Source organism: Peribacillus folii (assembly GCF_030271255.1).
GTDB lineage: Bacteria > Bacillota > Bacilli > Bacillales > DSM-1321 > Peribacillus.
In genome coordinates, this window is sequence record NZ_JASJOM010000002.1 from 115,344 (window position 1) to 173,014 (window position 57,671).

The window sequence follows — 57,671 nt, forward strand, 5'->3', positions numbered from 1 at the left end:
TCTATTATGTTAACTATAAATGAAAATAGGTTTACAATAGGAGGACACACAATGAAGGATAGTCATGAGAAGTTAAGAATGATGATGGTTACAGCTTTGTTTGCAGCACTTATCGGAATTATGGCACAAATTACGATTCCACTTCCATTGGTGCCAATTACAGGACAGACATTGGCTGTCGGACTGGCAGCAACAATACTGGGTTCGCGTTATGGAACCTCTTCCGTTTTGCTATACTTATTCATTGGAGCGGCAGGAGTACCTGTTTTTGCTGAAATGTCCGGTGGTTTGGCAAAAATATTCGGTCCGACTGGCGGTTATTTATTATCTTATATTCCCACAGTCTTCGTAACCGGCCTGATTTTGGAAAAAACCCGTTTCAACGTGCCGATGGCCTTCCTTGCAAATATAATCGGAATGATCCTTACTTTGATAATCGGAACGATTTGGCTGAAGTATATGAGTTCACTTTCTTGGACAGTCGCGTTTGCCAGCGGTTTTGCTCCATTCATAATTGTCGGGGTCTTGAAGGCTTTCCTAGCATCTTGGCTTGGTATCACGATCAGATCAAGACTGGCGTCAGCCAATATGCTCCCGAAAAAAAATGCGACAATTTCCCGTTAATCTTCATTAGGGAATAGCAGGAAGGGGAGCCGCTAATGGCTCCCCTTCCTGCTATTCAAATAAAAAAAAGATCCTTAAAAAAGAATCTTTTTTACAAATATCTATTACGGTCCTATCCCCATAAGTCCGAATATGATAGCAAATATATATATATTATCCCCTTTGCTAACCGTACCCATTTTACTATAGGTGAGGCAATTTGACAACCATTGAGGAAATATAAGTAAGCTTGCTTATTCTATTTGGATAGGAATATGGCTTATTATTTATTATTCACTTTATATTCTTTTTTCGTTCCATCATCAAAAACGACTTCTAAGTCCAACTCTTCATAGCCATCCTTCAGATTAAAGACTTTTGTCACTTCTTGAACGACCTCTTCATCTGTTGAATCCTTCGTAAAGGTCAATTTTTCTAGCATAGGTGTCAATTCTTTCATGGCCTCATCACCATGAACTTCGTGTTTGTTCGCCTCATCATCGATAGAAGCTTCCGTTTGAGCCCCTGTAGCATCATATTCTGCTTCATAGTCGTTCTCATTGCCTTGATAGTCCACTTCCAATTGGAAATCCTTGAACGTGAATGGAAGTTTTTCATTATTATCCGTTCCAGTCTGAGAATTCGATTCCGCTTGGTTTTCATTTTCCTGAACCGGGGGATTTTTCACTTCGTCCTTGTCTTCCCCGCACCCAGCCAAAACTAACATGGCCGCAAACGGGACTGATAATACTTTCAAATGTTTTTTCATTTCAATTCCTCCTTAGCAAGTTGTATACCTTATCTATTTCCTAAAAGAAGTCTTTTAAAACCAAAAACCTTTTAGATTTCCTAAGGTTAACCAATGAAACGCCAAAGTGACTTAGAGCGGAATGATATAAAACAATACAGCAAAAAAGTGTGTGACGGAACCGCCAAGCACAAAAACATGCCACACGGCGTGGTGGAAGGGAAAGCCCCGCCATACATAGAATATCGCCCCAAATGTATAAAGCAGGCCGCCTGCAATGAGCAGCTGGATTCCCGCAGAAGGCATCGTCGCGGTAAGCGGCCCCCAAACGATAACAATCATCCACCCCATTGCGATATAAAGAATCGTTGAAAGGAATAAAAATTTTTTCACATAAAACGCTTTGAAGACGACTCCGATGATTGCGACTCCCCAAATTATACCAAGCAAAGTCCAGCCTAGCGATCCTTGAATCACTAGCAGCATGATGGGTGTGTATGTTCCTGCAATGAATATATAAATCGCGGAATGATCGAAGATTTCAAAGATATCCTTCGTTTTTCCCTCCGGAAAGCTATGAACCAAAGTAGAGGAAATATATAAAAGAAGCATGGATACGCCATATATGACTGAAACGACAACATGCCAAGCCGGTCCTTTCTGTGCCGAGAAGATGATCAAGAACACAAGGGCCGCAATGCTTAATAACGCACCGATACCGTGAGTGATCGCATTGACCACTTCTTCTTTTCTTGTATAAACGTGTGTATTAGCCATGATATAGCTCCTAACTCTTCCGTTAACATTATTTTATATTTTCATTATACATCAGTTAGGCCAAAGCCATGTAAAAAAGTGAATCATACCTTGTAAATGGCAATGAATTAGATTAACATCTAATTAGATAATAATCTAATTAGGAGGGAGCATTTTGCAAATTGAAAAGTTGGTGGCCTTCCATAAAACGATGGGTGATGTGACGAGGGTTCGGATTGTATCCATCCTCGCAAACGGGCCAAAGCGGGGCCAAGCTCTTGCTGGCATATTGAAGCTGACTGCCCCGACGATTTCACACCATTTGTCTAAATTGAAGGAAGTCAATTTAGTGAAGGATCGGCGGGAAAAAAATTCGGTATATTATTTTTTAAATGATGATGTCCTTCAGCATTATTCTCGTGCATTGCCTGAAATGATTTCGTATAAGGGGGAATTTAATAATATGGACAAGCTACAACGATCAGGGGAACATAAAAAGATCCTGGAAAATTTCCTTACGGCAGATGGCCGCTTAAAAACCATCCCGGCACAGAGGAAAAAGAAATTGATCGTTCTTTACCATCTAGCCAGCCTATTGGAACGCGGACGTAAATATGAGGAAAAAGACCTGAATGCATTCATTCAATCCTTCCATGATGATTACGCAACAATAAGGCGCGAGTTCATCATCGGCAGCATCATGTATAGGGAAAACGGCATTTATGAACTGAATCCCCGCGAGATGTGGGCTGCCATCGAGTAACATGCGTCATTCATTAAAAAACCGGCCTCCCCCGATAGGTTGAGCCGGTTTACTTTTAAATCTGTGCTATTAAATGGCAAAATGATGGCCGCCGATGATCTTGATTACCTCCAATTTTTTCATCCACTTGCTGTCCGAAATGCTTGGATTCCAAAAATATAAGGCATCATTTGTGTAGCCATGGATCGCCAAGGCTTCATTTACAGCTTTCTTCGCATCTTTGCCGGCAGGTCGGTTGATACTGCCATCACCGACAGGCGAGAATTGGTTCTTTTGATAAATCACTTCCCTCACAGTATCGGGAAATTCATCACTGTCCAAACGATTCAATACCACACCCGCTACTTCCACTTTACCTCTGTACGGTTCCCCTTTTGCTTCTGCATGTACAAGCCTTGCTAATAATTCTTTATCTTTTTCACTCATTACATGTGGAATGATCAATGTTTCACCAGGTTCGGCAACATTGTTAACATTATGATTGGCTTCTTTTAACTTAGCAATCGGCACACCATGCTGCTTAGCAATGTCCCATATCGATTCGCCTTGTTTAACGACATGCTTGGTTGCTCCATCAGAAGCTTTACTGGTCGTTCCTTTAGGAAAAACAATTCCTATTGCGATGACGCTAAGAGTCATTATCACAGCTATTATTGCTGATAATTTCATCCTGTAACCTCCTCGTTAAGCATCTTCCAAGGATAACAGACCATAAACGAGAATACAGCGCTAAATTTTTTCCAAGGAAATCAAGGAAAAAATTACACAAAGCATCGTCTAACCTTGTTTCATAGATTCCCATTCTTCACGTAATAGACCCATTCTGATCGAATCATAATAAACCCCATCATAATAACGGCACTTTCTCATCCTGCCTTCGATGAGCATTCCTGCTTTTTCCCCAACGGCAATCATACGCGGATTGCCTGACCAAGTCGTCAGCCCGACCCTTTCTATCTCGAGATTTTCAAACAAGTAGCTTATGTACATCCTTAACGCTTCCGTTCCATAACCTCCATTCCAATACGCTGGCTCGAAAATCGTCATACCGATTTCAAGCCAGCGGGAAGGCTCGTGTTCCCAATAATACACGATCGAGCCTCTTATTTGGCCATCTATTTCCAGCAAAAGCTCGGAATATGCCCCTACCTTTTCATCTAAGTTTCTCATCTTCGTTTCTTTATCAATATACATTTGGAAATCAATAAGCTCCAACAGATAATAGGGTGCATCCCACTTTTTCCATTCCGGATTGACTTCCCCGTATTTCAAACTCCACAAGCGTTTAAAATCCGCTTCCTTCACGTTACGTAAACGAACTCTGTTCCCTTCAATTCGAACATCTTTCAATTCGTATCCCCCGCTTCAGCCTAATCAGCATTTAACAATCAACATTCAACTTTATGAAATATTGCCTCTCTCTCGGGCCGTCGAATTCACAAAAGTACACCCCCTGCCATGTGCCAAGGACTAGACTCCCTTTATGAATGATTACCTGTTGTGAAGAACCGACCGTACTTGATTTCAAATGGGCAGCCGAATTTCCTTCCATATGTAAGTCCAGCGTATGATTCCAAGGGTATTGCTCATCGAGCCTCCTAAGCATGTCCTTCTTCACATCCGGGTCGGCATTTTCGTTGATCGTGATTCCTGCAGTCGTATGCGGACAATAAATCATTGCTGTGCCATCCTGAATTCCGCATTCCGAAATGAAAGCCTGCAGTTCATTTGAAACGTCAATCATATCATCTCTTTTTGTCGTTTTTAACGTATATTTTTTTAGCATTCACGTTCACTCCTTTTATTCTTTTTATTTCTATACCCCATCGCGGAAAACTTATGCTTTTGCATTCAGCCATTCGATAAGATGAGCTTATCTTCTAAATTAAGTTAATTAACCTTTCCTTATTGTTGTTTCCGTTTTAAAATTGGAAATATAATGTACAAGGAGAGTGGAGAAGAATGACCTTCCGATTTAAATCAATCGATCATTTTCAATTAGCATCCCCCAAGGGCAGCGAGGACATCTCAAGAAAGTTTTATCATGGTATATTAAAACTCCAGGAGGTAGAGAAGCCCGAGTCCATGATAGCAAACGGGGGCGTTTGGTTTGAGGCGGGTTCGGTCCATATACATATCGGTACCGAGGAACCATTCATTCCCGCCAAAAAGGCCCATCCAGCGCTGGAAATCGAAAATCTCCCAGCCCTGAAGCAGCATTTACTCCAAAACGATATAGGATTTATCGAAGATGAAAGACTACCTGGTGCAAACCGTATTTACGTAGCTGACCCCTTCGGAAACCGGATCGAAATTTTGGAATGGAGATAAGACTCACGAGTTCGTTTTAGGTCTTTCAACCAAATACATGCTCGATATTCATTTGGAACCTTGAAATGATTTTTGGATATAGGCACAAGGTGCGCTGGTGAAGAAATGAAACCTCGGAATGCCCGTGTAAGAAAAGCATAAACGTGCCTGACACGAAGAAGTAACAAAAGCTTTTTTACACCCAAAAGACGGGTCCCATTTAAGTGGACCCGCCTTTCATTCATTGCTTTTTCTTTTTCCATACACCCAATAATAAAGCCGTGATGATAGAGCCTATCAATATGGCCAGTAAGTAGAGAAAAGGATGATTGACAAGAGGAACCACGAATATCCCTCCATGTGGTGCTGGCAGTGTCACCTTAAAGGCCATTGACAGTGCACCCGCAGTGGCAGAACCGATCACACTGCTGACGATGACTCGCAATGGATCCGCTGCCGCAAAAGGAATCGCTCCTTCCGTAATGAATGAAGCACCCATAAAGTAATTGGTGAAGCCAGATTTCCTTTCCGTTTCACTGAATTTGCTTTTAAAGAACGTTGTTGCCAAAGCAATTCCTAGTGGCGGAACCATTCCGCCGGCCATGACTGCAGCATGCGGTCCAAAGCTGGAAGCTTCAATAGCCGCTATACCAAAAGTAAAGGCAGCTTTGTTAATCGGTCCTCCCATATCCACTGCCATCATCCCCCCAAGGATCAAGCCAAGGAATATGGCATTCGTTCCTGATAAGCCTTGAAGCCAATTGGTCAAGCCTTGATTAATGGCCGTAACCGGTTCATTGATGAGAAAAATCATGATCGATCCGGTAATTAACATCCCAAATACAGGATAAAGCAGTACAGGCTTTATTCCCTCTAATGTATGCGGTAATTTGGAAAACACTTTCTTTAATAGCAACACAACATAACCAGCTAGGAAACCGGCAATCAGTCCGCCCAGAAAACCGGCATTGGCCTGGGCTGCCAAAAGTCCTCCGACCATACCAGGGGCAAAGCCTGGTCGATCGGCAATACTTGAAGCAATGAAACCAGCAAGGATAGGGACAAGCAAGAAGAAGGCACCATTTCCCCCGCCAATATCGCTTAATGCTTTGGCAATGGGATTATACTGCGGACTTGCCGGATCGGCTGCCTCGATTCCAAAAAAGAAAGAAAGCGCAATCAAGATCCCTCCACCCACTACAAATGGGAGCATATTACTTACCCCATTCATCAAGTGTTTGTAAATCCCCAGACCGCTTTTTGTGTCTGCTTCGTTGCTTTTATCTTTACCAGAACCTTTGTAAACAGGAGCATCCTGTTTCATCGCCCTAGTCAACAGTTCTTCGGTTTTCCGGATTCCTTGAGCAACCGGAACGATTATCACATGCTTCCCATTAAAACGATCCATCTCGACCTGTTTATCAGCGGCAACGATAATTGCATCCGCCTCTGCAATGTCAGCAGCGGTCAATGCGTTCTTGATGCCAGTTGAACCATTCGTTTCGACTTTAAAATCGATACCCATTTCCTTCGCTTTTGCCTTGAGAGCATCAGCTGCCATATAGGTGTGGGCAATTCCCGTTGGACAGGCTGTAACGGCGAGGACTTTTCCTTTTTCATGACCACTTTCGCTGTAAGTGGAAGCCTGGTCTTCCTCTTCCGCTGCATCGGCTTCCAGTTCTTTTTGGTTGATGATTTCTATTACTTCATCACCTGTGGAAGCGGAGAGCAACCTGGCTCTGAATTGTTCATCCATCAGTAATGAAGATAGACGTGAGAGTGTTTCCAAGTGATCCGAGTTCGCACCTTCACTTGCCGCTATCATAAAGAACAGATGAGCGGGCATGCCATCCAGCGATTCATAATCAACACCCTTTACAGATTTCCCGAAACAGATGGCAGGTACCTTCACAGCGCTCGTTTTGGCATGTGGGATTGCGATTCCTTCCCCAATTCCTGTCGTGCTTTGTTCTTCACGTTTTAAGATGGCAGCTTTGAAGGCCTCCACATCGTTTAATCGGCCAGCCTCGGCTAGCTTCCCAGACAATTCGTCAATGACAGCTTGCTTTGAATCACTTTTAAGGTCGATGATGATTGTATCCAATTTTAACAAGTCCGTGATTTTCATAGAGTCAGCCTCCTGTTAGTTGATTGATATCGATTTGTGGTAATAATTCTTCTATTTTATCCAATGTCCCAAGATCGGAGGAAAAGGCAGTAGCGCTTCCTGACGCAAGACTGAAGCGGAAGGCAGCTAAGAGATCGCCGGTCCTTTCGAAGGTTCCGATGAACCCTGCCACCATGGAGTCACCGGCTCCGACCGAGTTGATGACTTTTCCCTTCGGCACATTGGCCGAATAACACTGTCCTTCCGAGCAGAGAACGGCACCCGCTCCTGCCATGGAAACGATTACGTTTTGGGCCCCTTTTTCAACCAATTTAGTCGCATATTCGACGGCATCGGCTGCCGTTTTTATATCCGTATTGAATAGCTCTCCCAATTCATGATGATTGGGCTTTATCAGAAAGGGACGATGCGAAAGGACATTCAATAATTCCCTGCCGCTCGTATCCACCACCACTTTAATGCCGTTAACAGAACAAGTCTCTGTCATGGCTTCATAGACCTCTGCAGGAATGCTTGAGGGGATGCTTCCTGATAAAATGAGAATATCTTCTTTCTTTAATTGCTCGATTTGACTGAATAATTGTTGGTAATTTCCTTTGGATATGATGGGTCCTTGACTGTTTATTTCAGTCTCGGATCCTGATTTCAATTTAATGTTAATTCTCGTGTCTCCCGAAATCTCCGTAAAGTCAGTGAATATCTCTTCCTGCTTTAAAAACCGTTTGACAAACTCACCCGTTTGTCCGCCGATGAACCCCAAGGCCGTTGTCTCATTACCAAGCCTTTTAAGTACACGGGAGACATTGATTCCTTTTCCCCCGGGGAATTTTGCATCGTAAGAAGTACGATTCACCTTGCCGATCTGAAAGTTTTCCACCTCAACCAAGTAATCGATCGATGGATTGAGTGTCACTGTGTAAATCATTTACTTGTCACAACCTTTACCTTTGGATTTTTTTGGAGTTGGGCAACAGCCTCTTCATCATTTCCATCAGTGATGATTATGGCATCGCTTACATCAGCCACTTTTGCAAACGTCGCTTCATTCAGCTTGGAACTGTCACAAAGCACGTACGTTTCGTTTGACAGACTGATAGCCAGCTTCTTCAATACGGCTTCTTCCGGATCAGGAGTCGTGAAACCCATTTCTTGATGGATGCCGTTCATTCCCAAAAAGCATTTATCAAATCTGTATCCATTCAAAAATTGGCCAGCATTGCTTCCAATCACTGCATTCGTTGAAAATTTTATCGTGCCGCCCACCAGAACGGTTTTGATTTCCAGCTCGATCAATTTTGGTATATGCATAAGGCCATTAGTCATGACCGTAACATTCTTTTCTTTTAAAAAGGGAATCATTTCTGCCGTCGTCGTACCTGCATCAAGGTATATGCAATCATTTTTCTCGATGAATGATGACGCCCGCTTTGCAATGAGCTGTTTTTCAGCCATTGCTTTATTTTGCTTCTCCACCGTGGTCGGTTCAAGGCCTTTTCTTTGAAGTATGGAGGCCCCGCCATGCACACGCTTCAACAGCTTCATTTCTTCGAGCTGGACTAAATCCCTCCGAATCGTCGATTCCGACGCGTGAAGCTGATCTACTAGCTCCTGAAGCTTTACGGCGCCTTGTCTTTTTAGGATCGAAATGATGAATTGGTGCCTTTCAGTCGTTAACAATCCATTCCACCTCACTTTAATATCCTCATCATATATGAAAAAATTAAAACAATCAATCAAAAACATTTAAAGTTATTCAAATTCATTCAAATAAGCGCAAAATTCATTCATAAACGTCCATATTATTGAAAATTATAAATAATCCATAAACTCTGCTTGCACATATTTCCTCCTAAGAGAATATGAAATTATTTTTCCCCGCAAAAAAACCTCTGTCCTGTTGACAGAGGTTTTTTTATATAATTTCATTTATTAACCTTGAAGTAAAAGTTGTTCTGGATCTTCAAGCATATCTTTAATGGCCACTAAGAAACCGACAGCTTCTTTACCGTCCACGATACGGTGATCGTAAGATAATGCAAGGTACATCATCGGTCTGTTTTCGATTTGATCACCAACTGCTATCGGGCGCGTTTTGATTGTATGCATTCCCAAAATCCCGACTTGAGGGGCATTCAAGATCGGTGTTGATAATAGCGAACCGAAAGTACCGCCGTTAGTGATGGTAAAAGTACCACCAGACAGATCGGAAAGACCTAGTTTATTGCTGCGCGCTTTAACAGCTAAGTCCGAAATATTCTTTTCGATTTCAGCAAAGCTTTTGCGGTCCGCATCCCTAACAACAGGAACGACTAACCCTTCATCAGTGGATACAGCTACACCGATATCATAAAAGTTCTTTTTCAGGATATGGTCGCCTTTGATTTCTGCATTCAATAGCGGATATTTCTTCAAAGCGCCAATGACTGCTTTAGTGAAGAATGACATGAAGCCTAGTTTAACGTCATTCGCTTTCACGAAAGAATCTTTATGACGGCTGCGCAATTCCATGACAGCAGAAAGGTCGACTTCGTTGAAAGTTGTAAGCATGGCTGCTTCGGATTGTACTTGAACTAGACGCTTGGCAATGGTTTGACGACGGCGAGTCATCTTAACCACTTCAATGCGGTCATCATTCACTTCAACAGGTGCTGCTGCTTGTTTAGGTGCTGGCGCTTGATTCGAAGCCGCTGCTGGTGCTGTAGGTACTGCTGGCGCATTGCTTGCAGCTTCTACATCTTGTACACGTACACGGCCTAGCGGATCTGCTACAGGCACTTTAGTCAGGTCAATTCCTTTTTCACGAGCCAATTTACGTGCAGCTGGTGAAGCAATAACTTGTTGAGTGGATGATGCTTCTTTCGTTTCTGCTTTCGGAGCCTCTTGAGCAGGAGCGGCTTGTTCCTTTTTGGCTGGCTCGGCTTTAACTTCCTTAGCTTCTTCGGCTTTTGGAGCTTCCGCTTTTGGAGCTGCTGCAGCTGATCCATTCTCATCGACGATGGCGATCGCTTGTCCAACTTGGACAGTGTCGCCTTCTTCTGCTAAATGTTCAGAAAGTGTACCCGTATAATCCGAAATGATTTCTACGTTTACTTTATCCGTTTCCAGTTCAAGGACATATTCCCCTTTTTCAACGTGGTCACCGGGTTGTTTTAACCATTGCGCAATAGATCCTTCAGAAATCGATTCTGCCAATTCAGGTACTTTTACTTCAGCCATTTTATTTCTCCCCCTCATTATTGCGTGTAATTGCTTGAGTCATAATCCGTTGTTGTTCATTTTTATGGACAAGTGGATCTCCCTCAGCCGGGCTTGATCTGCGCTTCCTTCCGATGTAAGTTACGGAAAGGTTACGAGGAGCCGCTGCATTAAGGCGTGGTTCAACAAATGTCCAAGCCCCCATATTTTTAGGTTCTTCTTGGGCCCAGAAAATTTCTTTAAGGTTTGTATACTTTTTCAATGCTTCTTGAACACCAGTGAACGGGAATGGGTAGATCTCTTCGATACTGATGATTTGCAGCCAATCCGTATTTTTTTCAGCTGCCGCTTTTTCACGAAGTTCAACCGCCAATTTACCGGTAGCGAAGACGATGCGTTCAACCGATTTAGGTTTTTTGCCTAATGCCTTCGTTTCAACAAAGGATTCAAACGAGCCTTCGCTGAATTCAGCAGCTGCCGATGCCATCACTTGATTGCGAAGCATACTTTTCGGTGTCATGATCACAAGTGGACGCACTTGCTCTTGATCCAAGATCTTAGCTTGTCTTCTAAGGATATGGAAGTATTGAGCTGCCGAACTTAAGTTGGCAACGGTCCAGTTGTTCTCTGCCGCCAATTGTAGGAAACGTTCAAGGCGTGCACTTGAATGCTCCGGTCCTTGTCCTTCATATCCGTGCGGAAGCAGCATGACAAGTCCTGATTTTTGACCCCATTTTGCACGGCCTGCAGCGATGAATTGATCAAAGATGACTTGTGCCGTATTGGCGAAATCTCCGAATTGTCCTTCCCATAGGACAAGTGTTTCAGGCGCGAATACGTTATAACCATATTCATAGGCCAGAACTGCGGTTTCAGTAAGCGGGCTGTTATGGACAGCGAACGACGCTTTCGCCGTTTCAAGTGTGTGAAGTGGTGAATATGTTTTTCCATTCACACTGTCATGTAACATGATATTACGCTGTGCAAATGTCCCCCGCTCTGAATCTTGACCTGTCAGACGAATTGGCGTACCGTCATTCAAAATGGTCGCAAATGCCAGCGTTTCGGCATGAGCCCAATCGATTTTACCCTCAGGTGCAAAGGAATCCAGGCGACGTGACAAGATTTTCCCTAATTTCTTATTAGGAGTGAATCCTTCAGGCCACTGAACAAGTTCTTCGTTAATCGAAACCAATTCTTGCTTTGGAACGCCTGTCTCGATGGCCGGAAGTCCTTTTTCGATGATGCCAGGAGGGTTACACTCTTTAGAAGCTTCTGGTTTGTTACCGGAAATTTTCGCATATGCGTCAGCAAGTCTTGTATCCACTTGCTCTGCAATAGCCTTCACTTCATCTTCCGTGAACTCACCAGAGTGAACTAGCTTGTTGCCATAAAGTTCTTTGACTGTTTTATGCTTATGGATCAAAGCATACATTTCAGGTTGGGTCACCAGCGGCTCATCCATTTCGTTATGGCCAAAACGCCTGTATCCAATCAAATCGATCAAGAAATCTTTTTTATATTTCTCGCGGTATTGGTTAGCAAGGTTCACCGCAGCGATACACGCTTCAGGATCATCTGCATTCACATGGACGATCGGCACTTCAAAGCCTTTAGCCAAATCACTGGCATATTTGGTTGAACGTGAATCTTCACTTTCCGTTGTAAAACCAATCATATTATTGGCGATGATATGGATGGCGCCGCCAACCTGATAACCGCGTAAACGGCTTAAGTTGAATGTTTCTGGAACAATTCCCTCACCTGGGAAAGCAGCGTCACCATGAATCAGGATTGCAAGCGATTTGGAAATGTCCTGTACTGGGAATCCCTTTACTGAACGGTCTTCTTGTGCCGCACGGGAATACCCTTCGACGATTGGACCGACAACTTCCAAGTGACTAGGGTTATTCGCAAGGGTAATCCTTGCTTTTTGTATATTAGCTTTCGTGATCTGTTTATCAAGCCCTAAATGGTACTTAACATCACCTGTCCACCCATTGTTGATGCCTGTAGAACCTTCTGAAGGAACCAAATCTTTATTAGGCGAATGCTGGAATTCCGAAAAGATGACTTCATATGGCTTTCCTAGTACGTGCGCAAGCACGTTTAAACGTCCGCGGTGGGCCATGGCAATATTGACATTCCCAGTACCGTTTTGAACCGTCTGTGAAATCATTTCATCCAAAATCGGAACGAGTATGTCCAAGCCTTCGATAGAAAAACGCTTTTGCCCTACATATGTGCGGTGAAGGAATTTCTCGAATCCTTCAACCTCATTCAAGCGCTTGAGTAACAGTTCCCTTTTCTCTTTTGTCACTTCCGGGAACATGCTTCCGGATTCGACCATATCTGTAAGCCATTGCTTTTCTTCCAGGTCATTAACATGGTGAAATTCAAAGGCTATCGTTTTTGTATAAAGTTGTTTAAGGTATTGTACGGCTTCATATCCGTCCTTCACGTCCTTTGGTGATTCTGGACAAATGAAGTCAGCCGGTATTTTTCTTAAATCATCTGCGGTTAACCCGTATTTTTCAAAGTGGATTTGTTCTGTATCCAGCGCTTCTTCTTTTAAAGGATAAATGTTTGCAGCAAGATGTCCGTAAGCGCGGATGTTTTCCGCCAGCTTTACTGCGGACATTATTTTCTTCATTGGAAGGACTTCCCCAGTTTGTACGTTTGGTGCACTTCCGATTGTCGTTTCTGCTGATACATCGAATGAAGGAGGACCTGATACTTCAAAAAAGTTTTTCAGCTCCGGATCTACTTCTTCCGGATTGGCTTGAAATAGATCGTATTGCTCCATGACATACCCAAGGTTTGGACCTGAAAAAGCTTTCCATGGGTCGTATGCCTTAGCATCCTTGATGGTCATTTTTGTAAACCCCCAAATTTCTCTCGTAGTTTTTTTCAATTCGTTTTATCCATCCCCAAATTTTTTGTAAACTTTTCCCCAAATATATGAAATGATAATTAAATAACTTTGGTCTATGAATAATAAAATTTTTAAGGATAAAACGTTTTCAGATGTTATATTAACATGTTTTTGTCGAAATATCCAAAGGTAAAACCACTTTATGCAACCTTTTTGATACTATATTTCTGCTTAATTCGCCAATATGCGCCTTTAATTGTCTTTTTTGCTCATTTAAGTGTTTTTTCGCTAAAAAAAGATTTGTATTTTTGGTGGTTGGCGGGCATAAATGACTAGACGAAAAAAACATTATATTCAATCAAACTTCCAAGCTGTCAAACTCAAATTGCCATATTGAAAGGTCCTATGCAGCAAGGCAGCCTTTTTGTGTTCATCCCCTGCCCCCATGGCGATGATCAAGGGAATGAAATGCTCTTTGGTGGGCACTGCATCCATGCTATATGGAGCGTCATGTTCATAATTAAACAAAGCTTCCAAATCCCAATTCCTGATTTTCCCTTCGACCCAATTCTCAAAATTGATGGCCCATCCCTCTGCTACATTCATGTCTTTCTGAATATGCGTGAAATTATGTACGATACCACCGCTCCCGATGATAAGCACATTTTCCTCCTTCAGGTCCCTCAATGCTTTTCCGATTTCGTATTGCTTGTTTAATGGAAGTTCAGGATTGATGGATAAAGATACGATCGGAATATCGGCTTCTGGATACATGATGTGCAATAACCCCCATGCCCCATGATCCAATGGGCGCCTATCATCAAGCTCACCCCAGATGTCTATTCTCGACAATAACGTCAATATTCTGTCGGATAGTTCCAAACAACCAGGTGCAGGATATGTTATTTTGAATATTTCTTCCGAAAAACCAACAAAGTCGTAAATGACTTGGTGCTTCCTCACTGCCGAAATCAGCTGCTCTTCACTTTCCCAATGTGCAGACAGGATAACGATCGCAGCAGGTTTTTTCATAGCCTTCATATACTCCTTCAAAAAAGCGGTATAGCTATTGTTTTCCAAAGCCAATAATGGTGTACCATGTGATAAAAACAATGATGGCATCATAAAAACGATAAATCCTTTCACAATATAATCTCTTAACCCCATCCTTAATTTACTATATATAGACGAAGTGTTCATCAATTAAATTGCATTTTCGGGGTAGTCTCATCAATTGTATCAAAGGAATAGCCTTCTTTCTTAAGGATTTCGATAATATCTGGCAATGCCTTCACGGTATTCTTCATACTATTGATGTCATGCAATAAGATATTAACATGCTTTTGCCCTTTCGTCCCTTTTTGTACGGAGGAGATGATTTGCTGTTCACTTATCGACGGGCTGATGCCATCCGTCGAGTCAATGTTCCAGTCGACATAGGTATATCCTTTTGCCGTCAATTGCCTAAGGATCTCATTTATGATCGGCCTTGTTGCAGCCTGGTGCCGGAGAAGATTATTCGAGCCGCCTGGAAGGCGGATCATACGGCTCTTAATGCCGAACTCCTGTTGAAGCTTACATTCAAGGCGGTTCAAATCCAGAAAGAAGCTTTCAGGCGACTTATAGACAATGGAATAATCATGTGTATAGGAATGCAGGGCGATTGCATGTCCACGAGCTTTCATTTCCTCATAAGCTTTTTTGGCATAAGGTTCTTGATTGCCCATTACAAAAAACGTGGCCTTTATATGATAACGGTCCAATATATCCAGTATTTCCATCGTATTCAACGATGGTCCATCATCGAAGGTCAAATAGGCGATTTTCCCGTTTTCCTTGCTTTTGACGAGCGGAGTGATCTCTTCGGGAACCACTGCATGGCCATGCTTCACACCCATATCCGGCAAGAGCATACCAATCATACAAAAACATATCACCGATACAACACATTCAAGCAAATTCTTCATCATTCGCTCCCCTTCCTCTTGAAGATTAAGATGTACTAACGGAGGGGTTTCATGCGCAATAAGGCAGCGGAAAAAAATACCGCTGCCTTATCCATGCATTTAACGATCGACATTGAAGTATCGTGCTTCCGGATGAGCAAAAACGATGGCGGAAACGGAGGCCTCAGGCTCCATCATGCATCCTTCGGTCAATTCCACGCCTATGTCTTGAGGCTGTAAGAGACGGAAGAGCTTCTCCTGGTCTTCGAGATTGGGGCATGCGGGATACCCAAACGAAAACCTTTGTCCAGTATACTTCGCTGCAAACCTTTCTTTCATGGACATTTCAATCGGGTCGCCTATTCCTAGATCATCACGCATCAATTGATGTATTCTTTCCGCAAATCCCTCAGCAGTTTCAAGAGCAAGTGATTGCAAGGCGTGATTTTTCAGGAAATCACCTTCAAGCTTTAGTTTTTCTGCCCATTTCCTGATTCCTTTACCGGCTGTGACGAGGAAAAAGCCGACATAGTCCATTTTACCCGATGAAACCGATTTGGCGAAATCCGCTAAACAAAGATGCGGATTCGTATCCTGACGCGGGAAATCGAACGTTTCCAATACCTCCAAATGATCATCTGGATTGTAAATTAAAAGCCTGTTCCCATCACTTTGGGCAGGAAAGAATTGATAGATCGCATTCAATCCATAATCCGGTTCTGATTTTAGGAATTCAATCAATTCATCGACGAGATCATTCAGCTGCACCGCTTTTTCATTGCCTTGCTTCACCAGCTCCGCTACCCTGCCCTTCAACCCCAAATGATGCCCAATCAGCATTTGGCGATTAATATATGGCTGAACGACATCCATTGGATAGTTCTTCAAAACATGGCGCTTCGTATCACGCGGCTCTTGAACGGGAGCGTCGCTTAAAGGTGCAGCTGTCGATTGTTTTCGCACCGGCTTCTCCAAAGTGGCAGCAATGGCGGCATTTGCTTTCGACTTTTCTCGTTTCTCGACCAGCTCCTCCAGATACACCACTTTCTTGTTCGTATCATGTAAAATATTCGTTACCGCCAGCCCATCCATCGCATCCTTGGAATATAGCACCGGGCCGCCATACTCTGGGGATATTTTAAAATCAGTGAATTTACGGGACAATGCGGCCCCTCCAACCAAAATTGGGGTGTCAATTCCAGCTTGACGCAAATCTTGTGCCGTCAAAACCATTTGCTGTGCCGATTTTACAAGTAAGCCTGACAGGCCAATGATCGTCGGTTCATGCTTTCGAACTTCTTCAATGATTTGCTGCGGTGCAACCTTAATACCAAGATCGATGACCTCATACCCATTATTCGAGAGAATGATATCCACTAGGTTCTTGCCTATATCATGCACATCCCCCTTGACAGTCGCCAATAGGATCTTCCCTTTCTTAGCGCTATCTTCAGCGTTTTCCATTAGCGGTTCAAGATGGGACACTGCCGCCTTCATCGCCTCGGCACTTTGAAGCACTTCTGCAACAATGAGCTGATTGTCGTTGAATAATCTTCCCACTTCAGCCATCCCAGCCATCAATGGTCCATTGATGATATCCAACGGAGTATCACCTCGTTCGATGGCTTTATTTAAGTCTTCAATTAAGCCTTCCTTCGTTCCTTCGATAATATAATTCCCCAAACGATCGTTCAATGGCAGGAGAATTCCAGCATCCTTCTTCTCCGCTTTTTTGCCCCGATAAAATTCAGTGAATATGGCCAAGGTTTCACTCGATGTCTCGAATAGCAATGCCTCAGCCAATTTGACTTCTTCTTCAGGTATCAGGGCGAAGCGCTCAAGCTTTTCCGTATTAACGATAGCGTAATCAAGTCCTGCTTTTGTACAATGGTACAGGAAAACGGCATTCAGGATTTCCCTTCCCCTTGCCGGCAGACCGAAAGAAACATTCGAGATGCCGAGTATCGTCAAGCATTCCGGGAATTTCTCTTTAATTGCCTTGATTCCTTTCACCGTTTCCAACGCAGATCCGATATATTGCTCATCTCCCGTACCGACTGGAAATACAAGTGGATCGAAAATGATATCGCTTCTGCTTAGTCCATACTTATTGACAAGCAGATCGACAGAACGGGCGGCAACTTCGATTTTCCGATCGGCATCGACGGCCATCCCCGTTTCGTCAATGGTTCCGACGACGACGGCTGCACCATATCGATGGATAAATGGCACGATCTTTTCAAAGCGCTCTTCACCATCTTCCAGGTTTATAGAATTGATGATTGATTTTCCTTGTGAATGTTTTAATGCTTGTTCAAGTACAGCTTCATCCGTCGTATCGATGACCAAGGGCACCTTCACTTTCTTGACGACCTCTTCCACAAACTCCTTCATGTCGCCGAGCTCATCCCCATCAGGATCTGCGAGGCAAATATCAATCACATGTGCACCTTTCTTCACTTGGGCACGTGCGATTTCGGCAGCAGGCTCGTATTGTTTCCCGCGGATCAGCTCCTTGAATTTTCTTGATCCGATAACATTCGTTCTCTCACCTACGAACAAAGGCCGCATTGACTCATCATATATGAGCGGCTCTATGCCTGATACGGCATGACCATGAGCGGGTTCAGCCTTTACCCTTGGCTGCGAGCCTTTGAGAACCTTGGAGAGCTCTCTTATATGCTCTGGTGTGGTGCCGCAGCATCCTCCTATTATATTGACCCAGCCTTTTTCGGCAAATTGCTTCATTTTCTCCGCAAGTGAGACGGGCGACTCATGATAATGTCCCTCCTCATCCGGGAGGCCGGCATTCGGGTAACAGCTGATCGCACTGTTTGCGATCTCTGCAAGTGTCCTAATATGATCGATCATGAATTCAGGTCCTGTGGCACAATTCAAGCCAACAGCAATAGGCTTCATATGCTCGACCGATAAATAGAAAGCTTCGATTGACTGGCCGGCAAGAGTGGTGCCCATCGGTTCGATCGTCCCGGATATCATAACCGGGACTTCTTTTCCGGTTTTGGCGAAAGCAGCTTCGATACCGGAAAAGGCAGCCTTGACATTAAGCATATCCTGACAAGTTTCCACCAATAAAAGATCCACCCCTCCGTCCAGGAGTCCGAGTGCCTGCTCTTCGTATGAGTCGGTCAAAATATCGAAAGTCGTTCCACCTGTAACCGACAGTGTTTTTGTCGTGGGACCCATCGAACCTGCTACATATCGTGGCCAGCTGTCATTTGAATACTTTTCACAAGCTCGTACGGCAAGCTCTGCAGAAATTTTATTGAGCTTGTATGCAATCGTGCTTATTTGGTATTCATCAAGAACAATGCTTGTAGCACCAAAAGTATTTGTTTCAATGATATCGGCACCTGCTGCCAAATAGGTTTCATGAATGGATTGGATGAGCTCAGGCTGCATCAGCGATAAGTATTCATTGCATCCCTCGAACTGTTCTCCGCCAAAATCCTCTGCTGTCAAATTCTCTGCCTGAAGCATGGTTCCCATCGCCCCGTCCAGAAGGAGAATTTTGGAATCCAGCTGTTTCTGTATCGCTTTTTTATTCATGCACTGCCACCTCTGATGTTTGTTTACTGTCGACTTCCCTTATATATTTCGTTAGTTCCGCTGTCATTTCATAACGAAGGAAAGGGGTGATCAAATAGATTCCCTTAAATTTATCCCTGGCTGCATCCACCAGCTCCCTGGCGATGCTCACGCCCTCCATCCTTGCCTGTACAGGGTCATTCCCTGCTAAAGCCATTGCCCGCCTCACATTGTCAGGCAATTTGATGCCTGGTATTTCATTGTGGATGAATTCGGCATTTCGCGTACTTGTCAAAGGCATGATACCGATGAAAATCGGTGTTTCCAAATGTTTGGTCGCCTCGTGGACTTCTTCCATTTGTTGGACTGAGTAAATGGGCTGTGTCAAAAAGGATTGAGCACCACAGGCAGCCTTCTTTTCCATACGCTGCACCGCTTTATCCAAGTATTTCACATTTGGATTGAACGCGGCGGCAATCTTGAAATTGGCTCGTTGGCCCAAGCTTTGGCCCGAATAGGAAAGGCCTTCATTGAATTGTTTGACCATGCTAATCAAGTCAAAGGAGGATAGATCATAAACCGATGTGGCACCAGGGAAGTCCCCGATTTTTGATGGATCGCCGGTAATGATCAATATCTCGTTCAAGCCCACGGTCTGCAGGCCCATTAAGTGTGATTGCAGTCCAATCAAATTGCGATCACGGCATGTAATATGTACCATTGGCTTTACATTCAATTGATTCTTCAACAAATTCGCCAGTGCTTCGTTCGATATCCTCGGGGAAGCAAGTGAATTATCTGCTAAGGTAATCGAATCGACCCCAGCAGTTTTTAAAGCCTTCGCCCCGATCATGAAAGCTTCTATTCCCAGCTTCTTCGGCGGATCGAGTTCAACAAGGATCGTCCTTTCCGTTTTGGCCTTTTCATATAGAGGGAGTTCCCCTTCTCCATTGTTGATTTCAATTATCTCTATTTCCCGGGGTTTCGTGATTTTTTCTTTCACGGGAACCATGCTTCCAACAGCCTTCTTCACGGCTTGAATATGCAGGGGAGTCGTTCCGCAGCACCCCCCTATGATCGTGGCACCTTGCTTACGCAAGTCGATGGCACTTGAGCCAAAATATTCAGGCACGGCCTTATAGACGAGCCTGCCGTCCACATAGTCCGGGAGACTGGCATTGGGATAAATGGCAATCGAAGCATGCTTGGGCAGGCTCACTTCTTCCAAGGCTCGAATCATATGATGCGGACCAAGCCGGCAATTCACGCCCACGACATCGGCGCCCAATTGCTCGAGTTTTTGAAATGCCTCATTTAAATGGATCCCATTTTGAAGGTTGCCCAATTCGTGCATCGAAACATTAGCGATGATTGGCAGTTCCGTTTCTTTTTTCACGATTTGCAGCACGGTTTCCAATTCTTCCAGGTCATAAAATGTTTCGAGGATAATCCCGTCCGGGCTTTCCATCAGCAAGCTGTATAATTGTTCACGAAAGCCCCGCTTTATTTCCTCCATGCTTAAATCCGACTTTCTGATACTCCGCTGCGCCCCGATCGTACCGAAGACGTAAGCCTTGCCCTTTGCCGCTTTTTTAGCGAGGATGACTCCCTGACGATTGATCCTGCTTACCTCTTCTTCAAGTCCATAACGCTTCAACTTGCTGAAGTTGGCGCCATACGTATTCGATTGAAGGATGTCTGCACCTGCCTCCAAATAGGCTCGATGGATCGATTCGATTTGATCTGGATTCGTACAGTTCAATTCCTCATAACATTGATCGATGCCATAGGAATATAATAAAGTCCCCATTGCCCCTTCTCCAACCAGCATTCTTTCTTTCAATTCTTTACGAAAATTCATCACTACACCCTCTCTCAAAAACAATCCTGTTTTTGTCATTTTCTAAGCGTATGAGAGAAAAGAAAAAAACCTTCTCAAAGAAGAAGGTTTCCTGAAACATTCTCCTCATCTATCAAGCTCCGCTTGCTGGATTTAGCACCTTTGCCTTAAGCTGGTTGCTGAGGTTTCGCCGGGCCAGTCCCTCCACCTCTCTCGATAAGATCGATATATAATTTTCACAACATTTAAAAATTTATTAATTCTTAATTTACATTAATAATCTGTCAATTTCAATACTTTTCCTAATCATTTTTTCATTTTTCAAACAAATCACTTAAGCCTTCGCAGCATGAATGCGCTTTGCAGCCCTCTTCTTCCAATCCTCCGCGAGGGAATCCAAAGCAAGTAAAGCACGTGCTCCTTCCACACCGTCCCTCCCATGAAGGATCACCTCCGTGGCGTATTGGACCGAGATTTTTTCCTGCTGGCGCTCGAGCAGCAAGATTTCATCTTCTTTGTTCATGACCCCCTCTTTGATCACCCTTGCAAAATAACCAGTGAAACCCGTTTTCATGACTAATTTCAAAAAACCGGGCTCGCGGTTAAAATGGGAAATCGTCGAGCAAGGAATCCTTCCTTGGTTGATTTGGACGATCGCTTCTCCTATTTGATAAATATCACCAATATAAGTGGCGTCCTCAATCATTCCTGCCACAGTCACATTTTCACCAAACGCAGGAATATCAAGCTTCTTAGAAAACTTCTCATTCCATAATGCGTAGTGTTCGTAGGGATAAAAACAAATAACCCGATCAGGGCCTCCATGAAACCTTTCATCTCCTACCCCGTCACCGACTATACCAGACTTCGTTACTGACAAGGCATTCACGGACCGTTTATCCATGGCGGAAAAAAGGTTGACATTCGCAAAAGATTCTTGTTTTGGCTTACCGACTTGAAGTGAAACTAGTTTCTTCTCATTTTCCATTCTTTTCTCTCCCAATCTTCATTTAATGTATTTATATCTTTCAAATATGAATAAATTATACTAAAAATCCAATTCATTCTATAGTCTTTTAGGAGAATATATCATTCTGAAAATTGCCATAAGGGTTCCAGCCTTTAAATTGGCTGATATATCATGGAATTCCAGAAAAATTCATCTGTTAATTACCTTAATTATGTTGCTATTTCAGAATTAAATATGGTAGAATATGAACACAATATATAGTCGAAAACTACAACGGTTCGCCTATATGTTGATTTCACGATTGAATTCCTCATTGTCGCTCTTTAGGGAGCGATTTTTTTTGTGCTCCATACTTTTTCGCTTATTTAAACGGAAAAAGCCAAGCGACGCATTCCTGCTCCGTTTGGCCATCATATATTATGCTTGTTTCTTTTTTTTCGTTGCCGCCTTCTTACGAGTGGTTCTTTTCTTTTCCGGTTCATCATGCTTCGTTCGATCAATAGAAGCTTGCAGCGCCTCCATTAAGTCGGTTACATTGTTTGCCACCGGTTCCTTAGTTTTGGCTGCAACCGTCTTCTCTCCCGTCTTCTTCGACTCGATCAGTTCGAGTAAAGCGGTTCGATAATCATCCGTGTATTTGGTTGGTTCGAAAGTCGACGTTAATTGATCAATCAAAAGTACGGCTGTATCGATTTCTTTTTTTACGATTGTGTCATTTGCAGGGATGTTCGGAACATCCGCTGCTGAGCGGACTTCATCCGGATAATGTATCGTTTCCATCACAAGCGTGTTTTCAACGACTCGAATGACTGCCATTTGTTCTTTTGAGCGAATGATGATTTTCGCGATACCTACCTTATTGGACTCCTTAAGCGCCTGCCTTAAAAGGGAATATGCCTTTATCCCTCCATCATTGGGAGACATATAATAACTTCGGTTAAAATAGATTGGATCAATTTCCTCTATTTTAACAAAATCTACAATTTCGACGGCCCTTTCTTCATTTTGTTTTTTTAGCTGTTCAAGTTCATGGTCCTCCAAAACGACGAATTTTCCTTTTGTATATTCAAAAGCGCGAACAATATCATCTTTACCCACTTCTTTCTGGCAGACCGGACAAACTTTTTCATATTTGATCGGTGAATGACATTCCTTATGCAGCGTCCGTAAAGAAATGTCCTTGTCCTCCGTGGCCGCATGTAGTTTTATCGGAATGTTCACCAAACCAAATGATATGCTCCCCTTCCACATTGTATGCATATGGGTCACCTCATTAGTGTTTTATATTTAAGAACACTATTATTATTCCCTTTTCTTAAAATTAAACCGAAAAAAAATTTGCCAACTCTAAGCTTTTGTTTTTTTGGCAAAATAATGTTAATCATTTATTTTCGGAAGGTGTTTTATAATATGAAACCAATGCTGCCTACTTATTACCCAGAGGCCCCCAGTTCCAAGGATTGGCGTTATGAAGTCAAGTATGACGGTTTTAGGGCCATTTTAGAGATTGACTCTGATTCAATCAGCATCAAGAGTCGAAATGAAAAGGAACTATCCTCTTTATTCCCGGAAGTCATAGCCTTCATTGAAGAAATAGATCTTGAACCATATCTTCCGTTACAGCTGGATGGTGAATTGGTCTGGCTAACGAATCAAGCAAAAGCAGACTTTTTTCAAATCCAATGGCGCGGCCGGCTTCGTAACCAATCCATGATTTCTAAAAATGCGCAATTCTCCCCATGCCGGTTCATTGCGTTCGATTTGCTGCGCATCAAGGGCAAGGATATTAGAGGTCAATCATTGAACACGCGAAGAAGTTTGATGGTCGATATGGGGGGAAAACTCGGCCTTCCTAGTCCTCCTGATCCCACCAATAAAGCATTAGTGCAAATAATCGAGAGCTTCGATTGTTTGGATATTGCATTGAATGAAGTAATCCTTTTGGATGGTGAGGGAATGGTGGCAAAGGAAAGTCGAGGAACCTGGCAAGAAGGTAAGCGCACCAATGCTTGGATTAAAGTCAAGAATTGGAAGACCATTTCCTGCTTCATCACAGCATTGCATAAAGAAAACGGATACGTTTCCCTTGGGGTCTTCAAGGAAGGTGACGTAACGAAAATCGGCAGTGTAAAAAATGGTCTGAGTGGCCAAGATAAAAAAATTCTCCATGATTTAATTAAGCAAAATGCTTCAGGAGAGGACGGTCAATTCTTTTATATCCAACCCTCCATATGCATCCAAGTCCAATGCTTACACGTTTATGAAGAAAATGAATTGCGCGAGCCCCAGTTTTCCCAGTGGCTTTTGCACTTAACTCCAAAAGAATGTACATGGGAGAAATTTATAATCAGTCAATATACATTTCCAGAAACCGTTCAAATAACCTCCCGCGATAAACCACTATGGACAACAGCCGGGAAAGATGTAATTAAAGTTGAATACCTTCAATATTTGCGCGAACTTTCCGCTTTCTTCTTACCTTTCTTGAAGGATAAATTATTAACAACGATTAGATATCCACATGGCACACTGGATAAGGAGAGGTTTTACCAGAAAAACAAGCCTGACTATGCGCCCGGTTTTATTAAAACGTTCAAGGAAGAGGATATTGAATATATGCTATGCAATGATGTTGAAACACTTCTTTGGTTTGGTAACCAACTCGCATTGGAATTCCATGCTCCGTTTCAAAAAGCGGGAAAAACAAAACCGGATGAAATCGTCTTGGACTTGGATCCTCCTTCAATCGAACACTTCTCACTTGCCATAAAGGCTGCCCAAGAAATAAAAAAAGTGATGGACTCATTACGGATTGAAGCTTTCGTGAAGACATCCGGCAACAAAGGACTCCAAATTCACATCCCACTGCCTGAAGACCGCTTCACTTATCAAGAGACACGCATATTCACTGATTTTCTAGGCCATTACTTAATAAGTTCATACCCTACTGATTTTACGATGGAAAGAATGAAGGTGAACCGGCATAATCGACTTTACCTGGACTTTGTTCAGCATGGTGAAGGAAAAACCATCATTGTGCCTTATTCCCCCCGAGGGAATGATTTCGCAGGCATTGCTGCCCCTTTATTTTGGGAGGAAGTGAACGAAGACCTCCAGCTAAAGGACTTTACCATCCTAACCGTCCCGACCCGCATCAAAAGGGACGGCTGTGCATTCAGAGAATATCGCCAGATCGATAACGAAGCCGCCTTCCAAGATGTATTGTCCTTTCTTATGCAAAAAAAAGACTGATCCTGGATTGTTAGCATTTACGTAGTCCTATGATGCGGAGGGATTACTCGCGAGGTTGGCTGCTTTACTCGCGAATTTAGACGATATACTCGCGAAACGGGATGTGCTCTCCACTTTGCGGCGTTCGCTCTTCAATTGCGTATTTTTCTCAAGATTCGTGGTGCGTTCTGGCGAATACCGCACTTTTTTGAGTCATCCTCCTAAAAAACTGCTTGTTCAATACCGGTACAAAGAGGTGTGCGGCATCGATTGCCGCACACCTCTTTTTTATCTTTATAATGCAGATTGCAAGTATGTTTGTACTTCATCTTGCAGTTTGGCATACAGGCTTGCTTCTTCTTCAAATTCTTGTTTTTCGAGTATTTCGAATTGTTCGGGAAGATTTTTGTCTATGTCAAGTGAAATTTTGTATTCATAGGTTGCGTTCCCGATTAAGTCTATGGTATAGGTTTGGTTTTCTTTATTACGGTGGACGACGCATTTAACCTTGCCGCCGTTGTTGTAGACAGAGATTTCACGCTCCAGTTCATTCAATCCAACAGAGCAGGTTATTAGACTGGAAGCCGACATCGCCGTTCCGCAAGCATTTGTGAAGCCTACTCCCCGTTCAAAGGTCCGTACGTAAATGCGGCCCGGTTCGAGTTCCTTGACAAAACTGACATTGACGCCGTCAGGGAAAAGCGGATTCGGTCGATTCACTTTGGCGGAAAGGTCCGCTTGCAGTTCGCTTTGTAAAATTGCCTTATCCACGAGGGTAATTAGATGTGGATTGGGAACTGCCAATGCCGAAAACAATAGCGATGAATGAAGCTCTGGCAATGGTTCGTTTTTTAGCGTTTCTTTTTCAATGATAAGCGGCAGATCCTTCACATTGAAGCTGACGGGGGAAATTTCCACCTTGAACGTGGGGATTCCCTGATAAATATCGTCCGTTTTTTCAACGAGTAGGTTTGCTTTCATCGTTTCGACTGTCATTTTGTCGAGCCCTAACACATCATTTGCATATCTGGCCACACAACGAAGCCCATTACCGCACATCGATGCTTCCGATCCGTCGGCATTAAAGACCCGCATCCGGCAATCAGCCTGTTCACTTTTCATCACAAACAAAATGCCGTCCGCTCCAAGTCTTCCCCTATCGCAAAGAGCCTTCGCAAAGTTTTCTCTTTCTTGTTCAGTAAACGTCAAGTTCGTGGTCAATTCATCAATGATTAAGAAATCATTTCCTGAGCCATGGCTTTTTAACCCTTCAATAATCATCCTGTCACTTCCTTAAATATGCATGTCTTTATCATTTTTTTAATATTCTATATCATAGCATTTTCACAATAGATGTGTCATCGTGAAAAGTAAATAAAGGCAATCCTTCAATGTTATGTACTATGCAAGGAAGAGCGGCTGGAAGGAGGAATCCCCCTTTCACACCGCTCTTCCAAAAGTATTAACCGATCAAACCGATGATGAAATATACGATAAACAGTGCCGCACTAACATACATCGGGGCTGAAACTTCTCTCGCTTTTCCGGTTACAAGCTTCAAGAATGGATAAAGAATGAAGCCGAATGCCATTCCATCAGCAATACTGTACGTAAATGGAATGATCGTAATGATCATGATTGCAGGTACACTCTCGGTAAGATCGCTGAAATCCAATCTTTTGATGTTTCCTAGCATCAAAATGCCGATTATGATTAAAATCGGCGCTATGGCACTATCCGGAATCACTTTTATCACTGGGATAAATAGCAATGAAAGGATGAAAAGCAAGCCTGTCACGACAGAGGCAAATCCGGTCCTGCCTCCTGAGGCAATTCCAGCTGCCGTTTCTACAGTTGCAACGGTAGGACTTGAACCGAAAACACCTGATAACAGAACGGAAACACTTGTCGCCTTTAGCGACTTTTTATAAGCATCCTGGCGGTTGATACTGTCTACATGTCCGTGTACGAGACCGATATTTTCAAAGACAAGAACCATCGTCATCGCAAAGACACCTATCCAAAACTCAATCCGGTCCACTTCCATGAACGAAAATGAAAAGAAAAGATCGCTATATGAAGCTGCATCCATACTTGAAAAATGGATATCCGATAATTGCATCGTTCCGCACAAGAAGGCAATAAAACTGCCTGCCAGGATAGTGATCATGAAATTTCCAGGGACATTCTTGATGAAAAGCGTAATCGCCAGTAAAAAGGTCAGCACCGTCGCACATACTGCTGGGTCGCTTAAATCTCCCAGTGCGATGATGGAGGTTGAACCTTGCGTGATGATCCCGCCCTTTTCAAGTCCAATCAGCATCAAGAATAAGCCGAGGCCAACTGTGATGGCATCTTTCAGCGAACTAGGAATGGCATCGCTGATTAATCTGGAGTATTTCGTAAAGGCAATGATCACAAAAATGACTCCCGAGATGAATACAGCTCCAAGCGCTGATTGCCAGGATAATCCCATTCCCTGTACCATCGTATAAGCAAATAGTGCATTCACGCCCATTCCAGGAACGAGGAGGATCGGGACATTCGCCCAAATCCCTATCATGATGCAGCTTACGGCGGACAAAAGGATGGTTGCAATAACCGCACCATTAATCGGTATGCCCGCTTCCGATAATATCAGGGAATTCACGATGAGGATATATACGATCGTGAAATAGCCGACCAATCCGGCCAGGATTTCTCGTTTTCCATTCGTTCCATGGTTGGAAAAATGAAAAAGGGCTTCCAAGTTAAATTTCTTCATGTTGTATCCTTATTGAATTGTCCCTCGCCCACCCGTTTGTTTAAGTGACAAACTACACTTGGCGATTTTATCAAAATTACGAAAAAAAATAAATAGAATTGTTAAAAATAAAGAAAACTGCCGGAATTAATTCCGGCAGTTACAAAACACTTCATTACTTTTCTTCTACCGCTGCATACCCATCGACTACCACTTCCAGCTTCCCGGTGTCAGGTGAGATGATGAGTCCGTGTACAGGTATGTTTTTAGGGATTAAAGGATGGCTTTTTATAATTTCCACGCTGTTTTTACAGCTTTCATAAACATCATCAAATCCGCGAAGCCAGGTGCGGATATCGATTCCAGCAGCTCCAAGGGTATCAATGGTGTTTTTCGGAATATCACGTTCGACCATCTTTTCGACGACAGAATCCGCATCGACGGAAGCCATCCCACAATCATGGTGAGGTATCACCAATACTTCATCCGCCTTTAGCTCATAAATGGCAACCAGGATACTCCGCATCACACTGCCAAATGGGTGGGAGACGATCGCCCCTGCAGTCTTCAATATTTTCACATCACCATTTTTCACATTCATCGATTTTGGCAATAGCTCGACGAGCCTTGTATCCATACAACTTATGATGACCATTCGTTTTTCAGGGAACTTATCGGTTTTATATTTCACATATTCCCCTTTTTCTACAAATTGTTCATTGTAATCAAGAATCTCATTAAGCAAGCTCATAATTTTATACCATCCTTTTTATGTAATTATTCTTAGCATTTCTCTATGATTATATCAAATATTCAATGGATTTACTAAAGATCGTCGCAGTCAATTTGAACGATGATTCAAGGCGGCGGCACAAAACCCGAAGATGATGAATCTAGGAACTTCTTCAACATTACCTGAAAAGGTAAGGATGGGTGTATTCGTCTTGAAACGCCTTTCCCACTCAACAGGCATCCAACCTTGTTGGTAGGAAACGATTTTTTGCCCATCTTTTGTCACAATTTCAAATGTATTTAAACTTCCAGGCATGTGAATCGGCATCCATTCCGTGCCATCCCCCTTATATATCATTCCCTCGATTTTCACAAAGCTGCTTTTTTCTAGATAGGAACCAATGAGACGCCCTTTTTCATCCATGATCGACATTTCGTTGAATAACCCTTTTTTGATGTGGTACTCCGCACGTACATGTCCCTCATGATTGACCAATTCGTATTGCTTGGCCAAGAGCATCGACAAGAAATTAGGGATCATCCACATGAACCACTTCATATTCCTATCCCGGATTTCCCCCATTAGGGAACCATCTGGTGCAAATAGAAGCAGCCGTAAAGTCGGTGCCGGCAAGAACGTCAGCAAAATATGTTCGGCTTGCATCAATCCAGGGTTCTTCCCAAATAAATCATGGGGCAGCCCCTTGATTCGACTTTCATATATTCGATGGCTGATATATAAACCGATGCTAAAAAAAATGAAAGGGGCCGTGATCAAGATTATATGTCCAGGAATCAGGCTGATAACATGGCCAATGAAAAAAATAACAGCCAATCCGAGAGATATCCATGAAGCATGAAAATTGGAATTGCTCATCTTTTGATAATATTCACGTATATTCATAGTCGATTCAGCTTCTCACTCCTAACTAAGAACGTTTCACCGCCTAACTGGTTCCAGTTATATTCCAAGCTGCCAGCCACCCATACCCTTACTTTCTTTTAATTCGCTTTCATATCATGAATTTCCTTTTTATTCAGCTTATCCTCGATAAGGAAAAGAAGGATTCCGTTATGGACGGAATCCTTCTTGCTCATCCTATAAAATCCTAAAAATCAGCGGGAACCGGTAATCCGCTCCTTCATAGGCCCTGATGGCAGCGATGATCGTGAAAATGATTAACGCGATGCCGATAACCGGCAATAGCAAGAATCCGACCAAGACTATCGTCAGGATCCCAGCAACGATTGAATAAACGGTGTAGGTAATGAAAAAATTCAAGTACTCCCTTCCATGATAATCCACAAATGGTGATGAGTCCTTCTTCAATAACCAAATCACTAATGGACCGATAAATGCTGTGAAAAAGCTGATTACATATATAAGGGCAGCAAACACTCTTTCATCTTTAGTAGGCATAGTGTCTTCCCCTCCTCTCCTATATAAATAAATTACGAATCAAATGAGGAATGGTTTCATTTTCTTTTCATTTTATTCGAAAAAAATGAAGGAGAAAACCCATTTTTTAAGAACCACGCTGACGAAATATCTGGACATGTTCTACCAGCTGGTGCATACAGATAAAATAATGGATTGTCCGATAACATCAGAAAGGGGTGATGTTTTTTTGCTAAATGAATTCCAGGCCTTCATCCTTGGGGTCATACAAGGCCTGACGGAGTTTTTACCTATTTCAAGCACCGGACATTTATATTTGGGTAGACATTTATTCCATCTTGATCAAGCAGGCATTTTTCTGGATACCATGCTGCATATCGGAACGTTGCTGGCATTATTGGTCGTATATAAGAATGACATCCTTTCCATTTTGAAAAAACCTTTTTCCAAACTGACCTTGGTCCTCATTGCCGGGACAGTCCCTGCAGTGATTGCTGGCCTTTTACTCAGTGATTGGTTTGATGGCCTTTCGAAAACCGGTGTGACCATCGGCTGGGAGTTTTTAGCGACAGGATTGATTTTATGGGTAGCGGATGGAATCCAAAAAGGGGGGAAATCCCTGAATGAAATTTCCGTGAAAGATGCCTTGATCATCGGAACCTTCCAGGCTGCAGCCATCATGCCTGCACTTTCGCGTTCAGGCCTTACGATCGCTGCTGGACTATTCTGCAAACTGGATAGGGCCACCGCCGCCTACTTTTCCTTCTTGCTTTCGATCCCAGCCATCACCGGCGGCATTGTATTTCAGATGAAGCCGATCTTTACCGGGGAGGTTGAACGGCTCCCCCTTGCTGCCCTTTTTGTCGGAACCCTTGCTGCAGCCATCTTCGGGTATATTGCCGTGGTATGGATGATTGACTTCCTAAAAAAACGGTCCCTTAAAATATTCTCCATTTACGTTTGGGCCCTTGGAGCGATCGTTTTGTTCATGCAGTATACTGGAACGTTTTAAGGAGTGAAAGCAGGGCGAAAAACCACTTTTTCAAGGGATAAATGCAGGCGTTTGCCTGCCATTCTTAAGCGGCAAAAAAAAGTTGGAATTTGACGAAAAAAAAAGGCAAAAAACCTATTCCCAAACCGATTTTTTTTTAGTATTATACCTTCGTAAGCTTCTTTAGATTCATATAATTTCTGACAATAAAAATAGGGAAGGCAAATGGTGCGCCACCGGTTTCCGGTTCTAGTGGGTTCGATTCCCACCCCGAAATTTTTTGATGAACGACTTAAAAAATTTCGAGGGTGGGCAGCGACTACGCATAAAAACTGCCCTCAAACGGAGGGACGGAAATGTTAAAAAAGAGAGATTTCACAGATTGTTTTTCTCTTTATGAACAAATGACGCATCCAGATGTCTTCCCTTTCGTGCGCCATAAAGTAGATTCATATGAAGAATATGTTTTCATTACTAAGCAAACGATCGAGGCAGAAGAAGCTGGCGAATTGATTTCACGAACAATCCTTGACGAATGGGAAAATCCAATCGGCTGCATTTCCTTGTACGATATTGAAAATGGTGCAGGTTTCTTAGGCACTTGGCTTGGAAAGTCTTATCATGGAAAAGGGTACAATGCCATCGCTAAAGATGCCTTCTTCAAAGAGCTTTTCTTCGAGCTCGGCCTGGAAACGGTGTTCATGCGAATTCGCAAAAAAAATATCCGTTCGATTAAAGCCGCGGAAAAACTTCCCTATGCCGTCAATGCCAATGATACAAGAAAATCACTTTATGAACAGATCAATCATGAAGGAGATATCTTCGACTTGTTTGAAATTCCTAAAGATTTATATACCCTTCATATCCTTAGGCAGCATGATGATGACGAACAGCAATTACTCGAAGCATAAAAATTTGCTTATCTTTTCATATATAGGACGGGAGCTTCCAAAATTGGATAGCTCTTTTTCCCGTTTTCAAGGGATGCGCCGAAAAGATTGTTGCAATTCCCTATTCTTTTTAAGGTTATTTTTTTATAATGGATACAATTGACCAATTCAGCACAATATTCAAAGCGTCATCGAAAGGATTTAATCATGAAAAAATTATTGGCTTTTATCGTACAGCTTATTTTGCTGCTCGTCATTTGCAAGCTCGGCTATTATTTGGCTGACTTATTTCATTTACCCATTCCAGGCAATGTCATCGGCATGATTTTATTATTCATTTTATTACAAACGAAGGTTTTAAAGGTCGAATGGATTGAACAGGCATCAGGATTCTTAGTGAAGCACCTCGCCTTTTTCTTTATTCCCATTTCCATCAGTTTAATGACCATGGGATGGCTATTCATTGAATATGGTTTGCCTTTGGCGTTTACCCTTGGAGCCAGCTTGATTTTCGGATTCATCGTGTCAGCATGGACCGTTCAGAAATTATCTCATAAAGGAGAGGTCAACCAGCATGACAGCGCTAATCACTCCTTATAGCATCTTGCTAACCATCCTTGCTTATTATATCGGACGGAAAATATATGCCAAACACCCAACACCTTTTACCACACCTGTGTTTTTCAGTACAGTCACCATCATTCTCATCTTACTGGCAAGCGGATTGGATTTTGATGATTATTCACCGGCAAAAAATATCATCTCCTATTTCCTTGGCCCTGCTACCGTTGCCTTGGCTGTGCCGCTATATAAAAATAGGAAAATCATCGTTAAATATGCGATACCGGCGATAAGCGGCATGATATTAGGCCTCATGGTCACCTTGACCATCGCCTTCACCATTGCACAAGCCTTTTCACTGCCGCAATTCATCCTTCAAGGCTTGGCGGTTAAGTCGATTACCGTGCCAATCGCGGTGGGAATTACCGAGCTTTATGGCGGTGATTCCAATATTTCGGCAGCCTTCGTCATTTTGACCGGTGTGCTGGGAACGATGATCGCTCCCAAAATGATGGATAAATTGAATATTACGATGCCCTTTGCCCGCGGGATCGCATATGGTACCATCGCTCATGGTCTTGGGACGGCTCAAGCGGCCCAGGAGAGCGAGTTTACCGGAGCTGTCGCTGGTGCGGCCATGGCGATTGCAGGTATCCTGATTTCCTGCTTCTTTCCTGTCATCAGCCATTTCCTATGAATGAAAAATAACCGCAACGCCAATGACGTTGCGGTTATTTTTATTTTTGATCCTTTTTCAAGTCTTCGTATAAACGCCTTAAAATATGGGTTTTATAAAGCTCGAGCTTTTTCTTCTCGATTGGGTGATAACTGATTCCTCCGGCTTTTAATTGCTGGATGAACCACCCCTTGGAATATTCATAAGCCATACTGCCCCCTCCTCTGTTCATGAAATAGATATGCTTTTAGGAGGGGATTGATACTTATTTTTTTGCAGTCATGACTTCAAGTAATAATTCATACATTTCCACGGCAGTTTTGAATGGTCGTTTTTGACGCATTTTCTCCTGATATACATCGGATTGATCGACCAAGCCTGCCAATGTGTCTTTGAAAACCCGATCATTCAACTCTTCTTCTTGAAGAACCTTACAAAATCCCTGCTTTTCAAAGCTGGATGCATTCAGGATTTGATCTCCACGTGAAGCATTTGCACTTAGGGGAATAAGCAACATCGGCTTTTGCAAACCAAGGAACTCAAAGATTGAATTGGAGCCAGCCCTAGATACGACGACATCAGCTGCCGCCAAAAGATCGAATAATTCTTCATGCACGAATTCGAAAGGGGCGTATCCCGGTTGTTTCAATTCCGTTTTCACATGCCCTTTTCCACAAATGTGAATGATTTGGTAATCCTTTAATAAAGTATCGAGATTATCTGTGATCAAGTTATTGATTTTTACGGCCCCAAGGCTGCCGCCCATGACAAGCAGCACCGGTTTTCTACTTGTAAACCCGCAGAAAGACTTGCCTGCAGAAGCATTCCCCTTGAAAATCCCATCCCGCAATACGGCACCCAGGTACATCGCCTTATCTTTCGGAAGCCCTTTTTCCGTTTCCTGGAAGGTCGTGAATATTTTTGATGCGAGTGGCATGGCAATTTTATTTGCAAGGCCAGGTGTGTAATCCGATTCATGTATGGCAATCGGAATCCTCAGCATCCTTCCTGCCAGAACAACGGGAACGGAAACGAATCCGCCTTTAGAGAAAATGAAATCGGGCTTTTCCTTTTTTAAAATTTTTCGTGCATCAAAAATCCCTTTTATGACCCTGAACGGATCTTTCATATTTTCAATGGAAAGATAACGGCGGAATTTCCCAACGGAAATCGTTTCATAACGAACCTCGGGAAATTCCTTTTCAATAATATTTTTTTCTATCCCTTTTTTTGATCCAATATAAGTAACATCCCACTCCTGCTTGAGAAATTCCGGGATGATTGCTGCATTAACTGATACATGGCCGGCAGAACCGCCACCGGTAAATACTATTTTCTTAGTCAATTTTTCCACCTTCCAAACTTAAAAAATCACTTTGCATCCATATTACCATATATCCGTGCCATTCATAACTCGAAAAAGTATTTATCTAGTTCACACTTCCCTCAATCATCGATAATTTTTCCTTTTTCAGCATGGATATATTATAATCTTAGTATTCTACAATACTACAAGATACATTGGAGGAGTAATACATTGCAAGAAGTTTCTGAATCACTGCATCAATTCGATAAAATCGAGGCCTGGACCCAACTAGGAATTGCCATCGGCATTTTCCTGATCTTCCTTTTGCTTCGAAAAGTATTCACTACATATATATTCAAATTCTTTCTTCGGATTGCCGAAAAACGAAAAATTGAATTTGCCGCCAATTTGATGCTCGCTTTGGAACGGCCGGTAAGATGGCTTATCGTTTTAATCGGTGTCATCATTTCCTTGCACTATTTTCCGATTGACTCACCTTCGGATGAATTAAAATCGAAAATATACAGGTCGTTTTTTGTTTTCCTATTCTTTTGGACGATTTTTAATATCAGTTCGATCTTGACCATTTTATTCCCGAAGCTTGTAAGTAAGTTCGGTCTCGAAGTTGATCAAATCGTACTGCCGTTTTTCACAAAAATCATCAAATTGATCATCCTCGCTTTTGGTGCATCCATCATTGCGGAAGAATGGGGATTCAATGTCGATGGATTTGTCGCCGGACTTGGCTTGGGAGGATTAGCTTTCGCCCTTGCCGCCAAGGATACAGTCAGCAACTTCTTCGGTGGAATCGTCATCGTTACCGAGAAGCCATTCACCATTGGTGATTGGATCAAAACCCCAAGTGTTGAGGGAACGATTGAAGACATCACGTTCCGAAGCACAAAGGTGCGGACATTCGCACAGGCACTCGTTACCGTACCGAATGCAACTCTCTCGAATGAACCGATCATCAACTGGTCCAAGATGGGGAAACGCCAAATTGCATTCCATTTGGGTGTGAACTTTACAACACCTAAGGAAAAGCTCGAAAACGTCATTAAAGACATCGAGACCATGCTGATTGAACATAACGAGGTGCACCCTGAAACGATTCTCGTCAAATTTGATGAATTTAGTCATTCCGGTTTCAACCTCTATCTTTACTTCTTCACGAATGCAACTGACTTTGCAGGATATTTAGCCATCAAGGAAGAAGTGAACTTTAAAATAATGGAAATACTTGAACGGGAAGAAGTTCAAATCGCCATTCCTTCCCAAGCCTTCATTCTCCAAAAAGACTCGAATGTGGAAGCAATGAACGAATTTGAATCGATGCGCGACTGACAAATAACTTGCCCTTTATTCGCTAGCTAGTAGGCCAAAAGGTTTCGGAATTAGACCTCCGAAACCTTTTGGCCTTTTGACTACTGGATATGAATGAGTGGTACACACTTTTCCCCTCTTTTACTTCGCATAGATAATCTTTTAAACTAGTCATTATATTACCTAGTCATTCTTGAAGATACAGGACTCCTGGGGAAATGCGTGTCTACGTGAGACACCGCAGGCTAAAGGCCGAGGAGGCTCACGGACCGCCCGCGGAAAGCGAGTACTCGCAGTGAAACGAAACGTTCACCATACAAATCATCAAACTGGGAGCAAGCGAATTTAGTCTTTATTCTCACGCACAGTGGAAGGGAACGGTCAGATTTTATAAAACTAAAATCGAATTGTCTACATTCAGAGACTTGCCAAATAAACTTAAAAACATCGCACCATTATGTGATATAATTTTTTCATTGTGTTTACAATTACAAATTAAGATATAGAGGTACGTCGATGAATCAGACTTATACGAAATCACAAAAGATCCGCCTGTTATTTTATATTTTAATTCCCATCCTGGTCACCCAGCTCGGCTTATACGCCATGACATTTTTCGATGTGATGATGTCTGGGCAGTACAGTACACAGGACGTAGCCGGTGTGTCGATCGGCAGTTCGCTTTGGACCCCCGTATATACGGGGCTGAGCGGGATTTTGATCGCTTTGACGCCTGTCGTTTCACAGCTTATAGGTTCCAGGAAGTTTAAATCTGTTTCCTATTCTGTCATGCAGGCCGTCTATTTAGCCATCGCTTTGTCCTTGGTCATCTTAATTGCAGGGGCGTTTTCTTTGAACCCCATTCTGAATGCGATGAATCTTGATGATGATGTTCACCAGGTAGCCCATGATTATTTAATTGCCCTTTCCCTCGGGATCATTCCTCTATTCGTTTATAACGCATTGAGGGCCTTCATAGATGCGTTGGGACAGACCAGGATTTCCATGATGATCACGTTGGGTGCACTTCCGATAAACGTCATATTCAATTATCTGTTCATATACGGAAAATTTGGCTTCCCCGAGCTTGGCGGCGTCGGATCCGGTTATGCCACCGCCATTACTTATTGGATCATTGCCATTGTTGCAATCCTCGTTGTGATGAAGATCAACCCGTTTTCTACTTATGATGTTTTTCGTGAATTCTTCCAGGTTTCCTTGAAAGAATGGCGCGCCTTATTATCGATTGGGGTCCCGATTGGGTTAGCCATCTTTTTTGAAACAAGCATATTCTCGGCAGTTACTCTATTGATGAGTAAGTACGATACGGTGACAATAGCCTCTCACCAAATTGCCATGAACTTTGCGTCCCTGCTCTATATGATGCCGCTCAGCATGTCCATGGCATTAACGATCGTGATCGGCTTTGAAATTGGAGCGGCCCGCTATAAAGATGCCAGGGAGTATAGTTTAATCGGTATTACGCTCGCATTGATGATGTCACTCGTCTTATCAGCAATCCTATTTTTATTCCGAGAACCTGTCGCTTCAGCTTATACAAAAGATCATGCGGTCATGATGCTGACATCTCATTTCTTGATATACGCCATCTTCTTTCAAATATCAGATGCCCTCCAGGCACCAATTCAAGGCATATTGCGTGGATACAAGGATGTGAATGTCACCTTTGCGATGTCGCTTGTATCTTATTGGATTCTCGGGCTTCCGATCGGCTATTTCTTTGCCAATTATACGAATATGGGCGCCTTTGGATACTGGATCGGCTTAATATCCGGTTTGGCTCTGGGTGCGATCGGATTAGCCGCCCGTTTAAGGTTCATCCAGCAAGTAAAATATAAGAAATTGGCGTGAAGATGCGTGAGGCTGGGATACCGGCCTCACTTTTTTTCAAACAGAAGATCTTTTCCCAAGGACATCCTTCCCGCCCGTGACCGGTATGATGCTGCCTGTAATGAAATCCGATTTTTCATCACATAGGAACGAGATGACTCTCGCTATATCCTCCCCTGTACCCGGTCTGCCGATTGGTACCGTACCATCCTTTTCTTCTTTCGCGACCTGGATTTCCTGTTCCTTCCATTCACCGATGATGTCGCCTGGACAGACCATATTCACGGTTATGCCATACGCGGCTTCTTCCGCAGCCAATGTTCTCGTTAAAGAGGTCAATCCACTCTTTGCAGCAGCAAATGCTGAACGATAAATCCATCCCGGTGCGGTTTCACATCGTTCAAATCCAAGCGTAATGACTCTTCCCCAGCTTCTTCTGCGCATTTGTGGAATAAGCCCCTTCGCAAAATAGAAAAAGCCATTTAAATTACCGTCCATGATATATTTCCATTCATCACTGCTATATTCATTCATCGTTTTACGATCATGCATATACGGCCCTGCATTATGGACGAAAACATCAACATGGCCAAAGGTGGCAAGCACCTTATCCATGATGTGACGGCAATCTTCCTCCCTTGCGGCATCACCTTGTATAGCGAGTGCCTTTATTTCTTTTTTGCGTAATTCATCCACCAAGGCTAAAGCTTCCTTGCTGCTTTTTCGAAACGTGATGATGATGGCCATTCCTTGTTCCGCTAATGATAATGCCACCCTTTTGCCGATTCCAGTTGCGCCTCCAGTAATAAGAGCCACTTTTTCCTCCACAGGCCATCCCTCTTTATCTAAAGGATTTTACTTAATTATACATAAGTTTTGCCCATTTTCTATAATTTAGTAATTATTTCAACGAACCCCTAGGCTTTAGCCTGCATAAAATGCAATAAATAAACCTGTAAGTCCATAAGCAGGAGAGAGGAATCCGAAATGTTTCCCTGGAATTCACTTTTTTCTTTTAAAAATAACCCGAACCAAAAGGATTTCATGAAAAATATGCAGCAAAGTGATGTACAATCGTTCATCGAGAAAGTATTTTCACAAGTCATTCCTGATAATATGCAGGGCATGATGAACAATAATGAATTTGGTACAAAAAAAGAATCTGACCGAACGGAGCATCCGATGCAAGCCGATGTATTCGAAACCCATTTATATGTGTTTGTAAGAATTCCAATCGTTGATGATTCTTGGCTTAAGAAGATGAAGCTTTATCATACCTCTACTCAATCGATCATCGAGGGGATTCCAGAAGCCTCCGATCGTCACGTCATCACGCTGCCAGCGCCTGTGAAGAAAAAAGGGGCATCCGCCCAATTTAAAGAATCGACATTGGAAATACGCCTTCAGAAAAGCTTCAATACCCAGTATTCCGAAATCGATGTATCCGAGATTTGATTTGGGAGCACACTTAGGAGTGGGTGCGGTTCCCGCGCTTTCGAGCCATCTTGTTTAAAAGCGATCGCAATGAACCAGGTTTTTACGATTAAATTCAAAAAAAGCACACCCCATTTCAATGGGGTGTGCTCTTATATTAAACGATCAATCTATTATTTTCCGATGAATTGTTGAGTCCAGTAGTTACCAGATTCCACGTAGCCTACTCCGATGTGAGTGAAGCTGGAGTTCATGATATTTTCACGGTGACCTTGGCTGTTCATCCAGGCTTGTACCACTTCTTCAGGTGTTTGTTGACCTTGTGCGATGTTTTCACCAGCTGATGAATAGCTAATTCCGAATTTTTTCATCATATCAAATGGTGAGCCATAAGTTGGGCTATTGTGATCAAAGTAATTATTATCTTTCATATCTTGGGACTTGATACGAGCAACTTTGCTCAACTCTTTGTCAACTTTAAGAGCAGCCAATCCTTGTTTCGCGCGCTCTGCATTCGTTAATTTAACAACTTGTTGTTCAAAAGCGCTTAATTCTGAGTTTGTCTCAGTTTTTTCATTAGTAGGTTTTTCTGGTTTTACTTCAGGTGCCTCTGGTTTTACTTCTGGTTTTGCTTGGTTTACCGTTCCATTTTGAACTGGCTTTTGTACTGGTTTTTGTACTGGCTTTTCTACTGGCTTTTGTTGTGCTTGTGCTTGTGCTGCAGGTAGAGTGATATTATATTTAGCTAGATATTGGTTCAAGACTTTTTGCATGTCTTCTTGACTCATTGATTTATACGTTACTTGTTTAACAGTATCACAGTTAGCTGCTTCCGCTTGGTTAGCTCCTACTCCTGTGAATATAATTGCTGCAGCCGCTGCTGCTGACATGATCATTTTCTTTTTCATTCGTATTTCCTCCTGTGATGTTCGTTTTTTTGTTGTTCTTGCTTCTGGAATTATCATAACATGCATTTTTTGTAATATATGCACCATGAATTTCCATCAAATTTACAAGTTACGAACGAGAAAATAATTTTATCCGCAGTTTCGTGTAAGCAAGCGAAAAAGCTTAATCTATTCATGTTTTGATTAGCAGTTCATATACTCATATTTTTCCAGACATTCCTTGTCAATGGTAGTTACATAAAACCATTTCCATTCAATACTAATAACTTTTAATTGACATATCATTTTCAAGCAGATTAGTATGACTTTCATTACTGTTATGTTACAAATTTTTCGATTCCACTTCCCCAAATGCACAGGAACGTTCAATTTTGATTGTTTGCTAACAACAATTATGCATGACATCAGCATTAGTTTTTTATTTCATTTATCTTTGGTGTACCCTTTGGTTTCAGATTAAAGATTCACTCCGCAAAGAGTTTTGGTTTGCCTGGAGGACGACGTTTGGAATAGCAGGGAGTCTTCATGAAGGATCCATTTCCAAAACATCGAAAAGACTTCGGACGGGAAACGATTCCGAAGCCTTTTTGGCAAAAAATTAATCACAATTTTAATTCATGTCTTCTTCATCCATCTCGTCCATTTCCTTTTTTCCGTCATTTTGTTCAGGAGGGCTTGGCTTGCCAATGACGAATTCTTCCTTGGGCATGTTGTGCGAGTCTCTCGCAGTTACGTGGGCATACACATAATAGGTGCCTTCTTCATCAAAGGTCTTTACGATTTCATAAATGCCATTACCTATATGTTTGGCTGCAATTTTTTCATGATCGGCGCTATTTGCCAACCAAATTTCGAAACTGACATCATCCGCATCTTTCACCTTATCATCCCCATAGGTCACTTTAGCCTGGAACTTCACAGGCTCCTTCACCTGGCCTTGAATCGGATCGACAGCCAAGTCGACATTTAACATTTTTGGAATTTCCTCTTCCTTTCCACAGCCGGCCAGGATAATGAGCATCGTGCAAAACAACATGATTTTTTTCATCTTGATCATCCCCCTTTTTCATTCTTCTTTTATCGTCGGAAGCCAGATCTTGACCTTTGTCCCGATTTTTTCCTTACTTTGGATTTCGATCCTGCCTTGCTGCCACTCCACCATTTTTTTGACGATGGAAAGCCCAAGCCCTGACCCTCCATCAAAACGGCTTCGTGCTTTGTTGACCCGATAAAAACGATTCATTATATAAGGCAGATCTGCTTTCGGAATTCCGATGCCTGTGTCTGAAATGGATAGCTCGCATTCCTCATTGTACTGAACGAGTCTGATTTGGATGGAGCCGCCTGGATTCGTATACTGAACCGCATTGTCGATAATGTTATGCAGGATTTGCTCCATCCTTCCTTCATCCCCATATAAGATCGGATCTGGATCAAGCTCATATGCCAGATTCAATTGCTTCGCTTTTATGATCGGTTCATATTTAGACAGGACATCTTCAATGAATTGGGCAAAAGCGATCGGGGTTTTGCTTGAATCGAATGAGTCGCCATCGACCTTTGATAAATCCATCAAATCCCCTACAATTCGCTGCAGTCTAAGTGCTTCCCTTGAAATGAGCTGAAGGTATTTCCGTTCCTCTTCTTCATTCTTCACGACTCCATCCAATATGGCGTGCGTATACCCTTTGACGTAACTAAGCGGCGTCCTGAGCTCATGGGCGACATTTTCAAGAAACTCCTTTTTCCTTCCTTCCTCCAAATGGATGGAATTGGCCATATCATTAAAGGCTTGTGCCAGCTTGCCAATTTCATCATGGCTCTTTACCTGAAGCTGAATGTCATAGTCCCCTTCCGAGACACGATGGGCAGCAGTCTCGATTTCCTTTATCGGACTGACCAGCTTTTTCAGCCATTTGGTTGTAAGAAAAATCGCGATTATAAGGAATAACAAAATCGCCAAGAGCCATTTCGCGGCAAATTCCTTCAGTAGGTCCGTAATCGAGTCCACTGGTATATATGTATATATGATTCCTTCAAGGCGGTCTTCGTCATCTATTAAAGGAATGATGGCCGCCACGATGTTCTTCCCAAACCTTTTTTCATACCCTTCTTTTTCGACCGCTCGTCCATCAAGGAGCATTTGCCTTTCTTCTTCGGAAATGAGTGTGTCATAATTGATTTCAAAAGGCAGGCAGGCACTCAATTCCCTTGGACTGTTGACGACAAAGACCTCGCTTTCGTTCTTACTGTTGAACCATTCCACTTTTTCCTTGAAGTCATCACTGATTTCGCCACCCGTATAATCCGCCCCAAGCAATGAGGCTTCATTGACCAAATCCGTTTTAAGCTTCTCTACATACAGGTTTTTATAATAATATTGAGAAAGGGAGTAGGCGAACAGTACGGATAGGATGATGGCGGTGATGATGGTCAGCCACAATTTGAAGGTAAGTGATTGCCACTTATCGTTCATTTCTTTTCCTCGATTTTATAACCGATTCCCCAAACCGTTTGGATATAGTCCGCCGTCCTTAACTTCATCCGCAGCGTTTTGACATGGGTATCGACCGTACGTAAAGAACCTTCATATTCCCCGCCCCAAATATTTTCAAGGAGCTGCTCCCGGCTGAGGGCCTGTCCTTTATGACGGATAAGGAACAAAAGCAATTCGAACTCTTTCAGTGTTAAGTTGATTGGCGTTCCTTCCACCAAAACTGTCCTCGACGAGATGTTCAAGCTGATTTTTCCAAATCGGACATAGGTTTGGTTTACTTCGTTGATGGATAATTTCCCTGTCCTTCGTAATACGGCTTCAACTCTTGCTACCAATTCCCCTGGATTGAAGGGCTTAACGATGTAATCGTCTCCTCCAAGCTTCAACCCCTTCACTTTATCCCATTCCTCCCCTTTTGCACTGACAAATATCACGGGGATGTCCCAACTCTCACGAATTTTTTCACAAACGGAGAAACCGTCCGCTCCTGGCATCATGATGTCCAATAGGATTAAATCGACTTCCTGTTTTTCAACCATGCTGATGGCTTCTTTTCCATTTGCAGCATGGAGACATCGATATCCGGAGTTAAGTAGATACATTTCAACCAAATTCCGCATATCCTCTTCATCATCAACGACTAATATGGTGTAAACATTCATGTCATCTACTCCCTCAACAACAATTGAAATGGACCTTCGCCGACTTTGACCGTTTGTTTAACATCTATTGTCTTTGCATCCATCACATAAATTTCATCACTATCATATCCCGCTACTACCACATCTTTTTTAAAGCTCGCCATTTCAAAAGGATTGACGCCGACCACTTTCCTTTCCACTTCCTCATATTGCTCATTCAATTTATATAAGGAGCTGGTTCCATGGCTAAGGACATAAATGCCTTCTCCACTTTCCAGAAATTTTATCGGCATTGTAGGCGCCTTCAGCTTTTTCTTCAATTGTCCAGTGCTTGCCGAATAGATGTACAGATCCTCTTCGACGCGATCCCCATCGCCATGGCCGCCTATCCATATCTCATCCTTTTCTTCCCTTAATAATGTGCCGGTGCTGGAGCTATGTATCGGAAATTCGAAGTCGACCTTTTTCGATGTGAGGTTGATCACGGTGCATTTCGTATCACCAAAGTTGATTACATACAATCGGTTCGCTTTTCCTCCTTGCAAAACGGTCAAGGGGCTTCTGCCAACCTTGACGACATCCTGCTTCTCACCTTGATCATTCAAAAAATATATCGAGTGATCCGATTGGTTGACGGCGGCAATGCTTTTACCATCATGGAGGAGCTGCATATTGACGATCCCTTTCCCGGTTTTCCAGCTCCTTATCCGCTTTCCGGCTGACAAGGAGTATACCTGGACATTCTCCATCTCCTTACCATAAAGGAGCATCGTGTCTTTATCCGCGAGAAGCAGAGCACCCGTGAACGGTTCAGCAATATCCCAATCAGCAAAAGGATGATAGTTTTCGTCGATGAAGGTCAGCGAGGTGTCCTTGATATTGACTGTCGCCAGGAAAGCTTCATCTTTGTTTATTTTAGTATATGTGTGACTGCCGTTACACCCTGTCAGCAATAAGACGGCAAGCAAAAGGTTAATGCCCCACTTCATATGCAAGCTCCTTATTCATGTCATATCTATTTTTGGAAATTTTAACAATGATTTGTGAAAAAAGTATGAAGCGGATAAGAAAAATCGCTTACATGTTATCGTAATCATAGCCTTTCCATTTCAGCAATATAAACCATGATGATTGCATCTTTCATGTTAGCCGAGAGCGGGGATTCCATTACCCTTTTAATGCAAAGGTAAAACTTTTCGAGCGGAGGCTTGCGGGCTCGCGGATGGGCATTCTCGTCCAAAAGCTCACGGCGAATGAGTTCAGATAATACATCCGGTTTTTCTCCATCCGTCACCTTGCGATTATTCCAAATGCTTAAATATGCTTCCAATCGTGCTTCCTGTTTAGCTGCTTCTTTCATATGATCCCTTCCATCCCTTACTAATTTATACATATTGCCTGTCAAGTTGGTAAAGACTAACTTACTAATACGATCATTGCCAAAAAAATCCCTTAAAAGGAGTGAGTACGCTGTCTCAAGTATACCGCTGTCCGAATTGCCGGACAAATAAATCTCGCTTCAATCTCATTCAGCAAGTACCGACCCCCATCAAAAAGGACCCGCAATCTGGAGAGATTGTTGAACAATATTCGAACGATACTCTTCAACCATTCCATCTAGCCTACAATGGTCCGGATGTGCGGGTGCAATGTGCTGCTTGCGGTTTAATCGAAGACGAAAAAACTTTTGCAGCATTTGGCTTGCAACAATAAAAAAATGGTCAGCCCCTTCAAGGGGCCTGACCATTTTTTTCAATCATTTCCCACAGACTTTTTTGCCCGGTCTATGGCAATGGGAATGGCTTTTCCATCCTCATATCCTTCATCCAACAATGCATTTGCGATTTCTATTGCCTTTTCCTTTACATCTTTATCAAGATTCTTCATTGAATCAGGATAATCGTTCTTATTCCATGGCATGAATAACGCCTCCTTGAAAGAGTGTCTGGTTTTATATTTCCCTCATTCAAATGGCGGTAAACGTTTATTGTCTTGCTTTTGCTTCCAAAGCCTTCAGCTGATCGATCACCACATCCCTATCAAGCTTTTCCCCGATGATGACGATGTTCAATGGCATTTTCATCATTTCATTTATATACATCGGCATTCCGTAGGAGTATTGGAATAAGTGGGGGTATTGTGAATGGGTAAAGGAAATGTATCCTTTCATGCGATAGACCGTTTCCGGAAGGGACCTAAGCCAATCTTCGAAATCCGTCTGTTTCACGGAGCCTTCAAAAGTATGGACGACAGCCGATAAATGCAAATGTTCCTGGACATCAAGCTTTTTATGGCCACCACTACGTTTTCTTTGCATCTGCTGTAACGACTTCAAGGAAACGGCAGCATATTCGGTCAATAAACAGACCGCACCCATATTCAAGGCTTGTATCGAATAAATCAGCTGCGCCGCCTCCATCTCACTCACCAGGTCCGCTTTATTCAGCAAAATGAAATCGGCATGATGGATTTGCTCTGCAAGCAACTGGCGCAGCTGCGGCGACAACTCCTCCCTATCGCGCCACCTCAATAAATCGACAACCGTAATAATTCCTTTATACTCAAGCCTTTTAGCGAAAAGGGGTGACATGATGCCATCCAGAACTTCTACCGGATGCGCAGCACCAGTCGTTTCAATATAAACGGCATCCAAATCGTTTTCTGTGAGCAGCTCATGAAGCTGGACCTCCAGCTTATCCTGAATGGTGCAGCAGATACACCCATCAAACAGCTCCTTCAAAGGCACATCATCACCAATGAGGCCGCTGTCGACCGAGATGCTGCCGAGCTCATTTAAAAGCACGGCCACTTTCCTGCCCGCTTCACTTTCCTGTTTTAATATATTTCGCAGAAGCGTCGTTTTCCCGCTGCCGAGAAATCCGCCTAATATGTATACTTCAGTTGTTTTCATTCAAATCTGCTCCCATGATCCGATTATATTTGCTTCCGTTAAATTTTATCATACTTATCCTGTATAAGCACTTGCGGAACCAACTAAAAAAACCAGCCCGTAAGCTGGTTTTCCAATCATTGCTCATGCTTGAACTTCGTCTTTATCGTAAATTGGCACCCATCCTGCCTTTGTTACGAAAATACGGACAGCAACAGTTTTCCTATCTTCTGCCAAGGTGAAATAATGTCTTGTTGATTCTGGTACGCTAATCAGGTCTCCTGGTTTAAGACGTACATCAAACCACCGATCATCCGTTCCTTCAATGGCAAAGATACTCGTTCCGCCGGCAATGAAACGGACTTCATCATCTTCATGGTGATGTTCGTGCTTGAAGTTTTCAAGCAATTGATCCAAGTTCGGGGTTGTATCGGATAAGGTGATGATATCATGGGCTTTGTACCCTCTTCTTTCGGAAATCTCCGTTATTTCCGTTTGGAACGCTGATAGGATTTCTTCCTTATCAGCATCCGTTAATTCGTATTTTTCTACTAGGTGTGACGGTAATTTCGAAATATCCCACTGCTCATAAATCACCCCTTGTGTTTCCAAAAAGGCTTTTACCTGTTCACCGTTTTCAATAACTTCATTCGTTTCATGCAATCTAATTGTCGCCATCCTTCATTCCTCCTCGATTGAGTGTTATGTTAAAGAAGCAGTAAGTGTCCGTTGAGAATTTAGCAGCAGTTGATATTGAAATAAAAATTCGCAGGCTTCCAGTATCTTTTTTGCTTCGAGGCCGCTTTTGCCCCAAACCGTGATACCATGATTGCGGATGAGCACGGCACCGCAATCGTCTTGGACATGCAGGTTGAACTTTTCGGCTAACAACGGAATGTCCGCATAGTTATAGATGATTGGAATCCTGAATTCCGAATCTTCATCCCATCTTCCTGTAGCTTTAATGATTTCATGATTCCGAAAAGTTACGGAACCTTCATCCCCATACAATTCGGAGACTACATTATTTTCCACTGTGTGGACATGGAGTACACAATTCGCTTTGGTTTTTTCGTAAATGGCGGTATGGAGTAAAGTTTCGGCCGAGGGCCTTAGCTCCGTCTCCTCGACGGGGTTTCCTTTCAGATCCACCAAGATAAAGTCCGAATCCGATTGCTTTCGCTTATCCTTACCGCTGGCTGTAATATAAAAGCTTCGGCTATCGTGCTCGCGGATGGAAAGGTTTCCGCTTGTTCCCATGAACCAATCCCGTTCCGCCAGTTCTGCTTTAATTTCCGCCAGCTCCAGCCACTCCTTCGTACCGTTGTTCATGCTCTTACCTCCTCACGCTGCTTTAAAATGTCCAATACATCATAAAACGTTTCAAAACCCTGATGCGGCAATCCTTCATTTACGCATTTCTCAAGCAATATATCACGGGCTATGACAAGATCCGCCTGTTTAGCCGCTTCAAAATCAGTCACGGAATCACCAATTACATAAATATAGTCATCCTCACCTGCCATTTGCCTCATAATCGTAGGCTTACAGCAGCCGCACTCTTTATCACATTGGTCATCACAAGCATGCGGCCACTCAATATAAATCTTTTTCTTATCAAAGTGGGCATTATTACAAAGAACCGCGTCAGTGGGCAATATGTCCTCTAATAGCGGGGCAATGAAAAAATCCATGCCCCCGCTTACGATGTATAAAGGAATCCCGGCATGTTCCGTATACTTTACGAAATCACGGAACCCCTGCCGAACGTTCGCTGTCTCCTTCACAAATTGGATGATATCGGCCTTCAGGCCACTATCAAGCAGGGAAAACATTTTCCCCACCCCAGAAGATATGCTGATTTTTTGCTGAAGAACGTCATCCTTCAACTTTTCCCATTCCGGGGGAGCGAATTTTTTCATGATGGAAATGATATTATCTGTGTTGGTTATCGTTCCGTCAAAATCACAAAAGATGATCGGTTTCATGATCCTTTACAGTCCTCCCCACAGAACAAGCGCTTTTTTTAGTGCTTCTTCATTTGCCGCAGCCTCAGATAGGCCTTTTCCTTCAAGGACGGCTTCCACAGCAGAGCGAAACGCCTCGGCCCCGCCCTTTGCTCCGTCAGGGTGTCCGTGGATCCCCCCTCCTGCATTGATGACACTATCCAGTCCGAAATCCTTGATCAAGTCGGGTACCATCCCTGGGTGAATGCCGGCTGAAGGAACAGGAAATGCTTGTTTCCATGAAGGTTCATCTACCGTCAATGCACTGGCAATCGCCAATGCTTCCTCTTTTTCTAGGGCGACATTTCCATAAGGGGATGGGAATAGTGATAAATCCGCACCTGCTAACCTGACTAACTTACCAAGCAATAAAGGGTAGCCCATTCCATAATAAGAGGAAGATCCCAAGGCGCCGCTGAAGGCTGGATGGGCCATGATCGGCAGCCTGATATGATCATGTTCATTCAGGGCTTGCAATACATCCAAGCCATATGTATGAACGTTGAACAATAATGCGTCAGCACCCGCTTCGGCCGCTTGCTCTGCCTTATTCAATAAGTCGAACGTTTTCCCTGATAGATTGACGGCATATAATGTCCGGTGGCCAGTTTGTTCATAGACATCCGTCAATATTTTTTTGCCGGTTTTGATTCTTTCGATAAATGGTGTCTGAGCCTGATCAAAGAGGATTTCATCATCTTTGACAAGGTCGACACCTCCCAAGGCCTGCTGCTTCAGCTGCTCATTATGGAACGTGATATCCCGGCCCAATACCCCTTTAAAAATGCTCATGACAAGAGGACGGTCATAGACTTCAATTTCCTCCCTTATGCCTTCAATGCCGAATCTGGGACCTGGGAAAGCCTTCTGGATATCTCCGACAAAATCAAGGTCGATCAATTTAATGGCGCCGTCCAAGGAAAGTTTCCCGAAGACCGTTGTCAAAATGGCTGGCAAATCATCCGAGAAATTCCCGGCCGGATAAGCAATTTTTATGACCGCACGATACACCTTCCGATCAAAATAACGGTTTGCCTTCTCTTCCTCAGCAAGCGGTGATACCGAAACGACGCGCCCCTTATGTTTTTCCAACTGCTTTTGAACCAACTGCGGCAGGTCCGTCCATGTCCCGACAGTCAGGCCCAAGGCAATGCCTTCTGCTTTTTTCTCATGATTCCCTTGAAAATCATGCAATAAATAAGTAGCGATTATCTCGCTCATTTGATCACTCCTCTGGCACGTTAGTAAACTCACGAAGTCATAAATCATAACCTTCTTGGAATAACAAAAGCCCCTTCATGACGAAGAGGCTTTAAAAAGCCATCTTCTTATCTCCCAGCCAATCGCTGCAAGAATTAGCACCGTGCCTTGTGGACTGCAAATAAAGTCCGGCGGAGGTTTCCGCCCCATCTTACAATGGAATTACGGTCGGTTGCTGGGTTTCATCGGGCTAGTCCCTCCACCTGCTCAAAATAAGAAAACGCTGATATATAGGTACGTACAGTATCGAAAGATTAAGAATTTAGTTTGTATTCTGACAGGTAATCCATACTTTGTCAATAAGTTTTTGGTTATTTAACAAAGCTAAAGTCAAAACAGATTTAACCTGCCAATCCGCTCGACAGCCTCCCCGAGTCTCTCTTCGGTGGTCAGGAGCCCGACCCTGACATAGCCTTCACCATATTCACCGAAACCATTCCCTGCAGCTACGGCTACGTGAGCGTGTGTTAATAAATGGTCGGCAAAACTTTCGGAAGTGAATCCCGCCGGTATTTTAAGCCAGGCAAAAAACGACGCGTCAGGGGCCTTAACCTCCCAGCCGAGTGCACGCAAACCCTTAATGAAAACATTTCTGCGGTCCTCGTACATTTTCACCAATTCCGACACACACTCTTGCGGCTCAAGCAAAGCCGTCGCCGCAGCCTCCTGTATCGCCGGGAAAAGGCTCACATACAGATGGTCCTGCAAAAGTTCAAGAGCTTCAATGACACTTTCATTGCCAACCGCAAATCCGACTCTCCAACCTGCCATATTGTAGGTTTTCGAGAGTGTATAGATTTCAATCCCAACATCTTTTGCTCCCTCTGCCTGGAGAAAGCTAACCGGTTTTTTGCCATCGAAGCCTATAGCCCCATAAGCAAAATCATGAACTACACAAATTGAATGTTCTTTGGCATATGATACGGTTTCATGGAAGAATTCTTCAGATGCTGATGCACCGGTAGGATTATTCGGATAGTTCAAGAACATCATCTTTGCTTTGTCAAGCACATCTTTATGTATGTTTTCGTAATCCGGAAGGAAAGCATTTTCTTCCTTTAACGGCATCCGTTCGATTTCCGCTTTGGCCAAAACGACACCGGAAAGGTAATCCGGGTAACCCGGATCTGGCACGAGGATCGTATCTCCTGGGTTCAATAAACACTGGGGCAATTCGACAAGTCCTGCCTTACCGCCAAATAGAATGGCTATTTCACTATTTGGATCGAGTTTGACACCGTATTCCCGTTCATAAAAGGCAGCGGCGGCATCTTTTAAATATTGATGTCCCCTGAACGGCGAATATTTATGGTTGATCGTCTTATCAGCAGCAGCCTGTAAACTTTTCACGATATGTGCAGGCGTAGGCTGATCTGGGTTTCCTTGGCCCAAATTAATGACATCATGTCCTTGCGCAGTAATGGCATTGACCTTTGCGACCAATGATGCGAAAAACTGCTTGGGAAGTTGCTGAAGCTGTTTTGATTTTTCGAATTGCAACATTTATTCACCTTCTCTGAAATTTCTTGAAATTCTAGTCACATATGATATATGTTAATCATAATCTTGTAAAGTATTTTTACTTATTGAGGGAACAGCTAGGATCACATCTCGGACCTCACAGCAAAATAACAGCATTCGAGGGTCAACGCCCTGCTTATTATTAATTTGCCATTGACAAACTATTTAAAAGATTGATATTATTTTCCTCGAAGATCAAAATATCTGAAAACCTATACACTCTTATCAAGAGCAGGCTGAGGGATGAAGGCCCTATGAAGCCCAGCAACCGACTGTAATACCATTGTGAAATGGGGCGGACGAACCGCCGGATTGCAAAATCCGCAGAGCACGGTGCCAATTCCACCAGAAATCATTTCTGGAAGATGAGAGGTCCGAAGCTAATACTTCTGCCTCTTTCTATTGAAAGAGGCTTTTTTATTCTTATTTTTTCAATGTGGAGGGGGAAAAGGAATGACTCAAAACCATTCGAATTTTAAAAGATTGACTACGGCAACGGCCATTACCCTTGCAAAAAAATTAGGGCTAGTTGACACGGATGCCAACTTAAACTGTAAAGAAATCGGCGATGGAAACTTGAATTATGTGTTTCATATTACAGACACGGCCACTAATGAAGGGATAATCATCAAGCAAGCGGTCCCTTATGCCAAAGTGCTTGGGGAAAGCTGGCCGCTGACGTTGAAAAGGGCTTCCATTGAAGCGAATGCCCTTATCCATTTCCGGAGCTACTGCCCCGAATTCGTGCCGCGAGTCTATTATTCAGATGAACAGCTAGCCATCACGGTCATGGAAGATCTGTCGCACTTGAAAATCGTAAGAAGCGGGTTGATTGCTGGCGATTCGTTCCCATTGCTTTCACAACACATTGGGGAGTATGTTGCCAAGACTTCATTTTACACTTCCGATTATCATTTGGAGCCCTCTGCAAAAAAAGAAGTGGCTAGGCACTTCACGAACCCGGAACTATGCAAAATCACGGAAGTCTTTGTTTTTACAGATCCTTTTTTCGAGGAGCTGCCGGGGGATTTCGAGGTGGAATTGACGGATGCCGCCAAAATGATTTGGGATGATCAAGAAGTGATACTGGAAGTGGCTAAATTAAAGCAAAGCTTTGAAACCGAGCAGGAAGCCTTGATTCATGGAGATTTACATACAGGAAGTATTTTTGCAAGCGCAACGGAAACGAAAGTCATCGATCCGGAATTCGCTTTTTATGGACCAGTCGGTTTTGACCTTGGACAATACACCGCCAATCTCCTCTTTCAGGCGGTCACTCGCCATGGTGCGGGCAAAGAAGAGATTTTTACCCATCTAGATGTATTCTGGCGCTCTTTTGAAAAAACATATACAGAACTTTGGAGCTCGCAAAATAAAAGTCCGTTCCGCCATGTGACCGGATACCTTCCCTATCTACTGACCAAATTCAGAAGGGATGCATTCGGTTTTGCCGGCTGTGAACTGATACGGAGGACGATCGGCCTCTCCCATGTCGCTGATTTGAATGTTATGGAAGACAGAGAAACGAAAATCGCGGCCAAAACGGCCACATTGAAGCTCGGTGCTTTATTAATAAAAAAACGGGAAGAATTGGATATTCCAGCTGTCATCGAATTGGTGAAGCAACAATCGCTGGGTTCTTATTCTACCCTTTAAAAGGAGACCTGCACGTGACGACAATAGCACCCTTGCCGCATTCGGTACAATGGGAAGATACCCATATCACATTATTGAATCAACAAGCCCTTCCTGCCATCACTGAATTCATTAAGCTTCATTCAGTTGAAGATGTTTATGACAGCATCCTGACATTGAAAGTACGCGGTGCGCCAGCGATCGGGCTGACTGCAGCATTCGGGGTGGCACTTGGTGCCAAGCAGGAAGCTGCAACGGAGTTAGCGGAATTCAAAAAAAATGTAGCGAAGCACATCGAGAGGCTCGCCTCTTCAAGGCCTACTGCCGTCAATCTATTTTGGGCATTAAAAAGGATGACGAACATTTTGCAGGAGGCCCAGAGCATTTCTGCTGCCAAGGAAGCACTTATTTTGGAGGCAAAGGCCATCTTTGCTGAAGATGAAGAAATGTGCAGGAAAATCGGAGAGCATGCTTTGTCGCTATTCTCCCCAGGAGCTTCAGTCCTGACCCATTGCAACGCCGGTGGAATTGCCACTGCCCGTTATGGCACGGCACTGGCTCCTTTTCACCTGGCCAAAGAACGTAACTTCCCGATAAAAGTCTACGCCTGTGAAACGAGGCCGGTTCTGCAGGGTGCGCGATTGACAGCATGGGAGCTGATGCAGGCAGGTGTTGACGTCACCCTAATCACCGATAATATGGCTGCGCATACGATCCACCAAAAGCAAATCGACGCCATCATAGTCGGTGCCGACCGGATTGCGGCAAATGGAGATACAGCCAATAAAATCGGTACGTTTGGTTTGGCCATCTTAGCCAAGCATTTTGGAATTCCTTTTTATGTGGCCGCTCCATCAAGCACCTTCGACCTTTCTCTTGAATCGGGAGCTTCCATTCCGATTGAAGAGCGAGATGGAGCTGAAATTACATACATTCAAGGAATCAGGGTCGCACCGGAAAACGTCAATACATTCAATCCTGCCTTCGATGTTACACCTAATCACCTCGTCACGGGCATCATCACCGAAGACGGGATCATTACACCGAATTTCGCCGATAACATCCCGGACTTTGTGAAGTGACGTTTCTTCATTTGATTGATGACAAACAACGAGCATGGATTTAAATCCATGCTCGTTGTTTAGATAGTTTTCATATTTATTCTTACGAGGTCATTTATAAAATAATGTAACAAAAGTCTTTGTGCATCTACGAAGGAATTTCCAAACTACTTTGAAAAAAACTCTTGAAGCGCCTGCTTATTTTTCTCATCGTCCATTTCCAGCACAGCCCCTATCTCGGGATATTCTGCATCCTTAAAGCTTCCTTCGACAGGAATTCTCATCGTTTCGACGGTGTCGGGTGCGTGAAAGACGGCTTTTGGACCCATTTCCATTAGCGTTTTCACCCCAATATCAGTATCCAAATAGGATAGGCCCTGTTCAATCATGCCTGGAAGGGCTATCACCCCTTCAAAGGAAGAGATTTGATCGATGAAACCGCTCTTTAATTGCTGCAACACATCTTGCTGCCTATCCACCCTTCCAAAATCGCTTTCATCGTCATGCCTAAAACGGACATATTTCAATATTTCCTCACCATGTAAAACATTTTTGCCAATGCTTGCTTCGATACTCATGTCATCAATGATTTTCTGATCGACGTCCACCACCACCCCATCTGGGGCCAGCAAGTCCACCATCTTCACGAATCCCTGAAAATCTATTACTGCTATATGATCGACTTTGACGCCAAAGCTCTCATCGATGGTTTTTTTGAGCAATTCCTTGCCGCCATAATAATATGCGGCATTTATTTTATTGTATTGAGGATGAATCCCTGGGATTTTAACATAACTGTCACGCATGATAGAAGCCAGCTTCACCTTTCCCTGTTCAGGAAAGTATCTTGCAAGCATGATTGCATCCGATCGTGATTTTTTCTCTCCCCTGGAATCAACGCCAATTAGCAAAAAGGTTTTTACGCTTTCGTCCATCTTTTCATTGGTTAAGTTTTTTTCCGACCCTGCATTTCCATTTTGTTTCGGTAAAGGGGCATGGGTGCATCCTGCCAGAATCAAGACCACTAGACAAATGTACAATACCTTCTCTTTCATTACCTCACCTCATCGAAAAATTACTCCTATTTTTTACTTAAAATGGGATAATATGCATAGAACGGCAAAAAAGCTGCAGGGTATATATGTTTATTATAAGAAAAGCAAGCCCGAATGAACGGATAAAAAGGTGTACGCAGGTTTCACCTACTGGCACTAAGCTCCTGCAATTCTCGAAACGGCCTAGTTACATTAGCACAAACGACGGGCAAATCCAAGACATAAAAAAAAAGATGCCGCCTGAAATATTCAGACAGCATCTCTTTCAAGTTGCCTTTTTTTAAATGACCTATTAGGGACATTTTACTGAAAAGCTTTTGCCGTTTACTTGATTTCTTTCTTCACTACCTCTACCGCTTTTTTCAATTGTGTATCGTTTTCGAGGATTTTCTCCCGGATAACCTGCATCAATTTAACGGTAGTATCATCTTTAATGATCCCAGTTTCTTTGATTTTTTGGTCCCTTTGGAAAGCTTTGACCGCATTCGTCGTTTTCTCATCAAAATATCCGTCTATCTTACCTGGATCATGACCTGCTTCCTTCAGCATATTTTCTGCTGCCTTCACTTCACTGGAGGAATCCGATGCCTTCAATTCTTTATCCGGTGAAATGTACGGCAGACTGGCATAATCAGGAAGCTTCACCTTGATATCAGGTTTGATTCCTTTTTTATGGATCCAATTTCCGTCAGGTGTCAGCCATTTAGCTGCCGTGTATTTGAAGTTCGAGCCGTCATCGAAGTCTTCGGCAGTCTGTACTGTTCCTTTGCCAAACGATTTAACGCCGACCAATGGAATGCCGGCAGATTCACGCACAGCTGCTGCGACTATCTCAGAGGCGCTGGCACTGCCATCATCTATCAGCACGACCACCGGTACCTTCTTCAACGTACCATCATTGTTCGATTTATACACTTCTTTTTTACCACTGCGATTCTCAACCTGAAGGACCACTTCCCCATTCGGTACGAACAGGCTTGCCATATCTATCGCTTGGTCAAGGAGTCCCCCGGGGTTTCCGCGAAGATCCAAAACCATGCCCTTCATATCTTTCTTCGACATTTCTTCAAGTGACGATTTCAGCTCTTCTACCGTATGTTCGGAAAAACTGGTCACTTGGATTTTTGCGACACCATCGTCAAGCATTTCAGCATAAACGGTTTCGATTGGAATCGTGTCACGTTTGATCGTGAACTCAATCGGATCCGGTTCACCTGCTCTTGAAATAGACAAATTCACTTTCGTTCCCTTTTCACCCCTGATTTTCAGGACAGCTTCAGAAGAGCTAAGCCCCTTTACGCTCTTGCCATCCACACTCAAGACGATATCATTCGGTTTTATCCCCGCTTTTTCTGCCGGGGACCCTTTTATCGGTGAGACGACCATTATGTGGCCATCTTGCTCTTGTATCTCGGCACCGATCCCCTCAAAGGATGAGGAGATGCTTTCATGAAAACTCGAAGCTTCCTTCTTATCCATATAAGCAGAGTATGGATCGTCCAGGGATTTGATCATGCCATTGATGGCACCATCAACCAGCTTGTCTTCATCAATGTCCTTATAATAATTATCCTTTATCGTATCGTATGTAGAAAACAGCTTTTCGAATTCCGAATGCTTATCCGGAGCCAATGATTCGACTTTTTCATCTCCAAACGTCAAAGCTATGGTTGTAATCCCTGCCGTTAGAAATATGAGTAAGAAAATCCCCATAATGAACGTAAACTTCTTTACTTTAATGAATTTCCCTGCCTCTTTGGGCTGTTCTTGATTTTCTTCTTCCACTGATGCCTCACCACTTTCATTCTTCATGACAAATATCAAACGATTTGTTTACCATTTTATCAGCTTTGAAGCCAATCGAAAAATAATAGTTATCAAAAATAACAATTTTAATTTGATGTATTCCTTTTAAATCGCTCTAATGTACAAACAGTACATCTCCGCTGGAGACAGATCTCCGATATTCGCTGCATTAAAAAATGCGAATAGCAAGGAATGAATGAAACCGTACCGAAACGAGCATAAATTCAGTAACATTCATTCCTGGCCACCCGCCAGACCTTCATCAGTCTTGTATAGCTGCTTCCAGGGCCACCTCGACCATTTCATTAAATGTCGATTGACGTTCATCAGACGACGTTTCCTCACCAGTTAAAATGTGATCGGAAATCGTCAATACCGATAATGCTTGACGCCCAAACTTAGCTGCAAGGGTATATAAGGCAGCTGACTCCATTTCTATCGCTAATATCTGATATTTTGCCCATTTTTCCAAGTCGCTATTATCATTATAAAATTGATCGGCCGTAAACACATTTCCAACCTTTAATTGCAGCCCTTTTGCCGTTCCTGCATCATACGCCTTTCTTAATAAATCGAAATCTGCCGTAGGGGCAAAATCCACTCCGCCAAAAGTCATACGATTCATTTGCGAATCCGTTGAAGCGCTCATCGCAAGGATTACATCCCTAACTTTTACATCTTTTTGGATGGCCCCGGCAGTGCCGACACGAATCAGCTTCTGAACATTATAGCTATTCATCAATTCGTTTACATAGATGGAAATCGACGGAACACCCATGCCTGTACCTTGGACAGAAATGCGCTTTCCTTTATAAGTACCTGTATATCCAAACATGTTGCGTACTTCATTGTAAAGTTTGGCATCCTCTAAAAATGTTTCAGCAATGTATTTTGCACGCAATGGGTCCCCAGGAAGCAAGACCGTTTCCGCAATTTCATTTTCTTTTGCACCAATATGTACGCTCATTTAAATATGTCCTCCTTAACTTGTGGTTGAAATGATATTCAAAAACTACTATACCATATCAACCACAAGTTAGGAAAATTGAACCTTATTCAATTGCCTGAAAAGTTAAGAGACTTCCAGTCATGATCAACCGTTTTCGGTTCCAGCCCAAGCAGTGCAAACAAAACGGCGGATGCCCGCCGTCTTTAGAATGTGTATGAAATTAAGGGAAAGGAAGCTTCCGACCGTCTCATGACAGTCTACTCATCGACTTCTTCATCAATTATGCATTTTTCTAGAAGATATTCGAATGTGATGTCAGCAAGATCTTCAACTTCAGCTTCTGTCGGAAGATAGCCACGTCTTATCAATTCTTGAAAAAAGAATTCCGCTATCTCTTCTGTATCAATAAAAACCTCAATTTCTCGCAAATCATCGCCCCCTTATTTAAAGGTGTATGAATGGATAGAGACAAATATTCCAGTTAAGGATACCATTAGGGCCACTGATAGGATTAGCCTGTTGTTTTCTTGATCCTTTATGAAGCTTTTATCACTTAAGGCATCGTGATCGTACGCTATAAAAGCTCGGTACCCCTCACTTCGTTTGCTTCTTTTTGTGATCC

General features: G+C 43.1%; 56 protein-coding genes, 1 pseudogene and 3 riboswitches (1 of these 60 only partly in view). Of the genes and pseudogenes, 14 read left to right on the forward strand and 43 right to left on the reverse strand.

What is annotated here, in order from left to right; translation table 11 throughout:
* Window positions 1-51: 51 nt before the first annotated feature.
* A complete protein-coding gene (locus tag QNI08_RS03170) occupies window positions 52-624 on the forward strand; it encodes a biotin transporter BioY (protein WP_285765986.1) in 573 nt (190 codons plus the stop codon).
* A 262-nt stretch (window positions 625-886) separates the two neighbouring features.
* Here the strand turns inward: QNI08_RS03170 and QNI08_RS03175 are convergent, their stop codons facing one another.
* Complete coding sequence (locus QNI08_RS03175) at window positions 887-1,372, reverse strand: YusW family protein (RefSeq protein ID WP_285765987.1); 486 nt, start codon at window positions 1,370-1,372, stop codon at window positions 887-889.
* 111 nt (window positions 1,373-1,483) lie between these two features.
* Window positions 1,484-2,128: a PAQR family membrane homeostasis protein TrhA gene (gene trhA / locus QNI08_RS03180; RefSeq protein WP_285765988.1), complete on the reverse strand. Its 645-nt coding sequence runs from the start codon at window positions 2,126-2,128 to the stop codon at window positions 1,484-1,486.
* A gap of 154 nt (window positions 2,129-2,282) precedes the next feature.
* Between trhA and QNI08_RS03185 the strand changes: the two genes are divergently transcribed.
* Window positions 2,283-2,870 carry a DUF2087 domain-containing protein gene (locus QNI08_RS03185; protein WP_285765989.1) on the forward strand — a complete coding sequence of 196 codons (588 nt, stop codon included), beginning with the start codon at window positions 2,283-2,285 and terminating at the stop codon, window positions 2,868-2,870.
* 69 nt (window positions 2,871-2,939) lie between these two features.
* On the opposite strand, the gene QNI08_RS03190 is transcribed toward QNI08_RS03185, so the two are convergent.
* The 3 genes from QNI08_RS03190 to QNI08_RS03200 form a co-directional block, all read right to left on the reverse strand.
* A complete protein-coding gene (locus tag QNI08_RS03190) occupies window positions 2,940-3,539 on the reverse strand; it encodes a cell wall hydrolase (RefSeq protein ID WP_285765990.1) in 600 nt (199 codons plus the stop codon).
* A gap of 108 nt (window positions 3,540-3,647) precedes the next feature.
* The gene (locus tag QNI08_RS03195) at window positions 3,648-4,220 is read right to left on the reverse strand and encodes a GNAT family N-acetyltransferase (RefSeq protein ID WP_285765991.1); all 573 of its coding nucleotides are present in this window, start codon (window positions 4,218-4,220) and stop codon (window positions 3,648-3,650) included.
* A 31-nt stretch (window positions 4,221-4,251) separates the two neighbouring features.
* Window positions 4,252-4,656 carry a secondary thiamine-phosphate synthase enzyme YjbQ gene (locus QNI08_RS03200; protein ID WP_285765992.1) on the reverse strand — a complete coding sequence of 135 codons (405 nt, stop codon included), beginning with the start codon at window positions 4,654-4,656 and terminating at the stop codon, window positions 4,252-4,254.
* 176 nt (window positions 4,657-4,832) lie between these two features.
* Here QNI08_RS03200 and QNI08_RS03205 point away from each other — a divergent pair, with 176 nt between their 5' ends.
* Window positions 4,833-5,201 (forward strand): VOC family protein, encoded by a 369-nt coding sequence (locus QNI08_RS03205; RefSeq protein WP_285765993.1) that lies wholly within the window; start codon window positions 4,833-4,835, stop codon window positions 5,199-5,201.
* Between the two features lie 220 nt (window positions 5,202-5,421).
* On the opposite strand, the gene QNI08_RS03210 is transcribed toward QNI08_RS03205, so the two are convergent.
* The 11 genes from QNI08_RS03210 to ku all read right to left on the reverse strand — a co-directional run bounded on the left by QNI08_RS03210 (window position 5,422) and on the right by ku (window position 22,943).
* Window positions 5,422-7,308, reverse strand: coding sequence for a PTS fructose transporter subunit IIABC (locus QNI08_RS03210; RefSeq protein ID WP_285765994.1), 1,887 nt, complete (start codon window positions 7,306-7,308; stop codon window positions 5,422-5,424).
* A gap of 4 nt (window positions 7,309-7,312) precedes the next feature.
* Entirely contained in the window at window positions 7,313-8,233 is a 921-nt protein-coding gene (gene pfkB / locus QNI08_RS03215) for a 1-phosphofructokinase (RefSeq protein WP_285765995.1), read from the reverse strand.
* Window positions 8,230-8,985 (reverse strand): DeoR/GlpR family DNA-binding transcription regulator, encoded by a 756-nt coding sequence (locus QNI08_RS03220; protein WP_285766322.1) that lies wholly within the window; start codon window positions 8,983-8,985, stop codon window positions 8,230-8,232. The genes pfkB and QNI08_RS03220 overlap by 4 nt, the downstream gene beginning before the upstream one ends.
* A gap of 252 nt (window positions 8,986-9,237) precedes the next feature.
* On the reverse strand, window positions 9,238-10,524 hold the full coding sequence (gene odhB / locus QNI08_RS03225) for a 2-oxoglutarate dehydrogenase complex dihydrolipoyllysine-residue succinyltransferase (protein ID WP_285765996.1): 1,287 nt from the start codon (window positions 10,522-10,524) through the stop codon (window positions 9,238-9,240).
* Between the two features lies 1 nt (window position 10,525).
* Complete coding sequence (locus QNI08_RS03230) at window positions 10,526-13,378, reverse strand: 2-oxoglutarate dehydrogenase E1 component (RefSeq protein WP_285765997.1); 2,853 nt, start codon at window positions 13,376-13,378, stop codon at window positions 10,526-10,528.
* Between the two features lie 354 nt (window positions 13,379-13,732).
* Complete coding sequence (locus QNI08_RS03235) at window positions 13,733-14,524, reverse strand: dioxygenase family protein (RefSeq protein ID WP_285765998.1); 792 nt, start codon at window positions 14,522-14,524, stop codon at window positions 13,733-13,735.
* Between the two features lie 53 nt (window positions 14,525-14,577).
* Window positions 14,578-15,348, reverse strand: a complete 771-nt coding sequence (locus tag QNI08_RS03240; RefSeq protein ID WP_285765999.1) for a polysaccharide deacetylase family protein — start codon at window positions 15,346-15,348, stop codon at window positions 14,578-14,580.
* Between the two features lie 96 nt (window positions 15,349-15,444).
* Window positions 15,445-18,894, reverse strand: coding sequence for a methionine synthase (gene metH, locus QNI08_RS03245; protein WP_285766000.1), 3,450 nt, complete (start codon window positions 18,892-18,894; stop codon window positions 15,445-15,447).
* Window positions 18,887-20,734: a bifunctional homocysteine S-methyltransferase/methylenetetrahydrofolate reductase gene (locus QNI08_RS03250; protein WP_285766001.1), complete on the reverse strand. Its 1,848-nt coding sequence runs from the start codon at window positions 20,732-20,734 to the stop codon at window positions 18,887-18,889. The genes metH and QNI08_RS03250 overlap by 8 nt, the downstream gene beginning before the upstream one ends.
* 102 nt (window positions 20,735-20,836) lie before the next feature.
* Window positions 20,837-20,936: riboswitch (SAM riboswitch) on the reverse strand.
* Window positions 20,937-21,047: 111 nt separating this feature from the next.
* Window positions 21,048-21,701: an MOSC domain-containing protein gene (locus tag QNI08_RS03255; protein ID WP_285766002.1), complete on the reverse strand. Its 654-nt coding sequence runs from the start codon at window positions 21,699-21,701 to the stop codon at window positions 21,048-21,050.
* 399 nt (window positions 21,702-22,100) lie between these two features.
* On the reverse strand, window positions 22,101-22,943 hold the full coding sequence (gene ku / locus QNI08_RS03260) for a non-homologous end joining protein Ku (protein WP_285766003.1): 843 nt from the start codon (window positions 22,941-22,943) through the stop codon (window positions 22,101-22,103).
* Between the two features lie 150 nt (window positions 22,944-23,093).
* Between ku and ligD the strand changes: the two genes are divergently transcribed.
* Window positions 23,094-24,935 (forward strand): DNA ligase D, encoded by a 1,842-nt coding sequence (gene ligD / locus QNI08_RS03265; protein WP_285766004.1) that lies wholly within the window; start codon window positions 23,094-23,096, stop codon window positions 24,933-24,935.
* A 27-nt stretch (window positions 24,936-24,962) separates the two neighbouring features.
* Here ligD and QNI08_RS03270 read toward each other — a convergent pair whose 3' ends face one another.
* The 6 genes from QNI08_RS03270 to QNI08_RS03295 form a co-directional block, all read right to left on the reverse strand.
* The gene (locus tag QNI08_RS03270; RefSeq protein WP_285766005.1) at window positions 24,963-25,118 is read right to left on the reverse strand and encodes a hypothetical protein; all 156 of its coding nucleotides are present in this window, start codon (window positions 25,116-25,118) and stop codon (window positions 24,963-24,965) included.
* Window positions 25,119-25,208: 90 nt separating this feature from the next.
* Window positions 25,209-26,195 carry a diaminopimelate epimerase gene (gene dapF, locus QNI08_RS03275; RefSeq protein WP_285766006.1) on the reverse strand — a complete coding sequence of 329 codons (987 nt, stop codon included), beginning with the start codon at window positions 26,193-26,195 and terminating at the stop codon, window positions 25,209-25,211.
* Between the two features lie 181 nt (window positions 26,196-26,376).
* Window positions 26,377-27,678, reverse strand: coding sequence for an NCS2 family permease (locus QNI08_RS03280; RefSeq protein WP_285766007.1), 1,302 nt, complete (start codon window positions 27,676-27,678; stop codon window positions 26,377-26,379).
* A 154-nt stretch (window positions 27,679-27,832) separates the two neighbouring features.
* Window positions 27,833-28,408: a beta-class carbonic anhydrase gene (locus QNI08_RS03285; RefSeq protein WP_285766008.1), complete on the reverse strand. Its 576-nt coding sequence runs from the start codon at window positions 28,406-28,408 to the stop codon at window positions 27,833-27,835.
* Between the two features lie 90 nt (window positions 28,409-28,498).
* Entirely contained in the window at window positions 28,499-29,293 is a 795-nt protein-coding gene (locus QNI08_RS03290) for a hypothetical protein (RefSeq protein WP_285766009.1), read from the reverse strand.
* Between the two features lie 195 nt (window positions 29,294-29,488).
* Window positions 29,489-29,809 carry a DUF4870 domain-containing protein gene (locus QNI08_RS03295; protein WP_285766010.1) on the reverse strand — a complete coding sequence of 107 codons (321 nt, stop codon included), beginning with the start codon at window positions 29,807-29,809 and terminating at the stop codon, window positions 29,489-29,491.
* 169 nt (window positions 29,810-29,978) lie between these two features.
* Between QNI08_RS03295 and QNI08_RS03300 the strand changes: the two genes are divergently transcribed.
* From QNI08_RS03300 to QNI08_RS03315, 4 genes are all read left to right on the forward strand, one after another.
* Window positions 29,979-30,800, forward strand: a complete 822-nt coding sequence (locus tag QNI08_RS03300; protein ID WP_285766323.1) for an undecaprenyl-diphosphate phosphatase — start codon at window positions 29,979-29,981, stop codon at window positions 30,798-30,800.
* A gap of 335 nt (window positions 30,801-31,135) precedes the next feature.
* Window positions 31,136-31,690 carry a GNAT family N-acetyltransferase gene (locus tag QNI08_RS03305; protein WP_285766011.1) on the forward strand — a complete coding sequence of 185 codons (555 nt, stop codon included), beginning with the start codon at window positions 31,136-31,138 and terminating at the stop codon, window positions 31,688-31,690.
* Window positions 31,691-31,876: 186 nt separating this feature from the next.
* Complete coding sequence (locus tag QNI08_RS03310) at window positions 31,877-32,269, forward strand: CidA/LrgA family protein (protein ID WP_285766012.1); 393 nt, start codon at window positions 31,877-31,879, stop codon at window positions 32,267-32,269.
* Window positions 32,244-32,927: an LrgB family protein gene (locus QNI08_RS03315; RefSeq protein ID WP_285766013.1), complete on the forward strand. Its 684-nt coding sequence runs from the start codon at window positions 32,244-32,246 to the stop codon at window positions 32,925-32,927. Before QNI08_RS03310 ends, QNI08_RS03315 begins: the two co-directional genes overlap by 26 nt.
* A 40-nt stretch (window positions 32,928-32,967) precedes the next feature.
* On the opposite strand, the gene QNI08_RS03320 is transcribed toward QNI08_RS03315, so the two are convergent.
* Both QNI08_RS03320 and QNI08_RS03325 read right to left on the reverse strand, forming a co-directional pair.
* Entirely contained in the window at window positions 32,968-33,117 is a 150-nt protein-coding gene (locus QNI08_RS03320; RefSeq protein WP_285766014.1) for a DUF2639 domain-containing protein, read from the reverse strand.
* 54 nt (window positions 33,118-33,171) lie between these two features.
* Entirely contained in the window at window positions 33,172-34,251 is a 1,080-nt protein-coding gene (locus QNI08_RS03325) for an undecaprenyldiphospho-muramoylpentapeptide beta-N-acetylglucosaminyltransferase (RefSeq protein ID WP_285766015.1), read from the reverse strand.
* Between the two features lie 192 nt (window positions 34,252-34,443).
* On the opposite strand from QNI08_RS03325, the gene QNI08_RS03330 reads away from it, so the two are divergent.
* Both QNI08_RS03330 and QNI08_RS03335 read left to right on the forward strand, forming a co-directional pair.
* Window positions 34,444-35,556 (forward strand): mechanosensitive ion channel family protein, encoded by a 1,113-nt coding sequence (locus QNI08_RS03330; RefSeq protein WP_285766016.1) that lies wholly within the window; start codon window positions 34,444-34,446, stop codon window positions 35,554-35,556.
* 495 nt (window positions 35,557-36,051) lie between these two features.
* Window positions 36,052-37,407, forward strand: a complete 1,356-nt coding sequence (locus tag QNI08_RS03335) for an MATE family efflux transporter (protein WP_285766017.1) — start codon at window positions 36,052-36,054, stop codon at window positions 37,405-37,407.
* A 36-nt stretch (window positions 37,408-37,443) separates the two neighbouring features.
* Here QNI08_RS03335 and QNI08_RS03340 read toward each other — a convergent pair whose 3' ends face one another.
* Window positions 37,444-38,214, reverse strand: a complete 771-nt coding sequence (locus QNI08_RS03340; RefSeq protein ID WP_285766018.1) for an SDR family oxidoreductase — start codon at window positions 38,212-38,214, stop codon at window positions 37,444-37,446.
* 159 nt (window positions 38,215-38,373) lie between these two features.
* Here QNI08_RS03340 and QNI08_RS03345 point away from each other — a divergent pair, with 159 nt between their 5' ends.
* Window positions 38,374-38,841 carry an Hsp20/alpha crystallin family protein gene (locus QNI08_RS03345; protein WP_285766019.1) on the forward strand — a complete coding sequence of 156 codons (468 nt, stop codon included), beginning with the start codon at window positions 38,374-38,376 and terminating at the stop codon, window positions 38,839-38,841.
* 152 nt (window positions 38,842-38,993) lie between these two features.
* Here the strand turns inward: QNI08_RS03345 and QNI08_RS03350 are convergent, their stop codons facing one another.
* The 6 genes from QNI08_RS03350 to QNI08_RS03375 all read right to left on the reverse strand — a co-directional run bounded on the left by QNI08_RS03350 (window position 38,994) and on the right by QNI08_RS03375 (window position 44,226).
* A complete protein-coding gene (locus tag QNI08_RS03350; protein WP_285766020.1) occupies window positions 38,994-39,728 on the reverse strand; it encodes a CAP domain-containing protein in 735 nt (244 codons plus the stop codon).
* 610 nt (window positions 39,729-40,338) lie between these two features.
* Window positions 40,339-40,776: a FixH family protein gene (locus QNI08_RS03355; RefSeq protein WP_285766021.1), complete on the reverse strand. Its 438-nt coding sequence runs from the start codon at window positions 40,774-40,776 to the stop codon at window positions 40,339-40,341.
* An 18-nt stretch (window positions 40,777-40,794) separates the two neighbouring features.
* Window positions 40,795-42,204, reverse strand: a complete 1,410-nt coding sequence (locus tag QNI08_RS03360) for a sensor histidine kinase (protein WP_285766022.1) — start codon at window positions 42,202-42,204, stop codon at window positions 40,795-40,797.
* Complete coding sequence (locus tag QNI08_RS03365) at window positions 42,201-42,887, reverse strand: response regulator transcription factor (protein ID WP_285766023.1); 687 nt, start codon at window positions 42,885-42,887, stop codon at window positions 42,201-42,203. The genes QNI08_RS03360 and QNI08_RS03365 overlap by 4 nt, the downstream gene beginning before the upstream one ends.
* A 5-nt stretch (window positions 42,888-42,892) precedes the next feature.
* Window positions 42,893-43,855, reverse strand: a complete 963-nt coding sequence (locus QNI08_RS03370; protein WP_285766024.1) for a YncE family protein — start codon at window positions 43,853-43,855, stop codon at window positions 42,893-42,895.
* A 104-nt stretch (window positions 43,856-43,959) separates the two neighbouring features.
* Entirely contained in the window at window positions 43,960-44,226 is a 267-nt protein-coding gene (locus QNI08_RS03375; protein WP_285766025.1) for a hypothetical protein, read from the reverse strand.
* 110 nt (window positions 44,227-44,336) lie between these two features.
* On the opposite strand from QNI08_RS03375, the gene QNI08_RS03380 reads away from it, so the two are divergent.
* Window positions 44,337-44,579 carry a DNA alkylation repair protein gene (locus QNI08_RS03380; protein WP_285766324.1) on the forward strand — a complete coding sequence of 81 codons (243 nt, stop codon included), beginning with the start codon at window positions 44,337-44,339 and terminating at the stop codon, window positions 44,577-44,579.
* A gap of 45 nt (window positions 44,580-44,624) precedes the next feature.
* Here the strand turns inward: QNI08_RS03380 and QNI08_RS03385 are convergent.
* The 7 genes and pseudogenes from QNI08_RS03385 to QNI08_RS03415 form a co-directional block, all read right to left on the reverse strand.
* Window positions 44,625-44,786, reverse strand: a pseudogene (locus QNI08_RS03385) (DUF2188 domain-containing protein); the annotation flags it as partial.
* Window positions 44,787-44,850: 64 nt separating this feature from the next.
* Window positions 44,851-45,777 carry a CobW family GTP-binding protein gene (locus QNI08_RS03390; RefSeq protein WP_285766026.1) on the reverse strand — a complete coding sequence of 309 codons (927 nt, stop codon included), beginning with the start codon at window positions 45,775-45,777 and terminating at the stop codon, window positions 44,851-44,853.
* Between the two features lie 123 nt (window positions 45,778-45,900).
* Complete coding sequence (locus QNI08_RS03395; RefSeq protein WP_285766027.1) at window positions 45,901-46,434, reverse strand: cupin domain-containing protein; 534 nt, start codon at window positions 46,432-46,434, stop codon at window positions 45,901-45,903.
* Between the two features lie 24 nt (window positions 46,435-46,458).
* On the reverse strand, window positions 46,459-47,088 hold the full coding sequence (locus QNI08_RS03400; protein WP_285766028.1) for a methylthioribulose 1-phosphate dehydratase: 630 nt from the start codon (window positions 47,086-47,088) through the stop codon (window positions 46,459-46,461).
* Complete coding sequence (locus tag QNI08_RS03405) at window positions 47,085-47,744, reverse strand: 2-hydroxy-3-keto-5-methylthiopentenyl-1-phosphate phosphatase (protein WP_285766029.1); 660 nt, start codon at window positions 47,742-47,744, stop codon at window positions 47,085-47,087. The genes QNI08_RS03400 and QNI08_RS03405 overlap by 4 nt, the downstream gene beginning before the upstream one ends.
* A gap of 6 nt (window positions 47,745-47,750) precedes the next feature.
* Window positions 47,751-48,983 (reverse strand): 2,3-diketo-5-methylthiopentyl-1-phosphate enolase, encoded by a 1,233-nt coding sequence (mtnW, locus tag QNI08_RS03410; protein WP_285766030.1) that lies wholly within the window; start codon window positions 48,981-48,983, stop codon window positions 47,751-47,753.
* Between the two features lie 104 nt (window positions 48,984-49,087).
* A riboswitch (SAM riboswitch) is annotated at window positions 49,088-49,241 on the reverse strand.
* Between the two features lie 111 nt (window positions 49,242-49,352).
* A complete protein-coding gene (locus QNI08_RS03415; protein WP_285766031.1) occupies window positions 49,353-50,525 on the reverse strand; it encodes a pyridoxal phosphate-dependent aminotransferase in 1,173 nt (390 codons plus the stop codon).
* Between the two features lie 237 nt (window positions 50,526-50,762).
* Window positions 50,763-50,915: riboswitch (SAM riboswitch) on the forward strand.
* A gap of 81 nt (window positions 50,916-50,996) precedes the next feature.
* On the opposite strand from QNI08_RS03415, the gene mtnK reads away from it, so the two are divergent.
* Together mtnK and mtnA are read left to right on the forward strand one after the other, a co-directional pair.
* Window positions 50,997-52,199, forward strand: a complete 1,203-nt coding sequence (gene mtnK / locus QNI08_RS03420) for an S-methyl-5-thioribose kinase (RefSeq protein ID WP_285766032.1) — start codon at window positions 50,997-50,999, stop codon at window positions 52,197-52,199.
* A gap of 14 nt (window positions 52,200-52,213) precedes the next feature.
* Window positions 52,214-53,260 (forward strand): S-methyl-5-thioribose-1-phosphate isomerase, encoded by a 1,047-nt coding sequence (gene mtnA, locus QNI08_RS03425; protein ID WP_285766033.1) that lies wholly within the window; start codon window positions 52,214-52,216, stop codon window positions 53,258-53,260.
* 146 nt (window positions 53,261-53,406) lie between these two features.
* On the opposite strand, the gene QNI08_RS03430 is transcribed toward mtnA, so the two are convergent.
* The 5 genes from QNI08_RS03430 to QNI08_RS03450 all read right to left on the reverse strand — a co-directional run.
* Entirely contained in the window at window positions 53,407-54,294 is an 888-nt protein-coding gene (locus tag QNI08_RS03430; protein WP_285766034.1) for an LCP family protein, read from the reverse strand.
* A 324-nt stretch (window positions 54,295-54,618) separates the two neighbouring features.
* Window positions 54,619-56,106 carry a lmo1851 family serine protease gene (locus QNI08_RS03435; protein WP_483313735.1) on the reverse strand — a complete coding sequence of 496 codons (1,488 nt, stop codon included), beginning with the start codon at window positions 56,104-56,106 and terminating at the stop codon, window positions 54,619-54,621.
* Between the two features lie 256 nt (window positions 56,107-56,362).
* On the reverse strand, window positions 56,363-57,067 hold the full coding sequence (deoD, locus tag QNI08_RS03440) for a purine-nucleoside phosphorylase (protein ID WP_285766036.1): 705 nt from the start codon (window positions 57,065-57,067) through the stop codon (window positions 56,363-56,365).
* Window positions 57,068-57,306: 239 nt separating this feature from the next.
* Window positions 57,307-57,477 (reverse strand): YozD family protein, encoded by a 171-nt coding sequence (locus tag QNI08_RS03445; protein ID WP_064505166.1) that lies wholly within the window; start codon window positions 57,475-57,477, stop codon window positions 57,307-57,309.
* A gap of 166 nt (window positions 57,478-57,643) precedes the next feature.
* Window positions 57,644-57,671, reverse strand: the 3' portion of a protein-coding gene (locus QNI08_RS03450) for a hypothetical protein (protein ID WP_285766037.1). Its footprint extends 680 nt past the window's final position; the window shows 28 of its 708 coding nt (coding positions 681-708); the start codon falls outside the window, past its right edge; it ends in the stop codon at window positions 57,644-57,646.

Coding starts and splice junctions, on each gene's coding strand:
- QNI08_RS03170 (WP_285765986.1), top strand. CDS start 52: ATGAAGGATAGTCATGAGAAGTTAAGAATGATGATGGTTACAGCTTTG.
- QNI08_RS03175 (WP_285765987.1), bottom strand. CDS start 1,372: ATGAAAAAACATTTGAAAGTATTATCAGTCCCGTTTGCGGCCATGTTA.
- trhA (WP_285765988.1), bottom strand. CDS start 2,128: ATGGCTAATACACACGTTTATACAAGAAAAGAAGAAGTGGTCAATGCG.
- QNI08_RS03190 (WP_285765990.1), bottom strand. CDS start 3,539: ATGAAATTATCAGCAATAATAGCTGTGATAATGACTCTTAGCGTCATC.
- QNI08_RS03200 (WP_285765992.1), bottom strand. CDS start 4,656: ATGCTAAAAAAATATACGTTAAAAACGACAAAAAGAGATGATATGATT.
- QNI08_RS03205 (WP_285765993.1), top strand. CDS start 4,833: ATGACCTTCCGATTTAAATCAATCGATCATTTTCAATTAGCATCCCCC.
- QNI08_RS03210 (WP_285765994.1), bottom strand. CDS start 7,308: ATGAAAATCACGGACTTGTTAAAATTGGATACAATCATCATCGACCTT.
- pfkB (WP_285765995.1), bottom strand. CDS start 8,233: ATGATTTACACAGTGACACTCAATCCATCGATCGATTACTTGGTTGAG.
- odhB (WP_285765996.1), bottom strand. CDS start 10,524: ATGGCTGAAGTAAAAGTACCTGAATTGGCAGAATCGATTTCTGAAGGA.
- QNI08_RS03230 (WP_285765997.1), bottom strand. CDS start 13,378: ATGACCATCAAGGATGCTAAGGCATACGACCCATGGAAAGCTTTTTCA.
- QNI08_RS03240 (WP_285765999.1), bottom strand. CDS start 15,348: ATGATGAAGAATTTGCTTGAATGTGTTGTATCGGTGATATGTTTTTGT.
- metH (WP_285766000.1), bottom strand. CDS start 18,894: ATGAATAAAAAAGCGATACAGAAACAGCTGGATTCCAAAATTCTCCTT.
- QNI08_RS03250 (WP_285766001.1), bottom strand. CDS start 20,734: ATGAATTTTCGTAAAGAATTGAAAGAAAGAATGCTGGTTGGAGAAGGG.
- QNI08_RS03255 (WP_285766002.1), bottom strand. CDS start 21,701: ATGGAAAATGAGAAGAAACTAGTTTCACTTCAAGTCGGTAAGCCAAAA.
- ku (WP_285766003.1), bottom strand. CDS start 22,943: ATGCATACAATGTGGAAGGGGAGCATATCATTTGGTTTGGTGAACATT.
- ligD (WP_285766004.1), top strand. CDS start 23,094: ATGAAACCAATGCTGCCTACTTATTACCCAGAGGCCCCCAGTTCCAAG.
- dapF (WP_285766006.1), bottom strand. CDS start 26,195: ATGATTATTGAAGGGTTAAAAAGCCATGGCTCAGGAAATGATTTCTTA.
- QNI08_RS03280 (WP_285766007.1), bottom strand. CDS start 27,678: ATGAAGAAATTTAACTTGGAAGCCCTTTTTCATTTTTCCAACCATGGA.
- QNI08_RS03285 (WP_285766008.1), bottom strand. CDS start 28,408: ATGAGCTTGCTTAATGAGATTCTTGATTACAATGAACAATTTGTAGAA.
- QNI08_RS03290 (WP_285766009.1), bottom strand. CDS start 29,293: ATGAATATACGTGAATATTATCAAAAGATGAGCAATTCCAATTTTCAT.
- QNI08_RS03295 (WP_285766010.1), bottom strand. CDS start 29,809: ATGCCTACTAAAGATGAAAGAGTGTTTGCTGCCCTTATATATGTAATC.
- QNI08_RS03300 (WP_285766323.1), top strand. CDS start 29,979: ATGGATTGTCCGATAACATCAGAAAGGGGTGATGTTTTTTTGCTAAAT.
- QNI08_RS03305 (WP_285766011.1), top strand. CDS start 31,136: ATGTTAAAAAAGAGAGATTTCACAGATTGTTTTTCTCTTTATGAACAA.
- QNI08_RS03310 (WP_285766012.1), top strand. CDS start 31,877: ATGAAAAAATTATTGGCTTTTATCGTACAGCTTATTTTGCTGCTCGTC.
- QNI08_RS03315 (WP_285766013.1), top strand. CDS start 32,244: ATGACAGCGCTAATCACTCCTTATAGCATCTTGCTAACCATCCTTGCT.
- QNI08_RS03320 (WP_285766014.1), bottom strand. CDS start 33,117: ATGGCTTATGAATATTCCAAGGGGTGGTTCATCCAGCAATTAAAAGCC.
- QNI08_RS03335 (WP_285766017.1), top strand. CDS start 36,052: ATGAATCAGACTTATACGAAATCACAAAAGATCCGCCTGTTATTTTAT.
- QNI08_RS03345 (WP_285766019.1), top strand. CDS start 38,374: ATGTTTCCCTGGAATTCACTTTTTTCTTTTAAAAATAACCCGAACCAA.
- QNI08_RS03350 (WP_285766020.1), bottom strand. CDS start 39,728: ATGAAAAAGAAAATGATCATGTCAGCAGCAGCGGCTGCAGCAATTATA.
- QNI08_RS03355 (WP_285766021.1), bottom strand. CDS start 40,776: ATGAAAAAAATCATGTTGTTTTGCACGATGCTCATTATCCTGGCCGGC.
- QNI08_RS03360 (WP_285766022.1), bottom strand. CDS start 42,204: ATGAACGATAAGTGGCAATCACTTACCTTCAAATTGTGGCTGACCATC.
- QNI08_RS03365 (WP_285766023.1), bottom strand. CDS start 42,887: ATGAATGTTTACACCATATTAGTCGTTGATGATGAAGAGGATATGCGG.
- QNI08_RS03370 (WP_285766024.1), bottom strand. CDS start 43,855: ATGAAGTGGGGCATTAACCTTTTGCTTGCCGTCTTATTGCTGACAGGG.
- QNI08_RS03375 (WP_285766025.1), bottom strand. CDS start 44,226: ATGAAAGAAGCAGCTAAACAGGAAGCACGATTGGAAGCATATTTAAGC.
- QNI08_RS03390 (WP_285766026.1), bottom strand. CDS start 45,777: ATGAAAACAACTGAAGTATACATATTAGGCGGATTTCTCGGCAGCGGG.
- QNI08_RS03395 (WP_285766027.1), bottom strand. CDS start 46,434: ATGGCGACAATTAGATTGCATGAAACGAATGAAGTTATTGAAAACGGT.
- QNI08_RS03400 (WP_285766028.1), bottom strand. CDS start 47,088: ATGAACAACGGTACGAAGGAGTGGCTGGAGCTGGCGGAAATTAAAGCA.
- QNI08_RS03405 (WP_285766029.1), bottom strand. CDS start 47,744: ATGAAACCGATCATCTTTTGTGATTTTGACGGAACGATAACCAACACA.
- mtnW (WP_285766030.1), bottom strand. CDS start 48,983: ATGAGCGAGATAATCGCTACTTATTTATTGCATGATTTTCAAGGGAAT.
- QNI08_RS03415 (WP_285766031.1), bottom strand. CDS start 50,525: ATGTTGCAATTCGAAAAATCAAAACAGCTTCAGCAACTTCCCAAGCAG.
- mtnK (WP_285766032.1), top strand. CDS start 50,997: ATGACTCAAAACCATTCGAATTTTAAAAGATTGACTACGGCAACGGCC.
- QNI08_RS03430 (WP_285766034.1), bottom strand. CDS start 54,294: ATGAAAGAGAAGGTATTGTACATTTGTCTAGTGGTCTTGATTCTGGCA.
- QNI08_RS03435 (WP_483313735.1), bottom strand. CDS start 56,106: ATGAAGAATGAAAGTGGTGAGGCATCAGTGGAAGAAGAAAATCAAGAA.
- deoD (WP_285766036.1), bottom strand. CDS start 57,067: ATGAGCGTACATATTGGTGCAAAAGAAAATGAAATTGCGGAAACGGTC.